Origin of the sequence: Salirhabdus salicampi (assembly GCF_024259515.1) — a bacterium.
GTDB classification, from domain to species: Bacteria; Bacillota; Bacilli; order Bacillales; family Alkalibacillaceae; genus Salirhabdus_A; species Salirhabdus_A salicampi.
Genome location: NZ_JANBWE010000003.1, coordinates 230,687 through 288,357, shown reverse-complemented (window position 1 = coordinate 288,357; position 57,671 = coordinate 230,687). Strand labels below are relative to the sequence as shown.

Sequence of the window (57,671 nt, the reverse complement as noted above, 5' to 3'; positions counted from 1 at the left end):
CTGCTAATGCAAATAAAAGATATAACAAAAGGCGGAACATAGACGTTCCGCCTTTATATATAAAAACTCCCTGAGGAGTTTTTCACAAGATATCAACAGGACTTATCCACAGTTGTTGATAACTCTAATTTTAACGTCCACCATTTTTTCTGTTGATCCTGTGGATTTGCTTGTTTTTCAAAACCCCACGTTTTAAACAATGTCTCCCGATTTTGATCTTTGCTTTCTACCCACAGTCTTGAATATCCGTTCTTTTGGGCGTCTTCTTTAATCCAATCAATCATAACCATAATGAGACCAGGATTAAACGCTTCTGTTAAGTATAATGTACGTAATTGTCCTTCCTTTTCACCGAACGGTACGAGTGCAAAAAATCCACAACTTGTTCCCTTTACTTTAATGTAACGTCCATATTGATATAATTCGTCTTTCCGATCTTGCTTTTGCCAATGTTGGCCGAAAAACGATTCTAACTTCGCTAAACGATCATGTTTTGCCGGGACAATTTCTACCATATCACCACTCCTCCATCAAATATCTATCACTACTCTATGAACAGAGAAATGGCATTATGCAAAGAAATCTATTTTTTTCTCTATGAGAACAGCGTAAGTAGTTTTTCGATCCACTCAATCACAAAGAACTTTACTTCTACCTTTTGCTTATCACTAACTTCGACATCTTCTTCTCCCTCTACTGTTGTAGCAACAGTCGTACCATCAGAAAAGTCTAAAAAGCATAATGGAGGGAATAAAACACACCACCAATTGTCACCTTTTCCATCTCCAAGTGTAACGAGGATTGCCTCATATTCTCCCGCTGGATAAACAAAATCGCCGTACAATTTTGTAGGGAAGGATACATTTCCATATTCAACGTCATAAGACTGTTCGATATTATGTTCTTTTAATACTTCACCTACAATTACATCAATACGATCTAAACGTTGCTGAATTAATGCTCGAGCATCATCAATAGATACTAACTCCTCTACCCAATTTGTAATTTCTTTATTAATCTCGTCTCGAATTAACCGTTTAACCTGTTGATCAACATCCGCATTGGAGTTTGCTAAAATACGTAAACGAATTGACTCTTCGGGTATTTTTCCATAATCTGCACCTTCATTACTATTGCCATATCCTTTTGAAGGATTGATAAACAAGATAAAGATAACTAAAAATAAAAACAAAGCCTGTCTCATTTTATTCCTGCCCCTTTCAAACGTCCTTTTACTCACAGTATGGGCAAGGATACGAGATTTAAACATAAAACTTGCAATTTTTATAGATTGATAGAAAAACCGTTCCGATTACTGTATCCAACAGTAAACGAAACGGTCTTTGCCGTTAATATCTTGTACGATTTTCGGTTTAGCATCCTTATATTGTGCTTGAATGATTTGGCATACATCTTGTCCTTGGTTATAGCCAATTTCAAAAGCAATAAGTCCATTTTGGCGTAACACCGAATGAGACTGCATTACGATTGTACGGTAACTGTTCAAGCCATCCTCACCACCAAATAGAGCTAGGTGGGGGTCATAATCTTTTACGGTATCCACCAATGTTCGTTCATCCTCGTTTGGAATGTAAGGGGGATTGGAAACGATAACGTCTACTTCTTCCTGTTCATCAATGAGTGGTTGCAGGTAACTACCTTCGTAAAATGCGATGTCCACTTCGTGGTTCTTTGCATTCCCTTTCGCTACGGATAAGGCATCAGCCGAGATATCAATCGCTGCTACTTCTAACGATGGTTGTTCCTTTTTCAGTGTTACGGCTATTACACCGCTCCCTGTTCCAATATCCACACATTTGACAACACGATTTGTTGCGTAACGCCTTTCCACCTCTTGTAACACTAATTGCACTAATTCCTCTGTTTCAGGACGAGGGATTAACACATGCCTATTTACGGAAAACTTGCGCCCGTAAAAGTATTCATAACCGATTAAATGTTGAACCGGAACCCCTTTGAGTCCATATTCAGTAATCTGGTGGATGAATATGTCTCTCTTTTCTTCCGGGAATTCCTCCTGCAAGACACTTAATAACTGTGCTTTTGAAAGTTGTAAATGATGCATCAACAAGATATCCACAACATTCGCTTCCCGACTATGCTCTTTTAAAAAAAGAGAAGCCCATCTTCGGGCTTCCCATATTTTTTGAAAATCCGCCATGTTACCCACCAATTTCCTCCAGCTTTTTCGTTTGCTCTTCGATAATTAACGCTTCAGTAATTTCATCCAATTTACCTTCTAAAATTTGGTCTAATTTTTGAATCGTCAATCCAATACGGTGATCTGTTACACGGTTTTGTGGATAGTTATACGTACGAATACGCTCGGAACGGTCACCAGAGCCTACCGCAGACTTGCGTGTTTCATCATATTCTGCTTGGGCTTCTTGTTGAAATTTCTCGTAAATACGCGCTCGCAGTACTTTCATCGCTTTCTCTTTGTTTTTAATTTGTGACTTTTCATCTTGGATGGAAACAACAATTCCTGTAGGCATATGGGTTAAACGTACAGCAGACATCGTTGTATTAACACTCTGTCCTCCAGGTCCACTAGAAGCGAATGTATCCACACGAATATCCTTTTCGTGGATATCTACTTCTACATCTTCTGCTTCAGGAAGGGCGGCAACTGTAGCCGTTGATGTATGAATACGTCCACCTGATTCTGTTTCGGGTACACGTTGTACACGGTGTGCTCCATTTTCATACTTCAGTTTGGAGAAGGCACCTTGCCCATTAATCATGAAAATAATTTCTTTATATCCACCCATATCTGATTCATGATATTCAAGAATTTCCGTTTTCCAACCTTGTGCCTCGGCATAACGGGAGTACATGCGGTATAAGCTTCCGGCAAACAACGCTGCTTCCTCCCCACCGGCAGCTCCACGAATTTCCATAATAACGTTTTTATCATCATTAGGGTCCTTCGGAATTAACAAGATTTTCAAGCGCTCTTCCAACTCTTCCTTCTCAGTTGAAAGTTCACTAATTTCATCTTTTACCATATCGCGCATATCATCATCTAGTTGATCTTCTAACATCGCTTTTGCGTCGTCTAATTGTGTTGTTACATCTTTATATTGGCGGTAGGCGTCAACAACCTCTTGCAGGTCAGCCTGTTCCTTCGAATATTCTCTTAACTTTTTCGTATCGTTAATGACTTCGGGGTCACTCAACAATTCATTTAACTTTTCATAACGATCTTCTAAAGCATGTAATTTATCTAACAATGAAATACACCTCATTTTCTGTTGAACATTATCATTATATTATAGGGAAAAGGAACCGTCAAAACACGCGAAAAAAAGGCTGCCGGATAAAATCCAGCAACCTTTTTTATTTTCCCGTCACTTGTTGCAAAGGTGTGCTAATCATAGGCTTATTAGGTACTTCATGGTGATGACGACATCTCGGTTCATATGACTCTGATGCTCCGACTAAAATGACAGGATCATCATAGGATGCTGGTTTACCATCGATTAGTCTTTGAGTACGGCTCGCTGGCGAACCACAGATAGGACATATTGCATTTAATTTTGTGACTGATTCGCTTAACGACATGAGCCTCGGAACAGGACCAAAGGGCTCACCACGAAAATCGGAATCAAGACCAGCAACAATGACGCGGTATCCTCTATCTGCTAAATCTTGTGTCACCTCAACGATACGCTCGTCAAAAAATTGGACTTCATCTATGCCAATTACATCAACGTTTTCGTCTATGTAATCGTATATATCAATAGAACGTTCAATCGGTTTTGCAACAACTGAAGCTCCGTCATGGGATACGACCGCTTCCTCTGCGTAGCGATTATCAATCACCGGCTTAAAAACTTTTACTGCTAATTTGGCGTATGTTGCTCTACGCACTCTCCGTATTAACTCTTCAGACTTACCTGAGAACATACTTCCACAAATCGTTTCAAGCCATCCGTTTTGGTTCATTTCATACACCGGTAGGCCTCCCCTTTCCAAAGCTCACATGTATAGTATTTCTAGTATTGATCACGTTTATCCGAATAAAAAAACAGGCAAATAAAGCAAATTTGCCTGTTTCTAAATATTGAATGTTTAAAGATTAATTCATGTTGTATTTCTTCTTGAAACGATCTACACGTCCGCCAACTTTATCAGCTTTTTGCTTACCAGTGTAGAATGGATGAGAAGCAGAACTAATTTCTACGCGAATTAATGGATATGTGTTTCCATCTTCCCACTCAATTGTTTCTTCAGAAGTTTGTGTTGATCCGCTCAAAAATTTGAAATCTGAGCTAGTATCAAGAAAAACAACTTTTCTGTATTCTGGATGAATTCCTTGTTTCATGTTCTTCCACTCCTTTTCGCCCTGAATCCTTCGGAAACAGAGTTATTGTCGAAACCGCAGTGCGGTTATGTTGAAGTTTGTTATCGAAACTCACATAGAGTGATTATAACAGGCACATATTTTTTTTGCAAGGTCCATTTAACCCGTTACGACCTCCGTGTAGACGCGTTCCCTTTCATGTCTTCCTCTAATTTCTGGAAGAATTCTTCGTTATTTTTTGTCGTTCTCATTCTACGGAGGAAACGTTCTACAAAGTCATGGGAGTTGCCCATCATTTTACGGATTGCCCACATCTTCTCTAAGTTCGCCTTCGGCAATAATAGTTCTTCTTTTCTCGTTCCAGAACGAGGGATATCCAACGCAGGGAAAATTCTTCTTTCTGCAAGACTACGATCTAAGTGAAGTTCCATATTACCTGTACCTTTAAATTCCTCATAAATAACATCATCCATACGTGAACCAGTATCAACAAGGGCAGTTGCTAAGATCGTCATACTTCCGCCCTCTTCTATGTTTCTAGCAGCACCAAAGAAACGCTTTGGACGATGGAATGCTGCTGGGTCAATACCACCTGACAGTGTACGTCCACTCGGTGGAATAACGAGGTTATAAGCTCTAGCAAGTCTTGTTATACTGTCCATTAAAATAATGACATCACGTTTATGTTCAACGAGTCGCATCGCTCTTTCTAACACAAGTTCAGAAACTTTAATGTGGTTTTCTGGCACTTCATCAAATGTGGAACTTACAACATCTACATCCTCATGAACAGAACGCTCAATGTCTGTAACTTCCTCTGGGCGTTCATCCACTAATAAAATAATTAGTTTCGCCTCAGGATGGTTAGTGGAAATACTATTGGCAATTTCCTTTAATAACATCGTTTTCCCTGCCTTAGGGGGAGCAACAATGAGACCACGTTGACCAAACCCGACCGGAGACATTAAATCCATAATTCGAGTTGAAAGCTTTTTACTTTCCGTTTCCAATTGCATTAAACGATCTGGATATAATGGCGTTAACGCTGGAAAGTGAACTCGTTCCTTCGCCGTTTCCGGATCCTCCCCATTCACCGCACCAACGTGCAAAAGTCCGTAATAACGTTCGTTATCCTTCGGAGGTCTGACTTTACCTGATACTTTGTCACCATTGCGTAAATCAAATCGACGGATTTGAGATGCAGATATGTAAATATCTTCTGCACTTGGAGAGTAATTTATTGGACGTAAAAAGCCAAAGCCTTCTGAAGGAATAATTTCTAAAATTCCATCCATAAATAAGTAGCCATCTTTTTCAGCTTGTGCTTTCAAAATAGCAAAAATTAATTCTTTCTTTGTTAATTTTCCATAATAGGAAATTTTGTAATCACGGGCTTGAGCATATAACTCTTTCAACGTTAACGTCTCAAGTTCCCGTATTGTCATTTCCGACACACTATCACCACTCTTATTTTTTTCAATTGTAAAATATAAAATTATGAATCAATCATTACGAGACTAAAAAGTCGGGAGATGTTCATGAAGTGAGAGTAGAAGTCCATAAAGGATGGGGTAATGTTTTTCCTCTCATACAAACATTATAATTTTAACCATAAAAGACATCTTTATTCAATAGAATTTTAGTGAAATTCCAAATTTATAAGATTGGAAAAGAATAACCAGTGCTAAGACCGGTTATTCTTTTATGACTAAATTCGGTTTCTTTTTCAAGCTATGGTTCCCATCAATAAAGCGTACTGTTCCGGATTTTGCCCGCATAACGACGGTTTCAGTTGTCGCTTTTGTCCCCTTATATTGGACACCTTTTAGCAATTCACCATCTGTCACACCTGTAGCTGTGAAAATGGCATCATCGCCGCCACACAAATCTTCCATCGTTAATACTTTATTTACATCATCAATTCCCATTTCTAAGCAACGACGTCTTTCTTCGTCATTTTGTGGTACTAGCTGCCCCTGCAACTCTCCACCGAGGCATTTCAACCCAACGGCTGCCAGGACTCCTTCAGGTGCACCACCTATACCGAACAAAATATCAACACCAGTATGGTCAAAGGCTGTATTAATCGCTGCTGCAACATCTCCATCTGGGATGAGTTTAATACGGGCACCAGCTTCACGAATTTCATGAATAATCTTTTCATGTCGTTTACGATTTAAAACAGTCGCAACAATATCCTCTACATCTTTTCCTTTTGCTCTCGCAACTGCTTGTAAATTATCTGTTACAGAAGCATTTATATTTACCTTCCCAACTGCCTCAGGGCCGACAGCGATTTTATTCATATACATATCAGGAGCATGTAACATTTTGCCGTGGTCTGTTACCGCCAAAACGGCCAGCGCATTCCACGTTCCTTGGGCAACGATATTCGTTCCTTCCAGCGGATCAACTGCAACGTCTACACGTGGTCCGTATCCGTTTCCAAGGCGTTCTCCGATATATAACATCGGCGCTTCATCCATTTCCCCTTCACCGATTACGACAGTACCTTTCATCGGAATCGTATCAAAAACACTACGCATTGCGGATGTTGCAGCGTCGTCAGCCTCATCCTTTTTTCCACGCCCCATCCATCGAGCAGAGGCTAATGCAGCCGCTTCTGTAACTCGCACTAATTCCATCGTTAAACTTCTTTCCATTTTCTTCGTTCTCCTCCCCCTACTTAAAGCCTGTTCCCCCTTGATGTAATGTTTTTATGAGTTTTGAAATTGTTCTATTTCTTCTTCTGTCATTGTTTCCCGCCAAATTTTTGCGCCAATTGACTCAAGCTTGGCGGTTAAATCTTCATAGCCACGATCGATATGATCAACACCAATGATTTCGGTAACACCATCAGCAATTAATCCTGCCGCAACAAGAGCAGCACCTGCACGCAAATCACTTGCTTTTACTTTTGCTCCTTCAAGTGTAACCGGGCCTGAAATGACAGCTGAACTTCCCTCTACTTTAATTTCAGCGTTCATTCTCCGTAATTCGTCGATATGTTTAAATCGAGCCTGATAAATTGTATCTGTAATAATGCCAGTACCTTCTGCTTTTGTTAACAAAGTCGTAAACGGTTGTTGTAAATCGGTTGGAAAACCTGGATATACTAGTGTTTTTATATCAACACTTTTCATCTTACAGTTACCTTTGACGAGCATTTGGTCATCCTTCGTTTCGATAATGACACCCATTTCCCGCAATTTTGCAATAAGGGACTCTAAATGGGTCGGGATAACATTATCGATTAAAACTTCTTCACCTTTCGCTGCAGCGATTATCGTATAAGTGCCAGCCTCAATTCGGTCTGGTATGATTGTATGTTGGCAGCCGTTTAACGTATCAACACCTTCAATCCGGATCACATCTGTACCAGCACCTTTAATTTTCGCCCCCATACTCGTTAGTAATGTGGCTACATCGATGATCTCAGGCTCTTTAGCAGCATTTTCAATAATTGTTTTTCCTTTAGCACGAACAGCAGCTAACATAATGTTAATCGTCGCACCGACACTTACGACATCCAGGTAGATACGTGCTCCAACTAATTCATCTGCCCGTAAATACACAGCTCCCTGCTCATTCGTTACCTTAGCTCCTAACGCTTCAAAGCCTTTAATATGTTGGTCAATCGGTCTTGGCCCAAGGTTACAGCCGCCCGGTAAACCGATGACCGCTTTTTTAAAACGCCCTAACATCGCCCCCATAAAGTAGTAAGATGCGCGAAGCTTTTTTACCTTTCCATTTGGTAATGGCATGGAGACCATTGTTGAAGGATCGATGGTTACATCTTGTCCAGTTTGAGATGTTTTCCCGCCAATTTCTTCTAGTAGGTCTTTCAAAATTTGAATATCTGATATGTTTGGCAATCCCTCAATGGTAACAGGGCCATTCGCTAAAATAGTTGCCGGAAGCAGAGCAACTGCGCTATTTTTTGCGCCACTAACACGAACTTGCCCTCTTAAAGTATTGCCACCTTCAATAAGCAATTTCTCCATTAAAAACGCTCCTCTTTTCTGTCAGTTAAATCCTCTTAATGTTAGGATGTACAGTTGTTACAGTTTTCATGCCTTTTTTTGGTTGTTCCAATCGGTTAGAAACTTCTCTATACCCTGGTCTGTGAGTGGATGCTTCACGAGCTGTTTTAGTACTTTTAGTGGAACTGTTGCAATATGTGCTCCGTGTAATGCGGATTCAGTTACGTGCATTGGATGGCGTATAGAAGCAGCAATGATTTCTGTTTCAATATTATGGCGGGTAAAGATCTCTGAAATTTGAGCAATTAAGGACATACCATCATGACCGATGTCATCAAGTCTACCTAAAAATGGAGAGACGTATGTAGCACCTGCTCTTGCAGCAAGTAATGCTTGATTTGCGGAGAAGATTAACGTTACGTTTGTTTTAATGTTCTTTTCACTTAACACTTTCACCGTTTTTAACCCTTCGAGAGTCATCGGCACTTTAATTGTAATGTTTGGTGCAATTGCCGCTAATGTTTCAGCTTCTTCTAACATACCCTTACTGTCTTCAGAAATAACTTCTGCACTAACAGAACCGTCAACTTCCTTTGTAATTTCCCGTAACCGGTCATGGAATGAGATATTCTCTTTTGCCACAAGACTTGGATTGGTTGTTACTCCTGCAAGAACTCCTAAATCAATCGCTTCACGAATCTCTTCAATGTTAGCTGTATCAACAAAAAATTTCATTTTCCCCTGCACCCCTTTAATGACATTTATATAAAAACACGAAAAGGAAACCGCTCCTTGCGGTTTTCCTTTTCGTTTCATACATTATGCTTTATTTGAGGAACCGAATTCGCGCATTTTACCAATAACAGTTTCTTTAATAGCGTCACGTCCAGGTCCTAAATATTTACGTGGATCATATAGGTCCGGCTTTTCCGCTAATACTTGGCGAACGGCTTTCCCTTGAGAAATTTGGTTCTCAGTATTTACGTTAATTTTCGCTGTACCAAGTGAAATGGCTTTTTGAATATCCTTTGTTGGAATTCCAGTTCCACCGTGTAGTACCAAAGGTACACCTGTTAACTTTTGAACTTCTTCCATACGGTCGAAACCGAGGTTTGGTTCCCCTTTATATGGACCGTGGACAGAGCCTAATGCTGGTGCAAAACAATCGACATTTGTTTCTGCCACTAATTTTTCACACTCAGATGGAATAGCATATGCAGCTTCAGCGTCATCAACTACAAGATCATCTTCCTGTCCGCCGATACGGCCAAGCTCAGCTTCTACAGATACACCGTGAATGTGAGCTAGTTCAACCACTTTTTGTGTAAGAGCAATGTTTTCTTCTAATGGATAGTGAGAACCGTCAATCATTACGGAAGTGAAACCAGCGTGAATTGCTTCTGCACATTTTTCAAAGCTGGATCCGTGGTCAAGATGAATAGCTACAGGCACTGTCGTACCATATGCATCCATTAATGAATCAACCATAGCTACAACAACGTTGAATCCACCCATATAACGAGCTGCACCTTCTGAAACACCTAAAATTACTGGAGATTTTTCCTCTTCTGCAGCCTGAAGAATTGCCTGTGCATACTCTAAATTATTTAAATTAAACTGGCCTACCGCGTAGCCATTTTCTTTCCCTTTTTCTAACATTTCTTTCATGGAAACTAACGGCATATATGTTCCTCCTTTGTTGTAAAATGCCTACCCCGATGTAGTTCGGAGGAGACATGATTAATTTATGTAAATTACTTTACTTTTATAGAATACCAAGTCCAATATGTATGTGCAACAAAACAAGTTATTTTCTGAAGCTGTTTATTGTGATAAATGAAGTTGCAGGATACGTTTTACCTCTTCAATATTAAAGGGTTTGAGTAAAACGTGTTTTATATTCGTAAATTTTGATTTTCCTTCAATATCTTGCTCCGATAGCCCACTCATCATTACTATTGGTGCGGAAATCCCTTTCAACGTCATTTTTTCTACTAACTCGATTCCGTTCATCAATGGCAAGCGATAATCAATAAATAAAAGATCAGGTTGCTGGCTTTCCATTTGCTGAAGTGCGTCTCCGCCCGTTTCAAAATCATACACTTCATGGCCTTCCATTTCGATGATTTCCTTTAGCAATAAACGAATACCAAATTGATCATCGACCACGTATATTTTCCGTTTCTCCATATACATCACCTTCTCCGATTCCTTTATCTTTAATAGTTTCTATAAAACTAGAAAAATCCCTTCAATGGATTGCATAGACTTTATGTTCATCTTTCCAACACGAAAAGGACTTGAATCGATGATTCAAGTCCTTTTCATGTTATTTATGATCCATTGATGCTTTTACAAAATCACGGAAAAGAGGATGCGGTTTTGTTGGTCTGGACTTAAATTCCGGATGGAACTGGGATGCTACAAACCATGGGTGATCTTTAAGTTCAATAATTTCAACTAAACGACCATCAGGGCTCGTCCCAGAGAAAATAAATCCATGTTGTTCCATTTGCTGGCGGTATTCATTATTAAATTCATAACGGTGACGATGACGTTCGTACACAATTTCATCCTCGTATGCCGCATATGTTTTTGTACCTTCTTGTAATTTACAAGGATATACACCTAAGCGTAATGTTCCACCTAAATCCTCGACGTCCTTTTGTTCCGGTAGTAAGTCAATGACCGGATGTGGTGTATCTTCTTTAATTTCAGCTGAATGGGCACCATTTAAATTGGCTACGTTACGCGCAAACTCCACTGATGCTAATTGCATACCTAAACAAATACCTAGGAATGGTATGCTGTTCGTACGAGCAAATTTCGTAGCTGCGATTTTCCCTTCTACACCACGGTCTCCAAAACCACCCGGGACTAATATTCCGTCCACATTTTGTAATTTTTCTGTTACATTTTCTTCATTCACATGCTCTGCATTGACCCACGTAATATCGACGTCTGCATCAAAACGATATCCAGCATGCTTTAATGATTCAACAACAGATATGTAAGCATCTTGCAGCTCAACATATTTTCCGACTAACGCAATGTTTACTTTGCCTTTTAAATGTTGCACTTTGTTGACGAGTTGTTTCCACTCAGCCATATCTGCTTCCGGACATGTTAATCCAAAATGTTCACACGTTAGTTGGTCAAGTCCCTGTGCTTGTAAGTCTAGTGGTACTTGATATAACGTATCAGAATCGCGTGCTTCAATTACAGCTTTCGCATTAATGTCACCGAACAGTGCAATCTTTTCTTTTAATTCGGTACTAATTGCATGTTCTGTTCTAAGTACAATTACATCTGGTTGAATACCGAGAGAACGTAACTCTTTTACTGAGTGTTGTGTCGGTTTTGTTTTCATTTCTCCAGCAGCGTTTAAGTATGGGACAAGGGTACAATGAATGTACATTACATTTTCTTTACCGATATCACTTTTCATTTGGCGAATCGCTTCTAAAAACGGAAGGGATTCTATATCCCCTACTGTTCCGCCGATTTCTGTAATGACAACATCAGCGCCGGTTTCTTTTCCGGAACGGAAAATACGCTCCTTAATTTCGTTCGTTATGTGCGGAATAACCTGGACAGTACCACCTAAGTATTCACCACGACGTTCTTTTCGAATGACCGCAGAATAAATTTTCCCTGTAGTTACATTGCTATATTTATTTAAATTAATATCAATAAAACGCTCATAGTGACCTAAGTCTAAATCTGTTTCAGCACCGTCTTCCGTAACAAATACTTCACCATGCTGATATGGACTCATTGTCCCTGGATCCACATTGATATACGGATCAAACTTTTGAATGGTCACTTCTAATCCGCGATTTTTTAACAGTCTGCCTAATGAAGCTGCAGTTATTCCTTTTCCTAATGAAGATACTACTCCACCGGTTACAAATATATATTTTGTCATCGTTCAACCCCTCTTCTCTTTTTTTATCGTTAGGAGGGCGTTTAACAAATATGTATGGTAAAAATAAGAAAAGCGCCCCGAATAATATTCGGGAGCGCCGTTTACACATTTTTAATAGAGCCCAAATAAAATATTATCTGTTCCCTGTTTGAAAGTCAAGAACTTATAAACTTTCGTCTTCTTTCTCGCCATCGACAATGTCGTCTTCACTTTCATCTTCACCAAAGTCTTCATCATCTAAACCGAAATCTTCATCTTCTGCTTCATCAAAGATGTCTTCATCTAGATCTGTTTCGAACTCTTCTTCTTCTTCAATAACTTCTTCTACTTCTTTTTTCTTCTTCGTTTTCTTCGTCTTCTTTTTCTTACGTACAGTTGTCGTAAGTTCTTCTTCAATTTGCTCTACAGGGTACCATCTTTTCAACCCCCATAGATTTGAGCCGACTGTCATGAACCTGCCGTCAATGTTTAAGTCGGTGTAAAATTGTGCGATGAATTCTTCTTTTTGTACTTGGGTAAAACCTTTCGCTTCAGCTATGGTGTTAAATAATTCATTAAAGTCCATAGCCTTTTTTTCCTCTGATAGAAGTTCAATGGCGATATTTACCATGGACAATTCGGCAAGATCTTCCTGGGTGTATTTTTCCAAGCTCACGAACAGCACTCCCTTTTTCTTTCATTATCATTTTCATTATCATAATCATATATTTTAAACATTGCTCTCATGTTGTCGTAGTTCAACCATACCATACATTATATACAAAATAATAGCAATTATGCCAGTAATAATCATAAAAAAGAGGAGGAAATCAACGAAAATAGACCCTCCTCATAATAGGTTTACATATTTCGGCGATATTGGCCGCCAACTTCATATAGTGCATTTGTAATTTGGCCGAGACTTGCTACTTTCACCGTTTCCATCAGTTCAGCAAAAATATTCCCACCAGACGATGCCACATGCTTCAGCCTCTCTAAGGCTACTTTTCCTTCTTGTTCGTGACGCTTTTGAAACTCACGTAGATTACGAATCTGTTCTTCTTTCTCTTCTTTCGATGCTCGAGCAAGCTCCATAGAGTTAATTTCTTCTTCTGTTGGGGGATTAGGATTTAAGTACGTATTCACACCTACAATTGGGAGTTCCCCGGAATGTTTTTTCCCTTCATAGTATAATGATTCGTCTTGTATTTTCCCACGTTGATATTGACGTTCCATCGCCCCTAGTACGCCGCCACGTTCATTAATCCTCTCAAACTCTTGCAGGACTGCTTCCTCTACTAAATCTGTCAACTTTTCAATGATAAACGAACCTTGCAATGAATTTTCGTTTTTAGTTAAACCGAACTCTTTATTAATGATCATTTGGATGGCCATCGCCCGCCGTACGGATTCTTCGGTTGGCGTAGTAATTGCTTCATCATAAGCGTTCGTATGAAGGGAGTTGCAGTTATCTTGGATTGCGATTAAAGCTTGTAATGTTGTACGAATGTCATTAAAGTCAATTTCTTGTGCATGGAGAGAACGTCCTGATGTTTGAATGTGATACTTTAACTTTTGACTTCGTTCATTTGCTCCATACTTATCCCGCATCACGATTGACCAAATTCTTCTTGCAACCCGGCCAATTACTGTATACTCCGGATCTAAGCCATTCGAGAAAAAGAATGATAAATTTGGTGCAAACTTATTTATATCCATTCCGCGACTTAAATAGTATTCTACATACGTAAACCCATTTGCCAATGTAAAGGCTAACTGTGTAATAGGATTTGCTCCTGCTTCTGCAATATGATAGCCAGAAATAGAGACAGAGTAGTAATTTCGTACATTGTGTTCAATAAAATAGTCTTGAATGTCACCCATCATTCTTAACGCAAATTCCGTTGAAAAAATACACGTATTTTGACCTTGATCTTCCTTCAGTATATCGGCTTGCACTGTTCCCCGAACAACAGTTAATGTTTCTGCTTTAATTTGTTCATATTCTTCATGGTTTGGCTTTCGATTGTGCTTCTGTTCAAACTTTTCCACTTGCTGTTCTATGGCGGTATTGAAGAACATCGCCAATATAATAGGAGCAGGTCCATTAATGGTCATCGATACAGATGTGAGTGGATCACATAAATCAAACCCACTGTATAATTTTTTCATGTCTTCCAAGGTACATATACTAACGCCGCTTTCTCCTACTTTGCCATAAATATCTGGTCGTTCATCTGGATCATGACCGTACAAAGTTACAGAATCGAATGCCGTACTAAGCCGCTTCGCATCATCATCCTTTGATAAATAATGAAAGCGACGATTCGTTCGTACTGGAGTTCCTTCTCCAGCAAACTGTCGTTTCGGATCTTCCCCTTTTCGTTTAAACGGAAATACACCGGCTGTAAAAGGAAATGCTCCTGGTACATTTTCTTTTAACAACCAAACGAGGCGATCGCCCCAATCGTGGTAGTTTGGTAATACTACTTTCGGTATTTTCAGCCCTGCCAGGCTTTCCGTCGTCAAATCTATCGTAATTTCTTTATTTCGCACCTTATAGGTCATTTGCTCTTGCTCGTAACGGGACTTTACTTTATCCCATTTTTCCAATGCTTTTAAATTGGCAGAATCCAGCTTACCTTCATACTTTTGTACAAGTTCTGTAATCTGCTCGCTACCCTCTTGTGGTAACTGTTCCGCCGTCCCCTTTAATTGGTATAACTTGCGGGCAAACTCACCTTGTTTTTCTGCATTCTCGTGGTAACGTCTTACTGTTTGCACAATGTCTCGCAAGTATTGCTTCCGTTCATTCGGTATAATCAAGTTTTTCTTTTCTACTAACCCATCCCTTTCAAAGGATGTTGTTTCATTCCACCCATATTTATCGTTGACCTTTTCGATAATGGCTGCAAATAACGTATTCGTTCCCGGGTCATTAAATTGACTTGCTATCGTCCCGTATATTGGTAAGGATTCCGGATCATCATGGAATAACATGTGGCTCCTTTGGTATTGTTTTCGAACTTGTCGTAGAGCATCGTCAGAACCTTTCTGTTCAAATTTATTAATGACGATAAAATCGGCAAAATCAATCATATCAATTTTCTCTAGTTGGGATGGTGCGCCATACTCACTTGTCATTACGTACATCGATAAATCGGTAATTTCGGTGATTTCGGCATCCCCCTGACCGATTCCACTTGTTTCAACAACAATTAAATCAAAGCCCGCTGTCTTTAATACACGAATGGCATCTTGGACAGCTTTTGACAACTCCGTTTTAGAATCCCTCGTTGCTAATGACCGCATGAACACTCTTTCATGAAAGATTGCGTTCATCCGGATACGGTCACCAAGCAAAGCACCACCTGTTTTTCTTTTTGTCGGGTCAATCGAAAGAATTGCAATTCTTCTTTCGGGTACTTCTTGAATAAACCGACGTATTAATTCATCTGTTAATGAACTTTTTCCCGCTCCCCCGGTCCCAGTAATACCGAGTACGGGAATCGTGTCATTTTCCATTTGAAATACCTTCTCTGTCGTAGCTGCGGTATCATTACCTACATGTTGTTCGTTTTCTACATACGTAATAAATCGGGCGACTGCTTGGGCATCTCCTTTTTCTAATCGTTGTAAATCACTTTCCAGATCCATGGGTGGGGTAAAATCACACTCTTTTATCATCATGTTAATCATGCCTTGCAGGCCATGTTCCCTGCCGTCCTCAGGTGAAAAGATACGCGCTACCCCATATTCGTGTAACTCATTAATCTCACGAGGAATAATAACCCCGCCTCCACCACCATAAACGCGAATATGTCCTGCTCCCTTTTCTCTTAACAAGTCGACCATATATTTAAAATACTCTACGTGCCCTCCTTGATAAGAAGAAATCGCAATTCCTTGCACATCCTCTTGAATCGCAGCGTTCACAACTTCTTCTACTGAACGATTATGACCTAAATGAATCACTTCAGCCCCACTAGACTGCAAGATTCGTCTCATAATATTGATAGAAGCGTCGTGACCATCAAATAAGCTTGATGCTGTTACAAAACGAACCGAATGTTTCGGTTTATACACATAAGGTTTCTCCATACTTTCTCCTCCCACATTTGGCTCTCTATTTGGCCATATCTTGTTCTAACCGTAACGATTGGAACAAAAACGAAAGTTGTGTCTCGCTATATTCCTCTATCGAAAAGTCACGTTGTAACATCCACCTACGAAACCCCCACATTTGACCTTGAACAAATATATTGTTCGCAACTAACTTAACTTCCTTTTCATTCATTTCATAAGGAATCACCGATTCAATTAGTCTTTCGAGCATATTTACCATATCCCGCTCCTTACAAAGGACATAGTCTTGCGCCTCTTTCGAAAGCGATTTCAATTCCTGGTACATGACAATGACTTCATCTTGCATATCATCCATTAATTGAAAGTAGGATTTCACTGCATGTGTTAAGCTTTGTTCGCCTTTCAACTTTGTATTAATCACTTGTTCAAGCTTATCTTTTACTTGTTCATAAATAGCATCACAAACTAAAAATAAGATGTCTTCTTTCGTGCGAATATATTCATAAAGGGTGCCAATGCTAAACCCTGATGCTTTCGCAATCTCCCGAGTTGTTGTTCGATGAAAACCTTTTTCTTTAAATAAAGTGACCGCTCCCTTAATCATTTGGTTCCGCCTCTTCTCAATTAAAACTTCATCCTTGATAGAGGAATGCACTTTTTTCACCATGAACTTAACCCCTCTCCCTTTTCCAATCCCGAAGCCATTCTTTCGCGATTGTATATGGATTCTTGCCTGCCTTGAGAGTGTTTTGCTTTTCATCATCTGCTTCGATAAATTTCTTCACATCAAGCCAAATTTGTTCACGGATAATATCATAAATTTCGAACGTCAGTTGACGTGTTTGTTTATTTCGCCCTGCCTCTGTTTGTTGTAGAAAACGGTGATGCTGTTCCACTTTGTGCAGCAGCTCATCGATTCCCTTATTTTCCGTTGAAATCGTTTCAAGAATAGGAGGAACCCAATGTTCATGATGAACGATATGCATAAATTCAGACAGTTGTGTTTTTAGTTTTTGTACCCCTGGCAAGTCCGCTTTATTAATGACGAATAAATCGGCAATTTCCATAATACCCGCCTTAAAAATTTGCAATACATCACCACTATTTGGTGTTAACACGACAGCCGTTGTATCAGCCACTTTCATAATGTCCAATTCTGACTGGCCAACACCAACAGTTTCAACTAAAACATAATCAAATCCATACGCATTACAAACACGAACAGCATCCTTCGTTGAACGGGCTAACCCACCTAAACTCCCCCTTGTTGCCATACTACGAATAAACACATCGGGATCAGAAAAATGCTTATGCATCCTGAAGCGGTCTCCTAACAATGCACCTCCGCTAAAAGGGCTTGTTGGATCGACTGCAATGACAGCAATGGTTTTCCCTGCTTGACGAACTGCTGTAATGATGCGGTCCACGAGTGAACTTTTTCCTGCTCCCGGTGAACCTGTAATCCCAATATAATGTGCTCTGTGACCCGTTTTGGCAAAGTCACTCAGCATGCTCAATTTATCTGGATGATCATTTTCAACAAAGGAAATGGCACGCGCTAACGCTCTTTGATCTTGACTTCGCACCCGTTCAACTAATGCCTTCATACAATCGCCCTTCCTATTCTTTCGTTAACATTCGTCCAATAACGAGACGTTGAATTTCGTTCGTACCTTCATAAATTTGGGTAATTTTTGCATCACGCATATAACGTTCAACTGGATAATCTTTCGTATAACCGTAACCACCATAAACTTGTACTGCTTCTGTAGTCACACGCATCGCTGTATCACCAGCAAACAACTTTGCCATAGCTGATGCTTTCGCATATGGTAATCCTTTTGATTCAAGGTAAGCTGCTTGATATGTTAATAAACGGGAAGCTTCCACTTCTGTCGCCATGTCTGCGAGCTTGAACGAAATCCCTTGATTATGCGCGATCGGCTTTCCAAACTGCTCCCGTTCTTTCGCATATTCTACAGCCGCGGTTAACGCACCGTCCGCAATCCCTACTGCTTGGGCGGCAATCCCGTTACGTCCTCCATCCAATGTCATCATGGCAATTTTGAAACCTTCGCCTTCTTCACCAAGGCGATGTTCCTTCGGTATTTTACAATTTTCAAAGATTAGTTCTGTTGTTGGTGAAGAACGGATTCCAAGCTTTTTTTCCTTTTTCCCAAAGGAAAACCCTTTTGTCCCTTTTTCTACAATAAACGCAGTGATCCCATTATGACGGGCATCATAATCCGTCTTGGCAAATACGATATAGATTTCTGCTTCCCCACCATTTGTGATCCAAACTTTACTCCCATTTAAAATGTAGTATTCACCGTCTTCCTTAGCTGTCGTACGCATGGATGCGACGTCAGAACCTGATCCTGGTTCAGATAAGGCGTATGCTCCTAATTTTTCTCCTGTAGCAAGTTGTGTTAAAAACGTCTTTTTTTGTTCTTCCGTTCCAAATTTATATATCGGCCAACTCGCTAATGAAATGTGTGCTGACAATGTTACTCCTGTTGAGGCACAAACACGGGATAACTCTTCAACAGCAATAACGTAACTAACGAAGTCAGACGCTATGCCTCCATATTCCTCAGGCCACGGTATACCCGTTAACCCAAGATTGGCCATCTTGTCGAAAATTTCACGGTCAAAACGCTCTTCTTCATCTCGTTCAGCTGCAGTAGGCTCTACTTCATTTTTGGCGAAGTCACGGACCATCTTTTTTAACATTTGTTGTTCTTCTGTTAGTTCAAAATTCATATTGATTCATCCTCCCCTTATAACTCCAATAGCTCTTTACTAATGACCACATGTTGAATTTCGTTCGTACCTTCATAAATTTGTGTTACTTTCGCATCACGGAAGAATCGTTCTACCGGGTAATCTTCCGTATACCCAAAGCCTCCATACGTTTGTACTGCTTCAATGGCAGCTCGCATCGCTGTATTTGATGAAAACATTTTCACCATGGAGGCTTCCTTCCCACAAGGCTTGCCGTTACTATGCAAGTAAGCCGCCTGATAGGTTAATAGTTTGGCTGCCTCGACTTCCGTAGCCATGTCTGCTAATTTAAAGGATATACCTTGTTGGTTCGCAATCGGCTTTCCAAACTGCTCTCGTTCCTTCGCATATTGCGTTGCATGTTCTAAAGACGCTTCCGCAATTCCAAGTGCTTGTGCGGCAATCCCAATCCTTCCTGCATTTAAATTAGCCAAGGCAATTTTAAAGCCTTCCCCTTCTTCCCCTAACCTTTGTGATTCATGAACTTCACACTGATCAAAGGACAATTGAACGGTGTTGGAACCGTGCAAGCCCATCTTACGTTCCTGCTTTCCAATTTCTAACCCTTTCGTCCCTTTTTCTACAATAAAAGCTGTAATTCCGTTCTCTGCTCTAGCAAACACGATGTACGTATCAGCCTCTCCGCCATTCGTAATAAATAGCTTCGTACCGTTCAGCACGTAATAATCGTTGCGCTTCGTCACTTTCATCTTTAAGCCGGCCGCATCAGATCCGGCTGCTGGTTCTGTTAACGCAAATGCACCTAAATACTCACCTGTGGCAAGCTTTTGTACATACTTTTTCTTTTGCGTTTCGGTTCCGAAATACAAAATCGGGTTTGTTCCGACTGATGTATGAACCGACAAAATGACGCCAATAGTGGCACTTATTTTCGACAATTCATGGATGGCGATTATATATGAAGTAAAGTCCATGCCTGCTCCGCCATACTTTTCGGGAATGGGGATGCCCATTAAGCCTAGTTCTCCCATTTTGCGAACAATTTCACGGGGAAATCGGTTTTCTTTTTCCATCTGATCCACCGTCGGGGCTACTTCTTGCCTCGCAAAATTACGAACCATTCTCCGCATCATTTCTTGCTCTTCGGTAAAAGACATATTCATATTCAGTTGACCCCCATTAGTTGTGATAGACGTAAAATCCCCTACCCGTTTTCCTACCAAGCCACCCAGCCTTCACATATTTGCGAAGAAGAGGACAAGGTCTGTATTTGCTATCACCAAACCCTTCATGTAATACTTCCATAATATAAAGGCATGTATCTAAACCGATAAAATCAGCTAACGTTAACGGACCCATCGGATGGTTCATTCCCAATTTCATCACTTCATCTACCGATTCGGGTGTTGCCACTCCTTCATAGACTGTGTATATAGCCTCATTAATCATAGGCATTAGTACGCGATTGGATACGAAGCCAGGAAAATCATTTACTTCTACTGGTGTTTTGTTTAACGTTTTCGTAATTGCCTCAATGGTGTTGTAGGTTTCATCTGTTGTTGCCAGCCCGCGAATAATTTCAACGAGCTTCATAACCGGGACTGGATTCATAAAGTGCATACCGATGACTTGTTCAGGACGATTTGTAACAGCTGCAATTTCGGTTATTGGTAGAGAAGATGTGTTCGAGGCTAAAATCGTATGTTGAGGTGTATATTGATCTAATTGTTCAAATACTCTTCTTTTGATACCCATGTCTTCTACGACTGCTTCAACGACTAGGTCACAATCTTTAGCATCTTGTAACGAAGTCGTTGTTGATAGATTGGCTAGTGTATGTTCTTTTTGTTGTACGTCTATTTTTCCTTTTTCAACCCCGCGGTTAAGTTGTTTTGTAATAGAATGGATTCCTTTTGTTAATGCTTCCTCGTTAATATCATGTAACAAAACACGGAAGCGGGACTGGGCAAACACTTGTGCAATGCCTGCCCCCATTTGCCCAGCACCGATCACCATTACCTTATTTACGTTCATCATTTTCCCCCCCATTTATCGTTTTGGTACCTCAATTAAAACTGCATCTCCTTGGCCTCCGCCAGAGCAAATAGCGGCAATCCCTAATCCACCACCGCGACGTGTTAGTTCATAAACGAGAGTTAATAATATACGGGCTCCACTAGCACCAATTGGATGACCCAATGCTACTGCACCACCGTTTACGTTGACTTTCTCCATATTTAAATTTGCAATTTTTCCACTCGCTAAAGCTACAGCAGCGAATGCTTCATTTACTTCAAATAAATCTATATCATCCAATGTTTTCCCTGTCTTTTCTAGTAGTGATTGAATGACAAGTCCTGGTGTCTTCGGAAAGTCTTCAGCTTCTACAGCTACTTCATCACGAGCTAATATTGTAGCCATCGGTTCAACACCATCCCGATTAGCACGATCTTCCGACATTAACAACATGGCACATGCACCATCATTAACACCAGGAGCATTTCCAGCTGTAATTGTGCCATCCCGGCCAAATACTGGACGTAGTTTTGCCAGTTGTTCTAACGAGGTATCTTTTCTCGGTGCTTCATCTTGTTTCACAACGATTGGATCACCTTTTCGTCGTGGTACATGTACTGGTACAATTTCGTCGGCTAATGTTCCATTTTCTATTGCCGTTACCGCCCTTTGATGGCTCCGATATGCCCATTCATCTTGAGCTTCACGGGTAATGTTTAAGTCAGATGCTGTCTTATTTCCGTAAGTTCCCATATGAACACCATCAAAGGCGCACGTTAAACCATCATGTATCATTAAATCTACTATACTCTGGTCCCCCATTCTCATACCCCAACGGGCTTTTGGTAATATATAAGGTGCGCTACTCATACTCTCCATGCCACCTGCCACAATGACCTCCTCATCGCCTGCCCGAATAATTTGGTCAGCTAATGTGACGCTTCGTAACCCCGACGCACAGACTTTATTGATGGTTTCTGTTTTCACATTCCACGGTAACCCGGCATGAATGGCCGCTTGTCGTGAAGGAATTTGTCCTTGGCCTCCTTGTAAAACAGATCCCATAATCACTTCGTTAACGTCTTCTTCTTTCACACTTCCCCTCTGTAACGCTGCCTTAATCGTTTCTCCACCTAGTTCAGCTGCAGACAACGAACTTAAAGATCCCCCAAACTTTCCAAATGGTGTTCTGGCACCAGACACAATAACTGTCTTCGTCATATTCATTCCTCCCCTTAATTGTCAACGCTTACATATTGATTGAACGCTCGCTCGATATTGGTTCAAAAGGAAAGTGCGCACAAAGTTGCACACACCTCTTTCGTCAATTATGCGAGGTTTTCCTCTTTCTCTTCACCAAAAATAGATTTCGCTAGTATTTCTGCTACATCCATAGTTCCTATAGCCTCATCTACCTCTTTCGCTTTCGTACCGTCACTTAACATTGTCAAGCAGAACGGACAACCGCTAGAAATCATTGTTGGTGAAACGCGAAGCGCTTGTTCCGTTCGGGCCACATTAATACGGTTTCCTGTCTTTTCTTCAGCCCACATTAATCCACCACCAGCACCGCAACACATGCCACGTTCCCGGTTCCGGTCCATCTCTACAACATTTACTCCAGGAATGGCCTTCAAAATCTCCCTTGGTGGTTCATACACTTCGTTATATCGTCCTAAATAACAAGAATCGTGGTAAGTAATCTTCTCTTCCAGTTCATGTTTTGGTGTTAAACGCCCTTCCGCCACTAGTTGGGCTAATAACTCTGTATGGTGATACACTTCAGCCTCAAAACCGAAATCTGGGTATTCGTTTTTAAATATGTTGTATGCGTGAGGATCAATGGTCACAATCTTTTTCACATTATGTTTTTCAAATTCCTTAATATTCTTCTCCGCTAACTCTTGGAAAAGAAACTCATTTCCAAGACGACGGGCAGTATCCCCTGAATTACGTTCTTTATTCCCAAGTATAGCAAATGAAACACCAGCTTCATTTAAAAGTCGAACAAAGGATAGGGCTATCTTTTGACTGCGGTTATCGTAGGAACCCATCGAACTAACCCAAAATAAGTATTCAAACTCTTCACCTTCTTTTTTCATGTCTTTAACTGTTGGAATTCGTAACGATTCATTTTCCTTTCTCCAGTTCTCCCGTTCTTTTTTCGATAGACCCCATGGATTTCCTTGGCGTTCAATGTTCATCATCGCCCGTTGGGCTTCAGGATCCATTTTCCCTTCGGTAAGAACGAGATAACGACGTAAATCAATGATTTTATCAACATGCTCATTCATTACCGGGCATTCATCTTCACAATTTCGACACGTTGTACATGCCCAAATTTCTTCCTCGGTAATGACATCACCTATTAAACTAGTAGATTGGAAATTTTCTAAACCTGCCGCCACTTCATCTTGACCCTTTTCTTTTGCTTGGGCCATTTGGGCTAATTGATTTCCTTCTGTATTTGCAAAGGCATATGTCGGCACCCAGGGAGTTTTTCCGGTAATGGCCGCCCCTTTCTCAGTAAGGTGGTCCCGCAGTTTCACAATTAAATCCATTGGGGACAACATTTTTCCGGTCCCTGTTGCAGGACAAACATTCGTGCAACGACCACACTCCACACAAGCGTAGAAGTCGATCATTTGTAATTGGGTGAAATCATCTATTTTGCCAACACCGAAGGAGACATCTTCAGCATCTTCATCAATATCAAAATCAATTTTTGTGAGTTTTCCAGGTGAGGTATTACGACTTAAAAAGACGTTTGCAGGTGCTGCAATTAAGTGGGCGTGTTTTGATTGAGGTACGTATACTAAAAAGGATAAAAGTACTAATAAATGAATCCACCAGGCAACAAAGAATAAAACAGTGGCTGCGGTTGGGCTAAGCCAGCTAAATAAAAAAGCGATACTAGATGCTACAGGTTCAGTCCATGTTAAAGGTTCACCATGCCATAATATGGCCATTCCATTACTAAACAAAACGGATAGCATTAAAGTCGCAATAAAGAGTAAAACAAGCCCAGCTTTAAATCCCCTCTTTAACCGGACGATTTTCTCAATATAGCGTCGATGAAAGGCCCAAACGACTGCTACGAGTATCATAAACGTAACAAGCTCCTGGAAAAATGTAAAACCAGGATATAAAAAGCCAAACGGTAAATGCGAACCTGGTACTAACCCTTTCCATATTAAATCAATGGCCCCAAATTGAACGAGAATAAATCCGTAAAACATCATAACGTGAATAATGCCAGACTTTTTATCTTTCAACAATTTTTTTTGGCCAAACACATTCACCCAAACCTTTTTGAGCCGTTCTTGTAACTGCCGATCAAACTCTACTTTTCTACCGAGTTTAATATAAGCAACCCGTGTACGAACAACCTTTACAAAAAGCCCCAATGCGTAAGCGGTTACAGAAATGAACAACAACCAATTTAAAATTAGTAAAGGTTCCATATTTCTCTCCTCCTTTGTTCGTTTACTTGTATGTATGCTAAAGTTAATTCATGCTACAAAAAATGTATTTTCACTGTTTTATAGTTTTACTTTATATTATGAATGAGCATTCAGTCAATATTCTAATGGAAAATAATATGGGTTAGGACATTCCATGTTGGATATTATAGTAATGGAAAGGAGAATGACTGTTGAACGTACTGTTCCTGTCGATAGTAATACTCATTGTACTAATTATACTTATATACTTAGATTTTTATTTTGGTAAGAAACAACATATGAAACGATCCAGATTTCTGCCATTCTCGGAAACGAGCGCTGACTATGAGCTGTTCAATAATGGGGATGCACTATATCGAACTCTCATGCAAGATATTAAAGATGCCAAGCATGAAGTGAACATCCAATTTTTTATCATCCGGACGGATATGTTTAGTAAGCCTTTTTTACAGCTGCTAAAGGATAAAGCCAACGAAGGAGTAAAAGTACGATTGCTTGCGGACCGAATCGGGAGTATAAATATAACGAAAAAAATAAGAGCTGACTTGGAACAAGCTAATATTCACTTTGCGTTTAGCGAAACACCATCTTTCCCGTATCTTCTTTATAAGCTGAATCGCCGTAATCATCGCAAAATAGCAGTCATTGATGGCAAAATTGCTTATGCTGGTGGTTATAATCTCGGAAAAGAATATGTTGGAAAAAATCCAAAATATAACGATTGGCACGATTATCATTTGCGACTAACCGGAGAAATTGTTCAAGATTTCATAACAGTATTTCAAGACGATTGGCAACTTGCAGGTGAAAAAGGGACGTTTTATAAAGTGCCTCTACCGAAGAAAACGAAACGTGCTAAGATTGTCGCTACAGATGGAACTAAGCTGGAAGAGATTATCATTTCGTTTTTAAATGAGGCAAAGGAAACAATATATATAGGATCCCCTTATTTCGTACCAAGCAAAAATGTGTACAAAGCATTAATTTCCGCAATCATGCGGGGGGTAACGATCAAAATACTTATTCCGATGAAACGGGATCATCCTCTTGTGAAGGAAGCTGCGATTCCATATATCATGGAATTGAGAAAACTTGGAGCGGACATCCGATTATTCGATCAAGGATTTTACCATGCAAAGGTCTTAATCATTGATGATAACCTTTGTGATATCGGAACAGCGAATTTTGATATGCGCAGCTTCTTTTTAAACAAAGAAGTGAACACATTGTTATACGATAAGTCATTCATTGAAAAAGTTAAAGAACTGTATTTGAAAGATTTCGACGAAAGTATAGAACTTACCGATGATTGGTATGAACGCATAAGTGTGTTAACAAAGGTGAAAATGATAATTGCAAAGATTTTTAAACCAATCCTGTAAAAAAAGAGAACTGATTCCGTCAGTTCTCCTTTTTTTGGCCTACATACGCTCCGGTGCTTGAACACCGATTAGTTGTAAACTATTTGCAATTGTAATACGGACAGCTTCAATTAGTGCCAGTCTCGCTTTTGTGCGTTCTGCGTGCTCAATGTCGACAACCTTCTCCGCGTTATAAAAACTATGAAAATCAGCAGCTAAGTCAAACACGTATTGTGTAATGCGGTGGGGAGCACGCTTTTCAGCGGCATCACCAACTACTTGCGGGAATTCCCCTATTCGTTTCAGTACATCCACTTCTTTTTCAGAAGATAGTAATGTTTTATCAAAGTTTTGCTCTACTTTGAATCCTTTCTCTTCTGCCTGACGAAGTACACTACAAATTCGCGCATGGGCATACTGTACGTAGTAGACTGGATTCTCATTTGATTGGGACGTTGCTAAATCCATATCAAAGTCTAGATGGGAATCATTTGAACGCATAACGAAGAAATAGCGAACCGCGTCCAACCCTACTTCTTCTATGAGTTCCAACATCGTTACTGCCTTTCCAGTACGCTTACTCATCTTTACGATTTCACCGTCCTGGATTAAGTTTACCATTTGGATAATAGGTACTTCTAAATCTTCCGGATTATAGCCTAAGGCAGTAATCGCTGCCTTCATTCGTGGAATATATCCGTGGTGATCTGCCCCCCAAACGTTTATTAACGTTTTAAATCCACGACGGAATTTATCATTATGATAAGATATGTCCGGTGTTAAATATGTGTAAGATCCATCTTTCTTTACAAGAACGCGGTCTTTGTCATCACCAAAATCTGTAGAGCGGAACCATAGGGCGCCTTCCGCTTCGTATAAGTAGCCTTTTTCTTGTAGCATATTTAACGATTCTTCTACTTTTCCATCCTCATATAAAGACGTTTCGGAGAACCAATTATCAAATGTAACTCGGTAACTCTCCAAATCTTCTTTAATACGGTTTAATAGGAAGGACAGGCCATACTGTTTACAATAAGCAAGACGTTCCTCTTCTGTTGTGTCGACCCATTTCTCTCCTTCTTCTTCCGCCAGCTTTTTGCCGAGCTGGACAATATCTTGACCGAAATAGCCATCCTCCGGCATATCCCAATCTTTTTCGAGAGCTTGCATATATCTTGCTTCTACTGATTTGGCTAAGTTGTTCATTTGATTTCCAGCGTCATTAATGTAATATTCACGTTCAACATGATAACCTGCTGTATCCATGATATTCGCTAACGCATCACCAAACGCGGCGCCTCGTGCGTGACCTAAATGAAGAGTGCCTGTCGGATTCGCAGAAACGAACTCAATTTGCACTTTTTCGCCGTTCCCAACATTCGTTTTTCCGTAATTGTCCCCTTGGTCTAATACTGTGGTTACTAAATCCGTCAAAAAGGAATTATCTAAATGGAAATTAATGAAACCGGGACCTGCTATGTCGATACTTTCAATGGAAGCTTTCGTTTGATCAAAATGCTTTACGATCTCTTCTGCAATTTGACGAGGTGCTTTTCTAGCTACACGTGCCAACTGCATCGCCATATTTGTCGCGTAATCACCGTGAGCTTTTTCCTTCGGTGTTTCTAATATAACGGTTGGAATCTGTTCTTCCGTTGCTAATTGTGCCTTAATGACGGATTGAACGATTTCTTCTTTCAACTTTTGTTCAACTTGTTCTACGATATTCATCGTTAAACCTCCTCATATGTAATTGTTAACCGGTGTTGACGGACAGGTTGTTCACTTAAACTAAGTTCGTAATCAATTTGCAATTGGCCTTTTGTCTGATCCTCAGATGTATCGAATTGTAATTGCTTCGTTTTCGTTTTCATGAGCATCGTTCCGTATGGGTGCTGATAAGGATTTTCTGTCGTTTGACCTAAGCGAAACATTTGATTCATCCTCATCTGTCCACTCCTTTTGAGAACGACCTTCTCTTCATTAATTGTAAAAAAGTTATGAGTGACATTATCCTCGTCATCTTTTTCATCAAAAATTAAAATATGAGTATCACCTTTCTGGTAATATCGGCCCTGTTCCTCAACTTCGATCGTCTCTTTATGTCCAGACTCGGAAATCATCGACGTCACTTTTACATTTACTTGCTTTTGTTCAGCCACAATACTTCTCTCCTATTTCATTCCCAGCATCTACTTTAGTCTGTTAATTATAAAGAATGAGCGAAAATTTCTCAACCTAGACAATCCATTTCCAATAAAAAAGACCGTGCCATCACGGTCTTTTTCGCTATTATTCCTTTACCCAACCTAGTAATATTTCACGTACAAATTTACTGGCAGCAATTGGCGTTTTTTCTGTCGGGTCATATACAGGGGCCACTTCTACTACATCGGCACCTATAACGTTTACATCGGCATCGGCTATCGCTTTAATGGCTTGCAGCAATTCCTTGGAAGAAATACCACCCGCCTCAGCCGTTCCTGTTCCTGGAGCATAAGCAGGGTCCAGTACATCTATATCAATCGTTACGTATACATTTCGACCTTGTAATGTTGGCAATATTTGTTTCAATGGCTCAATTACATCATATTTCGCCATATACATGCCGCTTTCCTTCGCATACTGAAATTCTTCCCTCATTCCTGAACGAATGCCAAATGAGTATACATTCTCTGGACCAATTAAATTACACGCCTTACGAATTGGGGTAGAATGGGACAGCACCTCACCTTCGTATTCTTCACGTAAATCAGCATGAGCATCGATATGAATAATCGCCATATCTGAATATTTTTCGTAGGCAGCCTGTAACACGGGCCACGTCACTAAATGTTCTCCTCCTAAGCCTAAGGGAAACTTACCTTGTTCAAATATCTTTTTCGTAAAGTCATATATCATACTTAAGCTTCGGCTTGGATTTCCAAAGGGAAGCGGAATATCTCCAGCATCGTAATAGTGTACTTCTTCTAAATGTCGGTCCATATATGGGGAGTATTCTTCTAAGCCGATAGAAGCCTCACGTATCCGGTTTGGCCCAAAGCGGGAGCCTGGTCGGAAGCTTACAGTCCAGTCCATTGGCATCCCGTAAATAATAGCTTCAGCTTTTTCATGTTCAGGACGGCTCATAATAAACACTTTTCCCGAATAGCCTTCATCAAATCTCATCATGTCACCTCTTATTTCGTTAAATCTTGAACAAATTTCGGTAATGCAAATGCTGCTTTATGCAATTCTTTCGTATAATACTTCGTTTCAATGTCGTGAAAACGACCCTCTTCCACCTTTAGTGGGTCATATATTTTACTACCGATGGTAAATGTCCAAAGTCCACTTGGATATGTTGGAATATTAGCAGTATATAATCGCGTAATCGGAAAAATCTCTTTTACATCGTGATACACTTGCTGAATTAAATCGTCTTTAAACCACGGATTATCCGTTTGGGCGACAAAGATGCCGTCAGGTTTTAACGCATTGGAAATCCCTGCGTAAAATCCTTTTGTGAATAAGTTCACTGCAGGACCTACTGGTTCTGTTGAATCAACCATAATGACGTCGTATGCTTGCTCGCTTTTCGCAATATGCATAAAGCCATCATCAACTTGGACGTCTACTCTTTCACTATCTAAGTCACCGGCAATGCTCGGTAAGTATTGCTTCGAATACTCAATCACTTTTCCGTCAATTTCAACCAGGGTTGCTTTCTCGACCGATGGATGCTTAAGTACTTCCCGAATAACACCGCCGTCACCACCACCAACAACTAGTACGTGCTTCGGATTTGGGTGGGTGAATAGGGGTACATGTGCCACCATTTCATGATAGACAAATTCATCCTTTTCCGTTGTCATCACCATATCATCAAGCACGAGCATATTGCCCCACTCTTCTGTTTCATACATATCCAGCTGTTGAAAATCAGTTTTTTCCGTATGTAATGTTCGTTTTATTTTAGCAGTAATCCCAAAATGATCTGTTTGTTTTTCAGTAAACCATAAACCCATTTATTTGATCTTCCTTTCCGTTAAGTGTCCCTATAGTTTTACCGCATATATCATATCACCAGTTCATAATAAATCACAATTTTTAACGAAAACTTTCTCCATGTCGAAAAAACGTTTAAATTATCGTTTCCCTTTCCATACTGTTAACATGTATCTCTGTGTTTTACTTCTTGAAAGGTGATGCAAACATGATGAGAGAAAAAAGATTCCGATTAACAGGGAAACACCTGAAATGGCTCTTTTTTGTTAGCTTTCTTTTCTTTAGTGGTGTTTTTATTATGGCTATCAGCATCTATTTTTATAGCTTTTTGCAAGGTCCTCCTAATTTGACGAACGATCAAAATACGGTTATTTATGATCATGACACGAAAGTGATTGGCGTGAAGCACGGAGAAGAAAATCGTTATTGGGTGCCTATCGAAGAAATATCTCCTTATGTAAAAGAGGCATTTTTAGCCACCGAAGATCGGAATTTCTATGATCATGTAGGATTTGATTTCAAACGGATTATAGGCGCTGCTGTCGAAAATGTGATCGCAATGAATAAAGTAGAAGGGGCAAGTACAATTACCCAGCAATATGCTCGAAACTTATATTTAAATCACGAAAAAACGTGGACAAGGAAATGGAAAGAAGCATTATATGCGATTCGCCTTGAAATGTTTTATGAAAAGGATGAAATATTTGAAGGTTACTTAAACACGATTTATTTTGGTCATGGAAACTATGGTATTGAAGCGGCAAGTCGTTTTTATTTCCAAAAAGAAGCGGAAAATTTAACGTTATCAGAAGCTGCACTACTAGCTTCCATTCCGAAAGGGCCAAGTTTATATTCACCCATCACGAATTTAGAACGAGCGATGAACCGTCAGCAAATGATTTTGACGATGTTAAAAAACATAGGAAAAATAAATCAGCAGCAATATGAACAAGCAAAACAGGCGGAAATCGTGATTGCACGTAACGATAATGATGAAGGCCGCCAAATAGCCCCTTATTTCCAAGATGTTGTCTTACATGAAGCCGAAAAATTATTGAATATATCCAAGAACAAAATAAGAACGAGTGGGTATAACATTTATACGACGCTAGATGTACGTAAACAAGAAGAATTGGAGCGTGTTGTGGAAGAAACGATTGACGAAGCATCTACCATTCAAGTTGGGGCAGTAAGTATGAACCCGGAAACAGGTAGTGTTGAAGCATTGATTGGCGGGAGGGATTATGAGAAAAGTCCGTACAATCGAGCTGTACAAGCGACCCGGATGGCAGGTTCAACGTTTAAACCGTTCCTCTATTACTCTGCACTGAAACACGGGTATACACCAGCTACCGCACTGGAAAGTAAACCTACACACTTTCAATTAGAGGATGGGTCTGTCTATCAACCTTCAAATTATAACGGCTATTATGCTTATTCACCTATCACATTAGCGCAAGCTTTAGCTCTTTCAGACAATATATATGCGGTTAAGACGAATTTATTTTTAAACCCGGAACGATTAGTAGAGACGGCGCATGAATTTGGAATAGAACGCCCTCTTCCTGCGGTGCCGTCATTAGCTTTAGGCACAGCCTCTGTAACCGTTATGGACATGGCATCAAGTTATAGCATGATGGCAAACTACGGGAAGAAAGTGACTCCACATACCATTACAAAAATCACCGATGCTTCAGGGACGGTCTTATACGAACGAAAGATTGAGACAAAACAAGTATTAGATGAAAGATACACATTTGTCTTAAGCCATTTAATGACGGGTATTTTCGATGAGGCCCTAAATGGTTATAGCCGGGTAACAGGAGCAGCCATTAACGACCAATTAACGAGGGAATATGCCGGCAAATCAGGTACTACAAATACCGATAGCTGGATGGTTGGATTTAGCCCCCAAATCGTTACAGCGGTTTGGACTGGTTACGATATGAATGAACCACTCAATCAAATTCGTGAGCAGGTGTATGCAAAGGAAATTTGGGCTCAATATATGGAACGTGCTCATAAACCGTTACCGAAAAAGTCATTTATCCCCCCTGATGGTGTCACACCCGTATATATGGATCCACAAACAGGAAAGCTCGCAACGAATGCCTGTCCTACAAAGCGTCTCACCTATTTCATTGAGGGGACGGAACCGAGAATTTTATGTGAGGAGCATAATCATAAAGGAATTGAAGAAAAAATCGAGGACCAACATCAGGTCGACAATGAAACGAAGCAAAACAAAGAGAAAGGATGGAGGTCTTGGTTTGATTGGTTATTTTAAGGCCCCATAAGAAAAGGGTCGGTTCTGGAACCGACCCTTTTCTTTGTCCTAGTAAACACATAAACCCGTGTGTATTTTATTTTATTCATTTCCAACATAAACCTCAAGGTGTTCACAAAACGTTCACAATTCGTTCATATTTCCGGATATTAGGCTAATGCTTTTTTTAATTCTTCGGAAGAATTGTTCCAATACTCTTCATTAAAGGTTTGTAAATACTCTTTTAAAATTTTCTTGGAGGTTGCATCCATATGTTCTACGATAAATCGACCTTTTAATGATTTGTCCAAGTGATTTACATGTTCAGGGAGCAACTTGTAGCCTCTGCGAATTTCTTTATCTACCAGCATTTCACTTGCGGTTACGCCGTAATAGTGGGCACCATTCTCACTCCGTTCAACCGTTACCCACGCAATCCAGTATAACTTTCCATTAGGAACTTCACTTTTGTCTGTTAAAAATTTAATCCGTTTCTCCACTGCACTCCGCGCATGCATTGCACCCATATCAACATAAGCCTCATGTTCATTTGGATCCACAATAACCGGGGAAACATTTTCAAGGCTGACAGATCCTACCCCATAACCTCCATGTCCATCCGTAGAGTCATCTTTCATAATGGTAAATTGTTTTGATTTTTTTTCGTTGTTGTTATCACTATTAAAAAAGGAATTCAACGAAATAACCTCCTTCATAACGTAGCAAAAGTTTGATTATTATTTTATCATAGATATATTAGGAAAAGCATCCTAGCTACATACAGTATGACGAAAACTAGTTGCAAAGGAGGATCTATATGCCATACGTAACCGTAAAAATGTTACCAGGACGTACCGATGACCAAAAGAGAGCGCTAACAGAAAAAGTTACAGACGCTGTTGTTGAAACAACTGGTGCCTCTAAGGAAAAGGTTGTTGTTTTCATTGAAGAAATGGAAAAGAACCACTATGCTGTTGGTGGTAAGCGATTAAGCGACCAATAAGAATAAGCCCTCCATTACCCCAAAAGTTAGAGTGAAAATCTAACTTTTGGGGTGTTTTTGTATGGCAAGATATCATGTTAGTTTTTTTAACGAAGGGATAGAAGGCTCAAAGCGAAACCAAAAGGACGGCCTCCTATGTCTGGAAAAGGAAAATCAAAACCATCAAAACAAAAAAAGCACTGTCTCGCGAAGAACAACTAGAGCGTGAAAATGAACTTCTTCGACTAGAAAATGCCTATTTAAATAAGCTAAAAGCACTTCAGGAGAACCCGAATGCCTAGCTAGAAAAGCACAAGCAGCGTTTGCGTTCGAGCTCAAACAAGAAGGATTCAAATTAAAAGATGTGTTACGTATCGTCAATATGCCAGAAACCACCTATCATTATCACATTCAGCAAACTCTAACTTATTCGGGTCGCCACCTTAGGAGTTTTTTTCTTATTTAACGTTTTGTTTCGTAAATTGAAACTGATTCTCCTCAACATTAGCATTAGGGTAAGATTTTGCGTCATTTTCCTCTTCTGTTTTCTTTGTCTTATTGAATTTATATAAGACACCTACTTTCACTTGTTGTACTTCTTTAACCCCTTGAACAATTAATTGCATTGCAAAAATGACTAACATGAATGCAATTAGAACCGGTAACACTAAATGAGGCCAAACCCGAAAATCAGTGCCAGCATTACCAATTAATCCCGACCATTCATTTGTATATGATTGGGGTGGATCTGCCAATAAACCAAAAGACATGACGGTTCCTCCAAAGTATAGTTGAAAAAAACCGAGGTGAATGAGCAACAATAACACTTGAATAAACTGCTGTCCAAATAAAATCGTCATTCTAGGACCAATGTGTGGCAAGATATGTTTCGTTAACATGTGCCTTGGTCCTCCACCTAATACTATTGCACTTAAAATAAACTCGTTCTTCATCACTGTACCAATTTCATTTCCGGTTAGCGCCATCATGACCGGGATAACGAGAATAGTCAATATGATGATTTCTAAGACTACCCTCTCAAAAAACGATGTTTCCCAACCATCTCTCGGTTGTATTAAGATTGGGTGTAAAATCGCATATGCAATAATACTTAACGGAAGAAAGTGTGAAGATTCTGCAATTTTATCGATCACCTTTCGTCCCGAAGAACTTAACTTAAATGTATAAAACGTACCTAAGAGAAATCCGATGATTATTCGCAATACAGCAACAATAAATGCAAATAATATTGTATATTTCGCACCAACAACGATTTGATCCCAAATGCTGTACCCAAGTCGATCTGAACCGAGGAAAAACGGGTCTGTTGGTTCATGTGGGGTGTTCCCAAGTAACTTTCCGCTTGGATTATAATACAATCGCACTTGATCTATTACCGGGGAGGCTAACTTCGTATGTAAGTAGCTATATACTAGTATTCCTATTAAGAAGAGAAAGCCGATAGCAAACTTTACATTCTTCATATGGACCAAAATGACCTTCAATACATACATTGCTGGTGGCCAAATAATGTTAGTGATAAAGTTCCGGGTATATAATATACCCCTCTTAATAATAGGGATATCGTCTCCTTTTTTCACAGGAACCCCTGCACGGATATCTGCTTCTGCCCATATGTTTAATAAATTATATAAAACGAAGAACGGCGTAAATAACATTATTAGTATAAAGGCTACTACCATCGGCTTGTTGAAATTGTTCAATAAGATGTCTGAAACTCCTCGTACGTTAAACACTCGTTCAACGATAAAAAGGCTGGATAACGAACCCCAAATAATCACCTTGGAATGATGAATTGTACTAGGAAATATGTTCTTTATAACATGGGCCACAATAATACTAAACTTTTTTATCCCTTTACTCTTTGCAAATTCAACATAACTTTTAATAAACTCTTCTTCAATCATGAGGAGGAAAATTTTAAACAGCGACACTAATGGTAGGATTGCTAATGTTAGAATCGGTCCTGCATAAGCTTTCTGGTCTCCTCCTAATGAGGCTATTCTAAATAACGAAATACCCGTCCTATGCATGACTTCAATAACTATCCATTGAAGAAGTACCGCGATGAGTAAATCAGGAATAGCTTCCAAAAAATTAAGGAGCCGTTTTACAAAAGATGAAATTGGTTTGGGGAGGAAGTTTAGTGTGATGGCTAAAATAAGAGCTACAACAAAACCTCCAAGTATCGCACCTAGTAAAATTTGCATTGAATAAATATAGGGTTCCCATAAATATTCCCAAATTGGATTTGGTTGCCCCCGATAAACAAACACCCAATTGTCAACGTCAAGGAATTCCTTAATAAATGAAAAGAGTTCTGATAGATAGTTTGCTGAATTCGTCAGCTGTTTATTTTCCAACGCTTTCGGTGCCACACTGATACATATAATGCCAAAAATCCCTAATAAAAAATAATTAATTGTCTGTATAAGTCGCATTTATATCTACCCCTCACCAATTTGAGTCAATAAATACATTATATCACTATAGTTTTAGATGATTATCCACTATGAGTATTTCAGTATTACAAAAAAAGGATAGGGTTTGGAAAACCCTATCCTTAACACGATATTTAATTCGTTAATTCATGAATAAACTTCCATGCTTCATCAAACTCTTCCCTCGTATACTTTTGTTTGCTTTTTACCGTAAGCACTTTATCTTCTACTTCTTCTTTACTTAAGTTTTCGAAGTAAAGCATGGTAGATACTAATTCAAGAAAACGGGAACTTTTTTCGTTTAATAATTGAATATATGATTCCATATGAGGCAAGTCAATATTGTAATGACTTAAAAATTGTTCTCCATCTTCCGTTACGATATATCTATATTGGTAATAATTGCTCTTTTTTTCCTTTTCTTCTGCTAAAAAGCCTAAATTACACAGTTCTTCAATTCGAAGGGTTAGCTCTTCTGAATATGGTCCATAAATATGGAAACCGTAACGCTCTGAAAAAGGAAAATCACATTTTTTTAATATATATATCATTTTTTGCAACTTTTTCCGCCCAATGACCTCTTTGCTTTTTGCAAAAAACGTCATTAGCTTTGCGTGTTCAGCTAGCAATTTTCTTCCTCTCCTATCCGTTCAAAATTTCTAAAATTCTTTGTTTTTTCGCATTATCATCAGATAAACCTTCTATAAAGTCCATCGGAAAGTACAGTTTATGATCGGTTCGTTTTTTTCCGGAGATCGCTTCGACAATCTCTGAATGACGAGATAATTCTCTTAAATCACCGTTTGGCATTTGTAAATGAATTGGCAAACGTTCTTCCTCTTCACCAGGACGGTAAAAATCATACGGAAGATCTGAAGAAGAATCTACTTCTAAGTAATAATCAGGGTCAATTCCTACCTTACGAAACAGATCGTTCAATTCCATATATTCGCTTATTTGTAAATTAGGATTAAACTCAATGTATTTAAATAAATGGCGATTCACAAACCGATTACATAAATCTCGTAAAATGTCATCTTGCTCATTACGCCATATTTGAAAGTAATACATGACAACAGATTCGTCCAGTTGTAAATAATCATTAAGAGTTGGGTTTTCCTCAAATAAGGAATAAAAGTGGATTGGTTTTAGTTGAAATTCGTAACCACTATTATATAAATCCCTCGCTCTGTGTAAGATTTTCGATAAAATCACCTCTGCACTTCTCGTCACAGGGTGAAAATACACTTGCCAATACATTTGATAACGGCTCATAATATAATCTTCTACAGCGTGCATACCACTTTCCTTAATTACTACTTGATCCCCCATCGGGCGCATAACACGTAAAATTCGCTCCATATCGAAATATCCATAACTTACTCCTGTGAAATAAGCATCCCGTTGTAAATAATCCATACGGTCAGCATCAATTTGGCTGGATATTAAGCTTACTACCAACTTGTTCGAATATGTTTTCCCAATTACATCAGCTACCTTTTGGGGAAAGTCTTCACCAACCCGTTGTAGTATACGATTCACATTTGTATCTCCGAGTATAATTTCTTGTGTAAAATCTTCGTGGTCTAAATGAAATACTTTTTCAAAAGAGTGGGAAAAGGGGCCATGACCTAAATCATGTAAAAGGCCAGCACATAAACAAAGCAGGCGTTCTTCCTCATTCCAATCAGGGTGGTCTTTAAAATTTTCCAAAATTCTTCGGACAATTTCATAGACTCCTAAAGAATGGTTGAACCGACTATGTTCAGCACCGTGAAAAGTTAAATATGTTGTTCCGAGTTGTCGGACTCTTCGTAGTCGTTGAAATTCCGGGGTTCCAATTAAGTCCCATATAACCCGATTACGGACATGTACGTACCGATGGACCGGATCTTTAAACACCTTTTCTTCACTTAACTGCTCATTAAAATATGGCATGTTTTCCGACCTTTCTACAACATTCATGTTCAATTTGTTTCTATTATATCTCTATTTGGTCCACAAAAAAACACCTTGATTTTTCTACAAGGTGCCCATCTCTATTATGAAGGTTGTCGTTGTTTCTTTAACCTTTTTTCAATTTTAGGAATTAATTCCTCTTCCGTATGAGCGGCACACGGACGGTTGTTAACAAAGGCAAATGTCTTCTTTAATCCAGGTCCACAATAAGATTGGCAACCGACTTTTATTTCAGCCTCGGGATCAATCTTTTTTAACAATTGGGTGAGTGTCTTTACATTCGGTGTACGACATTCATCACAAATCCGAAATTCATTCCCCATTTGCCTTCCCTCCTTTTATATAAAAAATGACTAACATATATAATATAATTTTTTTATAGACTAAATGGTATTTTAACGGGAAAAAGGAATTCTTGCAAGAAGGGTGTTCTGATATAATAAGACAGTAATCGGTATTAAAAGGAGAACATACGAGTATGACTACAAAAAATGATTTATTATCATTTGATTATATACGTTTCATTGATCATTCCACAATGACAAATTTTAACGGTGCGATGCATTCATTTGCCATTGACGATTCGTTAGCTATTTCTGTCGGTGATGGGGCATCACCACCTGTTACTAGGCTATGGGTTCACGATCGTACGATTGTGCTAGGGATTGCAGATGCTCGTCTTCCATATTTGAAGGACGGAGTCAATTTCTTAGAACAACAAGGATACCAAGTTCTTATCCGAAACTCTGGTGGTCTTGCTGTCGTTTTGGACCAAGGGGTTTTAAATGTTTCTCTCATATTTCCAAATGCGAAAAAACTTGATATTCATGATGCTTACGGTGCAATGGTTCAATTTATTCGACAACTATTTGCTTCTGAAGGAATGCAAATAGATGCCTTTGAGGTAAAAGGTTCTTATTGTCCAGGTGATTTCGATTTAAGTATAGGCGGGAAGAAATTCGCTGGCATTTCTCAACGTAAAGTAAAGGACGGAACTGCTGTTCAAATTTATTTATGCGTGGAAGGAAGCGGCAGCGAACGTGCACAATTCATTAAGGAATTCTATAAGTTAGGAACAAAGGGAGAACAAACGAAATTCGCTTACCCTACTGTAAAACCGGAAACGATGTCGTCATTATCTGAACTATACAATAAAACAATGACAGTAGAAGACGTTCGGAACCGTATTTTATTTGAACTACAAGCGTTATCAAATAAAATTGTAACAGATCCGCTTTCTTCTTCAGAATGGGCGTCATTTGAGAAACGATTAGAATATATGGAATTACGAAATGAAAAAGCACTAGGTTCATTATAACAACCTAGTGCCTTCTTTATGTTTACTCAGATACAGACTGCGCAGCTGTAATTAACGCTAATTTATATACATCATCTACGTTACAACCTCTAGACAAATCATTGACCGGTTGATTTAATCCTTGCAATATCGGTCCAACTGCATCAAAGTTTCCTAGTCGTTGTGCAATTTTGTACCCGATGTTACCCGCTTCTAAGCTAGGGAAAATAAAAACGTTCGCATCACCTTTTAACACTGAGTCTGGTGCCTTTTTCTCTGCTACCGAAGGAACAAATGCAGCATCAAATTGAAATTCACCATCAATAACAAGGTTAGGGTTTGCTTCTTTTGCCATTTCTAACGCTTTCACTACCTTTTCTGTTTCAGGTGACTTTGCTGAACCTTTCGTTGAGAAGCTTAACATCGCTACACGAGGATCAATCCCAAACAACTTTGCTGTTTTAGCACTTTCGCTAGCAATTTCTGCTAACCCTTCCTCATCAGGAGTAATATTAATCGCACAGTCTGCGAAAACATATTTCTCTTCACCACGAACCATAATGAATACACCAGAAGTACGCTTTACACCTGGTTTTGTTTTAATAATTTGTAAAGCTGGTCGAACTGTATCTGCCGTTGAATGAACAGCACCACTTACTAACCCTGCTGCTTCGTTCATATATACGAGCATCGTACCGAAATAGTTGTTTTCTTTTTTCAACAGTTCTTTTGCATCTTCCTCGGATACTTTCCCTTTTCTTCTTTCTACAAACGCAGCTACCATTTCATCGAACTTGTCATATTGATTTGGGTCAACAATTTTACTTTTTGAAACGTCAATATCCAGTGCCTTCGCTTTCTTCGCAATTTCTTCTTCGTCACCTATTAATACAGGTGTAACATAACCATCTTCAGCCAAGCGGCTTGCCGCTGCTAAAATTCGCTCATCTAATGACTCAGGAAATACAACTTCCTTATGATTATTCTTCAAATTTTCTTTCAACGTAGCAAACAAATCACTCATGTTACTTCCTCCTAAAAAACAATTCACTCTAAGGTGTTTATGTAATTATAATTATGCCTAATTGCTAGTGTAACGTTTTTAACTACCGAAACGCTACCGAGATGCACATTTGAATCCTAACTATACGTTTCCTCTTTCACGAAAAATTATGTTATAGTAAAACCGATAACAATAAGAATGATTTTACATATAAAGGAGCGGTTTAAAATGAGTGAAGCAGTGGAAACACTTGATGGCTGGTATTGTCTCCATGACTTTCGCAAAATTGACTGGGCAGCTTGGAAAAAGGCTACTGAAGAAGAAAAAAGCGCTGCACTACATGAGCTGAATAGCCTTCTAAATAAGTGGAATGAAGCAGAACAAGAGAAAGAAGGAAGCTTTGGCGTATACTCTATCGTTGGACAAAAAGCAGATCTGCTGTTCATGAACCTTCGTCCAACAATGGACGAGCTATTACAACTAGAGACAGCCTTTAACAAAACGAAACTCGCTGAGTATACTATTCCGGTTTATTCTTATGTATCTGTTGTAGAACTTTCGAATTATATGGCACAAGGGAAAGACCCGAATACAGATCCAGAAATTCAAGCTCGCTTGAAGCCAATATTACCGAAATGGGATTACATTTGTTTCTACCCAATGGATAAGCGCCGTCAAGGTAATGATAACTGGTACAGCTTATCTATGGAAGAACGGGGTAAGCTCATGTACGCTCATGGAAAAACGGGTCGGAAATACGCTGGAAAAGTACGTCAAATTATTACCGGTTCTGTAGGTTTTGATGATTGGGAATGGGGCGTAACCCTATACGCACATGACGTATTACAGTTCAAAAAATTAGTGTATGAAATGCGTTTTGATGAAGTAAGTGCTCGTTTTGCTGAATTCGGAACATTCTTTGTCGGTAACCGGCTAGAGACGAAAGAGATTGAGCAATATTTAAAAGTATAAATGAATATAATGAATGAACAAAGCCTATGATCATGCGATCATAGGCTTTTCATATGACTCTTTTACCAATTCATCTCATATCGAATTATGTAGTGCATATATATGGAATAGAAAGAGGAAAACACTGTGTACTCACTTTGGGTACGAATAGTGATTCTTTCATTTAGGTAAAGCGAGGTGAATTGTTTGGCAGTAATTGCAACTAACGCGGCGTCAGAAAAGTTACTCGCAAGGCTCTTAAGGGCGGAAGCCGAGGGAGATGGTAACTTAGGGATGCTAATGGTCGGAAACGTTGGCGTAAACCGTGTTCGAGCTGATTGTCTTGATTTTAAGGACATCCGAACAATCGAAAACATGGTTTACCAGTCTCCAGGTGGCTTCGAAGCGACACAAAAAAGCTACTTTTATCAACGCGCCCGTGAACATGACATAAACTTAGCTCGACGCACGATTAAAGGAGAACGATTTCATCCAGCCAGCAATGCCCTTTGGTTTTTCATGCCTGGAGGAAGCTGTCCTTCACAATGGTATGGTCAGTGGAATACAGGCAGATATAAATCACACTGTTTCTTTACACCGTCACAATCTGAGTGTCCAAGTGTATTTTAGAAAGGAGAGGTTCATTACATGACGTATCCGCAAAATTTTGGAGGTCCTTCTTTCGGTTCAGGTCAAGGCCAAGGAGGAATGCCTCAACAAGGGCAACAACAAGAAGGTGGTCAACAAATGTTCCAAGGTGGCTTCCAACAACCTTCTGGCATGCCTGGTCAGCAACAAGGAGGAATGCAAGGCTTCCCACCTGGATTTTTTGGTGGTCAACAAGGTTTTCAAGGAATGCCTGGACAACAGCCAATGGTTCCTGGAGTATCTGGTGGACCATTCCCGGGTCAACAGCTTCCACAAGTTGAAGAATCTTATATTGAAAACATCCTGCGATTAAACAAAGGCAAAACGGCCACGGTTTATATGACGTTTGAGCAAAACAAAGAATGGAATGCAAAAGTATTTAAAGGGATTGTAGAAGCTGCAGGTCGTGACCACATAATTTTAAGTGATCCACAAACAGGCCGAAGATACCTGCTTCTTATGATTTACTTAGATTACATTACGTTTGATGAAGAATTAAATTACGAGTATCCATTTGAGTAAATAGAGAAAAAGGAGTATCCCTTCAAATCTTGGATACTCCTTTTTTCTATCAAATGAAAGGAAGATATGAGTGCGACACACATCTGAACGCTTCTTTCAATTCCAACATATTGCGTTAGGAGTTTGTCTTGTTTGCAGTTTAATCGGACTCTTCTCAAAATACTCCGCTTTTTACTTACTAGCCCTTTATGCTTTAGCCATTAGTTTTGCTTTTGAAGGATTAGGACATTATTTACGATTTCATCAACCCTATTTCATTCTTCAAATCATACGGGCTATTATCATTCTTGTCATTTCTACAATTATCTTTTTTTCATAATTAAAGGGATTTTAAAATCGCAACAAACAACATAACCCAACCAATAAGGAAAGCTACCCCACCAATTGGTGTAATCATAGCCAACACTTTTACATTCGTTACTGTATAGATATATAAACTACCAGAGAATAAAACAATTCCGACTAAGAAGAACCAGCCAGCACCACTGATTGTAGTACTTGAAAACCTGTCTACAAGGAAGGCTACAATAAATAATCCAATTGTATGGAACATTTGATATTGCACTGCCTTTTCCCATATGTTCAGCATTTTCTCTGAAACTTTCCCTTCTAATCCATGGGCACCGAATGCTCCGAGTGCAACGGTTAAAAAGCCATTAATAGCACCTAATAATAAAAACAATTTCATTTCATTAGTCCCCTTTCCCTACCTTAAAAGTCAAAAATCGAATCTCCATTTGCCTCATCATGATCAATTGGTTTCGTCTCTCGTCTTGGTTGCTGAACTTTTGTAGTAGAAGTAGTTTCATTATGTTGCTGCTTCATTTTCTCCATGACTACCGCCTCATCTGTACTCATATCTTCATCTAAAAACAAATCGGTTAATAACCGAATCGTTTGAATGTGTTGTTTTAATTTAGCCGGGTTTTCCTTATCCAACATAGCCTTGTTTACTTCGTTACTAATCTTTTCTAACACTTTCTGTTCAGGAATAGGCACCTCTACTTCTCCTTTCATCATTAATCCGTACCCAGTATACCATGAAACGATGATACAATATAAATCTCCAACCGCTCATTCCGTTCCATTGGACAAACTTTTTTCTATATGAATAATAGATAAAAGAGATATATGATGTGGAGGGGATTACTATCGTAACGAATCTATTACATCCTTTATTTGAAGATCAATTGTTGACGGATGAAAACAAACATATATGGAATATGATTCTCCCGAAACGGCTACGGAAAATGTATGATATTTTACAAGAGAGAACACGTTATATAACCCTTTTAACTGAGGCCGTAGATGATGGACATAATCAAGCAGCATTATTAAGAAGTGCAGAATCATTTGGTGTTCAAGATGTACACGTCGTAACTGGAAAGGCACCATTTCTTCCAGCTAAATCCATTTCTAAACAAGCAGAGGAGTGGATTAATGTAATGAAACACCCTTCTATCAGGGATGCCATTGGTCAGCTAAAAGCAAACGGTTACCATATTGCTGCAAGTCATTTAAGCAATACATCTGTACCTTTAGAAAATCTCTCTTTTCATAAACCTACCGTTTTACTATTTGGAAATGAACATGAAGGGGTTTCCGAGGAAGCATTACAGTATGCTGATGAACAATTTATCGTCCCAATGAACGGATTTATGCAAAGCTTAAACATTTCCGTTGCTGCTGCTATTAGCCTTTATGAAGCTACGCAAAAAGCACGAATAATAGCCAGCGAAAAGTACTACCTTACAAAAGAAGAGCAGAAACATATTTATGAACAATGGATGATGAAAACTTTAAATCCAAAAGTAAGAGAACTAGTAAAAGCAGGTGTCATCACACAATGACCCTGCCTCTTCCTTTGTCATACATACTTTTTTAATATTCGATCGATGCCATGACCATACGTTTTCCCAAATATATTTAAGTGAACGAGTAAATAAAACAATTGGTAAATAGGTTTTATATCGTCGTAATAATTAGGTATTGGGTAGGCTTCATGATAGGCTTCATAAAATTCACCGGAATATCCACCAAACAATTCAGTGAAAGCTAATTCAAATAATCGATCACCATAAACGACTGATGGATCAATAAGATAAGGTTCACCATTTCGTCCTACAATCCAATTCCCACCCCAAAGGTCACCGTGTAATAAAGAAGGTGCCGTTTGGGATGGAATGTAACGTTCAAGTTGATCGAGCAACTTATTTAGTTTGTCCCTTCTATTTAATGGCATTCGATTCAGTTGTTCTGCTAGTTCCATTTGTGGAATGATTCTATGGTTGCGATAATACTCGATCCAATTATCGTATAGTTCATTCGGTTGTGTTAAGTTACCTATAAACGTATCTTCATAAAACCCATGCTTTTTTTGATGTTGTTTGTGCATGTTTGCAAGCTGTCTCCCCAACGTCGATTCGGTATGTTTCTTCTTATCTCCTTCAACCCATTCCAATATAAGAACACCATGTTCATCATCTTTTGGCTCGTTATAAAAATAAACGTTAGGAACGTTTATTGCGTTTGTATTCCTAATTAAGGCTAAACCCTCCGCTTCTTGGCGAAAAAAAGAGTGTGGAACATTACTGTTTGTTTTAACGAAAAAAGGTTGTTCATCAGTTTCAACGTAATATGCATCATTAATCATTCCACCGGATACTTTTTGAATACGGCTATGGGGAGAAATGTGTTGTTGCAAAATATTATGTAACTCTTCTTTCATCTAATCCCTCCACTTATATTGTAACAAGTATTACATAAAGAAATAAATCTTCACTTCCTTCGTTAATCTCTAATTGCATTACAACATTTTTCTTAATCGTACAATTTTTGTAAAAATTATTACAAAATTGCGAAAAGGATGTATAATAATAGTTGGGATGTTTTGTAAGGGGGAAGATTATGAGTACCTTATTTAGCTTCGAAACGCTTGTGAAAGAGTTCGAACAGAAATTGAACCGGAAGCTAGATGGACAGGAAGAAGAATTTATTTCATGGCTTCATGAACAACTGTCAAAAGAACTTCAACGAAAACAGACACTGAGGGAAACGATATAAGAGATATCTTTAAGAGGGGCGCCTTGTCATAATGACAAGGTGTTTTTTCTTTTTGCATAGTTCACCCTATTTTTCACAACATAACAACAGAACGAAAAGAAAGGGTAATGCGCATATGGAATGGCTGGCATTAGTACCATTTATCGTCGTTATTATAATGGCTATTTTTTCGAAACAAGTAATTCCAAGCTTATTCTTAGGTGTATTGTCAGCCGGTTATTTGGCTGAACTACATTGGTTAGATGGATTAACGGCTACATTACGTTTTGTTGTCGAAAGTTTATCTGATCCAAATAACTTAAAAATTATTATCTTTCTTTATATGTTTTCCGCTTTAGTTACTTTAATGAAAATTTCCGGTGGCATAAAAGGGTTTGTTAAGACGGCCTCGACAAGAGTGACAAGTAAAAAGAGTGCCTTCGCATTAACATGGCTATCCGCCTTAGGGACATTCAGTGCACCCAGCTTTCGGATTGTTACGATTGCTCCTGTTATGAGAGCAATGCGTAAAAAAGTTAACATGAGTAAACAAGAATTAGGATTTCTAATTGAAACAACTGCCTCACCGTTAATTGTACTTATTCCTGTTGCAACTGCATTTGTCGGATATATGACCTCAGTCATTGAACTGTCCATACACCAAGCCGGTGTATCTGGAGATGCGTACCGGTTATTTTTACAAAGTATACCGTATAACTTCTTTGCTTTTTCAATGGTTGCAATCGGTATTTATCTCGGTCTTTTTCATCGAGCGAAAAAGCTTCCAAATGTTGGTGAGGAAGATGATAATAGCTCAGAAGATGATTGGGTAGACTGTCATCCAGCAGTGGGAAAGGATTTACCTGAGAGACCGATATACTTAATCGTTCCGCTATTTAGCATCATTTTCTTTACGTTCTTCTTTATGTATGTACTAGGTCTTGGAAGCGGTACTTCGGGATTAGAAGTATTCTTGGAAGCAAACGTACTTGATGCTATGGTACTTGGCTTATTAATAACCGCTATCGGTTTAATGTTATTTATGTTAAAACACTTAAAATTAGGTGTTATGCTAAAAGCCTTTGTAGAGGGTGGTAACGAAATGATGGAAGTTATCGTCCTTCTCACACTCGTATGGGCTTTAAGTGTTGGTTCCGAAGCATTACAATTTGCGGAAGTCATATCTTCTGGACTAGCCTGGATACCTCCGTCCTTTGTAGCTTCATTGCTATTCATTGTCGGTTGTGGTTTATCATACTTTATCGGATCTTCGTGGGGAACATGGGGAATCTTAATGCCTGTTGGCGTATCTCTCGCTCAAGTGTCAGGAATGGATTTAGCATTTGTTATCGGTGCCGTTTTTGCTAGTGGTACGTTTGGAGCCTTCGCTTCACCATTAAGTGATGATACGAATACGACTGCAGGAATATTGGATTTAAACCCTATCCAATACTCAAAGTTTAAATTGAAGCCTGCATTACTCGCTGCAGGAGTTGCCGCTGTCTTATTTTTCGTAGCACCATTCATTTTTTCGATTTAATCAAGCACATGGGCTTCATTGAAGTCCATGTGCTTTTTATCAAAAAAAAAGGAGCTTGAATATCAAGCCCCTACTCAACTGAACTGAAGTCCAAAGCCCAATTTCCGTTTCGGAAAATCGGTTCGATATTGCCTTCTTTTGTTACAGCATCAATATCGAGTTCCGCAGAACCAATCATAAAATCTTCGTGGGTAATACTAACATTTGCCCCTCGTTCTTTTAATTCATCCTCCGTTAATGACGAACCATCCTTCATATTAATGGGATATGCAGCTCCTAACGCTAAGTGAGAAGATGCATTTTCATCATACAACGTATTGTAAAAGATGAGATTTGACTGCGAAATTGGTGATGAATGAGGTACTAGCGCCAGTTCTCCTAACTGATTAGAGCTTTCATCCGCTTCTAATAAGTACTTTAAAGTTTCATAACCAGTTTCTGCCTCAAAGTCGACAACCTTTCCATCTTTAAACGTCAATGTAAAGTTATCGATAAGATTTCCGTTAAAATTCAAAGGTTTCGTACTTTTAACCGTCCCGTTTACTCCGTCTTTATGTGGCATTGTAAATACTTCTTCTGTCGGTAAATTCGGGTTAAAGGTTGCACCATTTTTTGCTACGGTCGATCCACCTGCCCAACGGTGATTCTCGGGTAATTCAACCGTTAAATCTGTTCCAGGTGCTTTATAAATTAATTTAGCATATTGTTTTTCATTTAAGTATTCTCTAGCTTGACGTAATGTATCATTATGTTGCAACCAAGCTTGAATAGGATCTTCTTGATCTACCCTCGTAATATGAAAAATCTGCTCCCACATTTGTTGCTTCGCTTCTTCTACATCTACATTTGGATACACTTTCTTCGCCCAGTTTGTTGTTGGAATGCCAATGATGGACCATTGAACCGTATCAGTCATCATTGCGTTACGGTAATCTTTCAGTGCTTCTCCAGAAGCTTTATTTGCAGCAGAAAATTTAGCCGGATCAACACCTTGTAATAATTCAGGGTTTGGACTATAAATAGTTATCACTGCCCCACCCTTGTTTACGTGTTCTGTTAATCTCTGTACTTTCCACTCCGGAAATGATTCAAGGACATGTAAAGGTTCCTTCATGAATTTCATTCTCGTAAGTACTTCGTCATTCCACTCTACTTGGACATTTTCCGCTCCAGCGTTATAAGCCTCTTCTACTACATAATGTACAAATTCTGCTCCTTCAATTGGAGCATTAATCAATAAAGGTTGTCCCTTTTGTATATTAACTCCAATACGGATTGCGAGACTGGCATATTTTTTTAATTGTTCTTGTGATGGACTCACCATAATTTACCTCCTCCTTATAACTAGTTCTATTATTCCATAGTATCCTTATAATCCCAACCATTTTCATCAAAGAACGAAAAAACCGGCTATCATTATGATAGCCAGTTTTCCGTTATGATTTACGTCATAGATGCAGAGACATCTTGTTCAATTGCTTCTTTATCGTTATAACGTTTCGTGTCTAAATTCCCTAAAACTCTTGATGTAATCGTACCAGATGTCATCGCACCATTTACATTTAATGCTGTACGTCCCATGTCGATGAGTGGCTCTATCGTTATGAGTAAACCAGCTAAATAGACAGGTAGGTTCATTGCTGACAAGACAATTAACGCAGCAAATGTTGCACCTCCACCAACGCCAGCTACCCCAAACGAGCTTATTGCCACAATTAACACTAAGGAAACAATGAACCCTGGATCTAATGGGTTAATTCCTACAGTTGGTGCGATCATTACAGCAAGCATTGCTGGATAAATACCTGCACAACCGTTTTGCCCGATTGTAGCACCGAAGGAAGCAGACATGTTCGCAATACCTTCATTTACTCCTAAATTATTTTTTTGTGCTTGCACGTTTAATGGAATTGTTCCTGCACTAGACCTTGACGTGAAAGCAAATCCTAGAACGGGCAACACTTTTTTCACGTACGTGAAAGGGTTTAACCCTGTGAAACTAATGAGCAATAAGTGAATGAGGAACATTACGAACAATGCTACATAAGAAGCTACAACGAACTTTGATAGTGCTATGATACCTGCTATATCTGTTTTAGCAACCGTATTGGCCATCAATCCTAAAATTCCAAAAGGAGTTAATCGTAATACGAGTGTAACGATACGCATGACAACAGCATGGACAGCGTTTACCATCTTCGTAAACATTTCGGCTTGCTCAGGCATTCTTCGCCGCAATCCTAATAAAGCAACACCTATAAAGGCGGAGAAAATTACAACCGCAATCGTCGATGTAGAACGATCACCGGTCATATCTAAAAAGGGGTTTGTCGGAATAAACTGCAATATTTTAGCAGGAGTCGATAACCCTTCTACGTCTCCTAGACGCTCCTCCAAATAAGCGCCACGGTCTTGTTCCGCTTGGGTTGCTTCAATATCGTTTGCATTTAAATCAAATGCTATTGAGCTGCCAACCCCTATTACTGCTGCAATCATAGAAGTTCCCACTAAAATTCCAATTATCCATAGAGACATCTTTCCCAGTTCTGATGATTTTTGTAAATTGGTAATGGCTTGGATAATAGAAACCATAATCAGTGGAATAACAATCATCATGAGTAGACGGATATAACCACGACCGACTAAGTTATACCACTCTGCCGTATCGGCCACAACCTGAGAACCAGATCCATATGCAAATTGCAAATACGTTCCTAACAAGACACCAAGTCCTAGCCCTGTAAAAACTCTTTTACTAAATGATACATGCTTTTTATGCATGTAAATTAATATGGCAATCATACCAACCATTAACGCTAAATTAATAATAACGAGAATTGACATAACTGTTTCTCCTCCCTTTTTTGTATGATAAGAGCCTAATGCTTGTATGCTTTATCCTTTGTAACAACATCATATTCAAGCTCTTACCAAATGCACCACTTTTTTATAATATTATTCCTATTTGTTTACTATGCTTTAGCTTATCGATTGAAAGGAATATTTCCATTCTTATGTATACAAAAAAGGTATTTGGTTTATTAAAAATCGTTCAGTCAATATCTAAAAGAGGATGAAAGAGCAGACCATGTTGTTGATGGAACTAAATAAAGCCTCTTCAGCTAACGGATATAAAGTAGGGCAAAGAGTATAAGTAACATTAATAAGAATTTATGAAGAAGACAGTGGATTTAAATAGGTTAAGATTTAAACTTTAAGTCATCAACTAAAGAGAACATTATTGAAACAAGAGTGTTCACTTATGATGCTTTAGTTGAAGAAAGTTTGAAGGTTATATCAGCATGGGCAAACTCGGTTCTTTTTTCTCAAACAAAAAGCGCAGCAAAATGCGGCGCTTTTCATATTAAATAAAGCTTTGCGATAAATCAACCCGTTATTCTTTAATGTGGCTTTTATCCTTAATTTGAACAGTTGGGATGAGTTCCATTTCCACATTTCCTTTAACCGCTTTTGAGATCATGCAAGTTTTATCCGCCTTTACAACTAGTCGTTGTAATAATGATAACTGCTGGTTCGAAGCGTTTTCGTTTAATAAAACATATGGCTTATGAATAATTTTCTTATATGTGAATACCCCATTTGTTACATCAACGATTCCTTCTGACTGTAAGCTCATTGCCTGCAACGGAAGGTTCGACCTCTCTATCATGGCACCTAGTGTAATAATGTAGCAAGTTGCTGCGGCACCAAGTAACATCTCATCAGGATTCGTCCCAATTCCTGGACCATCCATCTCTGGCGGGATGGAAATATCCGTTTTTAAATTCCCTGATTCAATCTTTCCAACGGAATTTCGTCCTCCCGGCCAGTCGGCCTTTAAGTGAAATATATGTTCAGCCATTATAACCTCCTATTGTTCCTTTTTTAACTCCCATAACTCCCGAAGTACTGGCATATCGTCCATTTCTTCCTTCGTCACTATGTCCCAGTTAATACCAGACGGTTTCGGATATTGCTTCTTAATATGCTGCACACCTGCTTCTGTGACGATATAGTCTACAATTAAATCATAAGGTTCAAACAGAAAGTGCTCGTCCGTTATTTGTACACTATGTACAGTTGTAATGACTGGAATCTCCGGATTACCTAACTCCCGTAAAATAGCGTATTCCCGGTCAGCATATCCTTCTCCTTTTCCAATTCTGCGGCCATCCGTTTGGACAGCTACTGAACCTACCACAAACAAATCAATCATCGGTATGTCAGTTAGAGGAATTTCGCTACCATAGGATTTCATGTGGGATAGGCTTGCTGCTCTTCTTTCTTCTCCATCCGGTACATTATGAGGTTCAATTTTAATAAAGCCAGCCTTTAACCGAGGGGTTGGAATAAGTAGCGTTTTTCCTTGCTTTAATACTTGCTCCCGCAATGGGAGTTGAGGGGCATCTGGATTAATTTTGATCACTTGCGCCTGTTTAAACGGCATTAGGCCGATAACATATTTGGCAGCAGCTTCCGCACCTTTAAAGTTCGGTATTCTTCCTCGAATTGGGAATGGAAACCTCCCTAACTTTTTCTCTTCTAATACGGTCCATTTTTCGTCGCGAAGCTCATGTTTCCCTTTCATCATGCCCCTCCAAGTTATTCACTTTATTTCTTTGCTATACTTTCAATTTCCTTTTCAATCTCGGCTTGCTTTTGTTCTACGATGGAAAAATCCATTGCTCTTATATAGATGGATTCTAATTGCTTTCTTAGCACTAAACTATCTTTTAAATGTTTTGTTGCATGTTCCATAACACTTTTATACTTGGTTGAGACCTCTTCAAGTTCATTTGCATATCTCTCATCAGTTCCATCCTCAATAACCTCTTCGTACATGTCAATAATTTCATCACCTTTTCGTGACGGGAAATGCTCATGTGGACTCGTGCTATCAAAAATGGAAATATTTAGTTCACGTATAATCACCATATCTAAGCTATTGGCATCAAAGCCACAATGATATACTTCAACATCAAAGCCTCGCTCTTCTCCTGCCGCGACAATCTTTTTTAACATTGTCGATTTTCCTGAACCAGGGCGCCCCTTAATAAAATAACGATACGTTAACCCTTCAGTTAAGTTCTGGATAAAATCAATTGGTCCTTCAGGTGTTGCAGCTCCGAGAAAACGATGAACAACCTTCCCGGTTTTATTTAATTGGTACGTTTGAAAAAAGTCTTGAATAAGCTGGTTGGTTAGTTCATTAGCCTTAGATCGATCCAAATGGTCGATATAAAACTTTTCCCAATCATCATGAATGTGTAACGCATCATGAAACAGTCCATATGCCTTATCATAACATGTTTTAATCTCTTCATTCAGTTGGAACACTTCGTCTTTATGCTCCTGCAACACTTTAGAATCCCATGCCTCACCTAAGTTCACATATTCTTCAATAACCCCTGGATATTTAGGCTCTAATACGTGAGGAGCGGTACCATCTACAACCGCAACACCTAACTCACGGAAAATGACACCATCAATTGATCCCCAGTCGGCTGAACAGTGGATATATTCTACATCATATCGATCATTCCACTTTTCACCAATCTTTTTCATTAAAGTTGATTTTCCTGTTCCAGGTCCACCTTTTAATATAAAAATTCGAGTAAGTCCCTCTAAATTAGATTGAAATAAGTCAACAAATCCATTTGCTGTGTTACCTCCAGCATAATAATTTAAAGTTTTTCCAGCCATTCGGACACCTCTTTACCCTAAAAGATTTTCTACACCTCACTATATGCAAAAGATCCATTTAGGTGAATGCCCATATAAAAAGCACCGGATGATATCCGGTGCCCATTTTATTCTGCCGTTTCCTCTTTTTGCTCTTTACTTGGCATAAACCAACCAGCAACGAGGATAGCCACTAATACTAAGTAAAATGTAATTTTCCATCCTTTCGATTCAGGAAAGTGCTCAGAGATAATGTGTAATGATGGGTGCGCTAGCGTAATCACAATGAGTTTAACCCCAACCCATCCGACGACAAGAAAGGCAGCGGTTTCTAACGCTGGCTTCTTCTTTAATAAGTTTACAAAGAAAGATGCTGCAAATCGCATTATAATGACACCGATCAACCCACCGGCTAACACGACTAGAAATTGTCCTCCATCCATCCCTCCGACTCTCGGTAAGTCGGTTTCAGGCAAGGATACGGCTAGTGCAACGGCTGCTAAAATGGAATCGACAGCAAAAGCAACATCTGCCAACTCAACTTTTAACACCGTCATCCAAAACCCTGCTCCTTCTTTCACCTCAACGTCCTTCCCATGTTCGGCCCGATGTAATACAAATTTCCTAAACAGATAATTCAAGGAAATAAACAATAAGTAAGCGGCACCTAGCGCCTGAACTTGCCATACATTGACGAGGAAGGATATTATGAATAATGACCCGATACGGAGTATAAATGCACCTAAAAGTCCATAGAAAAGTGCTTTTTTCCGCTCCTCTTCCGGTAAATGCTTTACCATGATAGCTAAAGCTAAGGCATTATCTGCTGCTAATATCCCTTCAAGTGCAATAAGGACTAAAAGTACCCAGCCATATTCCATTAATAGACTTACATCCATATAACCCGCTCCTTTTTCATCATTCCTAAGTATTCATTAACACGTTGCAGATATACAAAAAATTAAAAAAACCTTTACCGCCATTGGTAAAGGTCCACAAAAAAGACCTTTACGTTAGTATCCCACGTAAAGGTCTCGCTACAACATGTTTTTTGTTGCCAATAAAGCCGGAGTTTACACTCGTCATGACGACTTTATTGTTAGGCTACTCCCCTTTTCGCATTTGAAAAGGTAATATATGATTGTAATTTTATATTATACAGAACACATTACTTTGTCAATTACATATTCACTACATAACGTATATATATTATTACTACAATTTGTTTATGTTCAAATATAAGAAAAAGACACCAATCACAAAGGATTGGTGTCTTAAGGTATTATTATTCGCCTGTGACAGCTTTAATTTCTTCTTGAAGTTTTTCAAGAATAGCACCGTCTACAGTAGAAACTTCCTCTTTATAGAAATCACGTACTGGAAGTGCTAATTCTCTAAATGCTTCACGCTGCTCCTCAGTTAGTTCTACAATCTCGGTTGGGTTATCCGTATCATTTTTCATCTGTTCAAGGAATTCAGCGTTTTGTCTTTCTTGTTCATCATAAATCCAGTCTCTCATTTCTTCAACTGTTTCATCAACCATTTCTTTAATGTCGTCTGGTAAACCGTTATACCATTCACTATTCACCGTTGTCATTGCAACGTAGTTATTATGTTTAGATAACGTCATATAATCTTGAACTTCATGGAAAGACGCATCATAGATGAAGAAGATTGGGTTTTCTTGACCTTCTACTGTTTCACGCTCTAGAGCTGTATAAAGTTCGCCCCAACTCATCGCCTGTGGATCTGCACCATATGCTTCATATGACTTAAACATAAGTGGAGATTCTTGAACCCTCATTTGGAAATTTTCAAAATCAGACGGTTCACTAATTGGTTCATTACTCGTCCATTGCATGAACCCTTCAGTCCAGAATGCTAATGGCGTAATATCATGTTCTTCATATTTCTGACGTAAATCAACGTTAATCGCTTCACTTGTATTTAAAATTTCTTGTGTTTGTTTCGTGCTATCTGGGAATAAGAAGTGTAATGCGAAAATTTGCCCCTCTTTAACCATGTTTCCAGTGAATCCTGGTGACATAATTGCTAGTTGTACTACTCCCTTTTGCAGTTGGTCTACTTGGTCCACTTCAGAACCTAATCCACCGAATTCGTAAACTTCAATGTTTACTTGACCGTCAGACTTATCCTTCATTCGCTTAGCGAATTCCTCCGCATATTCATATTGTACTTGACCATCAACTTCTTCTGTGATGAACTTCCATTCATAAGTTTCATCACCGTTTCCTCCACATGCTGCAAGTACTAAACTTAGTGTTAACATCATTACTAGTCCAAGAAAAGATTTCTTGTTAAAAATAGTAAATACCCCCTAGAAAAATTTTTTATATTTTAAGGAAATTCACGATGTAATTGTATATGTCATCGAAATATAAGTACGCTAGTGAAATTTCCTCAAAAGCAATTAATAGTATTGATATTGCAAATAACATAATAATAAATGGCGGTGTTCCTCTAATAACATCTAAATAGGATTTGTTAAAGACTGCACTCGCCGTAAAGATATCTACTCCAAATGGTGGAGTTGCAGAACCTAATGCTGCTTGGAATGTCACAATAATACCTAAATGAATTGGATCGATTCCTGCATCCATAGCTGCTGGATAAAAAATAGGTGTTAATATTAAGATAACAACAATTGGATCTACAAACATACAACCAACAAAGAAGAATAGAGATACGATAATTAATACATATATAGCACTTGGATCTGTCCCTAACACACTTTCCGTTAACATTTGTGGTACTCGTGCGAATGAAATTACCCAAGTAAATAACTGACCACCTGCAACTAAAACAAAGACAGCAGATGTTACTAAGCCAGTTGACATTGATATTTTCGGAAGTTCCTTAATATGAACGGAACGGAAAATCAGTACTTCCAATATAAGTGCATATAACACCGATACACCGGCAGCTTCAGTTGGAGTAAAGTAACCTGTATATATACCACCGACAATAATAACTGGAAAACCTAAAGGTAATAACGCTTTCCATGTAAATTTCAAGCGGTTTTTCCAACTTGCTCGATCAGCAAGCGGGATGTTTTTAATTTTTGCATAAAAGAAACTATAAGTGGCAAAACATAAAAATACGAGTACCCCCGGAATAATACCAGCTAGGAACAGTTCACCTACTGACGTACCAGGTGCAACTAAAGCATAAATAATCATTCCAATACTTGGTGGTACGAGAAGCGCCACGTCACTTGAGTTAATAATTAATGCAATCGCACTTGGGTCTTTATAACCAACTTTTAATAGCCTTTCACGCATCGGTTTACCGATAGCTACAACAGTTGCCTGTGTAGAACCGGAGATAGCACCGAACAACGTACAAGCTGCGGCTGTCGTTACAGCATAACCGCCTCGAATATGTCCGACGAATGCACCAATAAAGTCTAGCAATCTATTGGCCGTTTTACCTGTTGTCATAATATCAGCTGCAAATATAAATAGTGGTACAGCTAACAACACTTCTGGCTCAATCCCAGTTTTTAGTTGTTGTATAACTAAATCTGGACTTATTGCCGGAAAGAAAAGAAGTAAGACGATAACAGGTGCCGCCATAAGCGGAATCATCATCGGAAAATTTAATAGTAGTAAAACTACCATTATACTTAATAACGTAGCTACCATAATGAGTTCCTTTCCATTTATGATTTATAAATTATACAAACGTTTCATTTTCCACTTTTTTCTTCGGTTCATCATTGTAATCCAACTGATCAACTCCTAAGTACACCTTATCGCGTACAACTATGTTAATCCACATGTTACGGATATACTGAATTGCACCTAATAAAAAACCTATCGGTATAAAGATAGACATTAAGTATGCAGGTACTTCCATCGAAGGAGTTACCTTCCCTGTTTCATATACTGAATGCACATACAATGTAGAGTAATAAGCGAGACCTAACAGTATAATTGCTGTTACTGCGGGGATGATGATGGATAACATTTTTCTAACTTTAAATGGAGCCATATCGTAGAATGCTGACATGCTAATATGTCGCCCTTTTCTTGCAGCATAACTAATGCCCATAAACGTAGCAATAATAACTGCAAACCGATTTACTTCATAAGCAAAAATAATACTTGGGCCAAACAATTCACGTGATAACACATTTCCAATAACCATTAAGAAAATAATAATTACTGACGCACTTAAAATGAATTCCTCTATTCTTAAAAGGAGTTTGTCGAAAAAACTTATTGTTCTTCCAAATGATTTAAATAAATCTTTTATCCTACTCAAGCCAGTTTTTCCTCCTCTGAGAAATCGAAAACAACGTAACGGATTTCGAATTTCTATCACACCTATTCATGATAAAGAATAAATGTAATTGTCTCAAACTTCCTCTAGTACTATTAATTCCAATTAAATGATATGTCGAATGTTTATGTTAGTATATTATCGCTTTTTTACATTTATTACGCCAAATACTGGCAAATGGTCAAAGATACTCGAGATTCCCCATTTGACATATATCATGAAAGCTTGTATGAAAATTAAAAATTCAAAACATTCTGTTAATAGATAAGAAAATTGTACCATATTTTATACAAATCTGTACATGCTTTACCGTACCAAAAGTTTCGACATAGAAAGACCCTTAGCTTTTACACTAAGGGCCTTTTGTAACTTATACACTTTTTCCATTTGCATAATGTTTTTCGTACTGCTCTCTTCGCTGCTTGGAAGCTTCACTAACCTGTTCGTCGGCGTGATAAGAAGAGCGCACTAATGGTCCTGCTTGGCAATGCTTAAAACCTTTTTGGAATGCAATTTTTCTTAATTGGTTAAATTCAGCAGGTGTATAATATTTCTCTACTTTTAGATGCTTTCTTGTTGGTTGAAGATACTGCCCAATTGTAATAATATCCACATCATGGGCAAGTAAATCATCCATTGTTTCAATAATTTCTTCTTTTGTTTCTCCTAACCCTACCATGATACTTGATTTTGTCGGGATGTCAGGTGCAATTTCTTTAACACGTTTTAAAAGTTGTAACGAACGATCATAGGTAGCTTTTGCACGAACTGTTGGAGTTAAGCGACGAACCGTCTCAACGTTATGGTTAAATATATCAGGCTTCGCATCCATTAGCATATGTAAACTTTCGTAATCACCTTTCATGTCAGAAGGTAATACTTCCACTGTACAACCAGGTACTTTACGACGAATGGCCTTAATCGTCTCAGCGAAAACTGCAGCCCCACCATCTTCCAAGTCATCTCTTGCTACTGCTGTTACGACTACGTGACGCAAATCCATAATTTCAACTGATTCAGCTACTCGTTCCGGTTCTTCCCAGTCTAATTCATTTGGAAGACCTGTATGTACAGCACAAAAGCGACATGCTCTCGTACACGTTCTACCTAAGATCATAAATGTCGCGGTTTTCCTT

Annotated in this window: 56 protein-coding genes (1 of these 56 cut by a window edge); 11 read left to right on the top strand and 45 right to left on the bottom strand. The window is 38.9% G+C overall.

The annotated features are described in order from the left end of the window. Positions 1 to 92: 92 nt before the first annotated feature. The 22 genes from NLW78_RS11320 to NLW78_RS11215 all read right to left on the bottom strand — a co-directional run bounded on the left by NLW78_RS11320 (position 93) and on the right by NLW78_RS11215 (position 24,528). Positions 93 to 515 (bottom strand): hypothetical protein, encoded by a 423-nt coding sequence (locus NLW78_RS11320; RefSeq protein WP_254497243.1) that lies wholly within the window; start codon positions 513 to 515, stop codon positions 93 to 95. Between the two features lie 80 nt (positions 516 to 595). Further along, complete coding sequence (gene spoIIR, locus NLW78_RS11315) at positions 596 to 1,204, bottom strand: stage II sporulation protein R (protein WP_254497242.1); 609 nt, start codon at positions 1,202 to 1,204, stop codon at positions 596 to 598. 108 nt (positions 1,205 to 1,312) lie between these two features. Next, the gene (gene prmC, locus NLW78_RS11310) at positions 1,313 to 2,182 is read right to left on the bottom strand and encodes a peptide chain release factor N(5)-glutamine methyltransferase (RefSeq protein WP_254497241.1); all 870 of its coding nucleotides are present in this window, start codon (positions 2,180 to 2,182) and stop codon (positions 1,313 to 1,315) included. 1 nt (position 2,183) lies between these two features. Then, positions 2,184 to 3,254, bottom strand: a complete 1,071-nt coding sequence (gene prfA, locus NLW78_RS11305) for a peptide chain release factor 1 (RefSeq protein WP_254497240.1) — start codon at positions 3,252 to 3,254, stop codon at positions 2,184 to 2,186. 106 nt (positions 3,255 to 3,360) lie between these two features. After that, positions 3,361 to 3,978, bottom strand: coding sequence for a thymidine kinase (locus NLW78_RS11300; protein ID WP_254497239.1), 618 nt, complete (start codon positions 3,976 to 3,978; stop codon positions 3,361 to 3,363). Positions 3,979 to 4,102: 124 nt separating this feature from the next. Then, positions 4,103 to 4,348, bottom strand: coding sequence for a type B 50S ribosomal protein L31 (locus NLW78_RS11295; protein WP_254497238.1), 246 nt, complete (start codon positions 4,346 to 4,348; stop codon positions 4,103 to 4,105). Between the two features lie 146 nt (positions 4,349 to 4,494). Next, complete coding sequence (gene rho, locus NLW78_RS11290; RefSeq protein ID WP_302328542.1) at positions 4,495 to 5,772, bottom strand: transcription termination factor Rho; 1,278 nt, start codon at positions 5,770 to 5,772, stop codon at positions 4,495 to 4,497. A 249-nt stretch (positions 5,773 to 6,021) separates the two neighbouring features. Next, positions 6,022 to 6,990: a class II fructose-bisphosphatase gene (gene glpX / locus NLW78_RS11285; RefSeq protein ID WP_254497236.1), complete on the bottom strand. Its 969-nt coding sequence runs from the start codon at positions 6,988 to 6,990 to the stop codon at positions 6,022 to 6,024. A 54-nt stretch (positions 6,991 to 7,044) separates the two neighbouring features. Further along, on the bottom strand, positions 7,045 to 8,331 hold the full coding sequence (murA, locus tag NLW78_RS11280; protein ID WP_254497235.1) for a UDP-N-acetylglucosamine 1-carboxyvinyltransferase: 1,287 nt from the start codon (positions 8,329 to 8,331) through the stop codon (positions 7,045 to 7,047). A 66-nt stretch (positions 8,332 to 8,397) separates the two neighbouring features. Continuing rightward, complete coding sequence (gene fsa / locus NLW78_RS11275) at positions 8,398 to 9,045, bottom strand: fructose-6-phosphate aldolase (RefSeq protein ID WP_254497234.1); 648 nt, start codon at positions 9,043 to 9,045, stop codon at positions 8,398 to 8,400. 84 nt (positions 9,046 to 9,129) lie between these two features. Then, positions 9,130 to 9,993 carry a class II fructose-1,6-bisphosphate aldolase gene (gene fba, locus NLW78_RS11270; RefSeq protein ID WP_254497233.1) on the bottom strand — a complete coding sequence of 288 codons (864 nt, stop codon included), beginning with the start codon at positions 9,991 to 9,993 and terminating at the stop codon, positions 9,130 to 9,132. Between the two features lie 141 nt (positions 9,994 to 10,134). Continuing rightward, on the bottom strand, positions 10,135 to 10,500 hold the full coding sequence (locus NLW78_RS11265) for a response regulator (protein ID WP_254497232.1): 366 nt from the start codon (positions 10,498 to 10,500) through the stop codon (positions 10,135 to 10,137). 139 nt (positions 10,501 to 10,639) lie between these two features. Beyond that, positions 10,640 to 12,238: a CTP synthase gene (gene pyrG / locus NLW78_RS11260; RefSeq protein WP_254497231.1), complete on the bottom strand. Its 1,599-nt coding sequence runs from the start codon at positions 12,236 to 12,238 to the stop codon at positions 10,640 to 10,642. Between the two features lie 163 nt (positions 12,239 to 12,401). Then, on the bottom strand, positions 12,402 to 12,893 hold the full coding sequence (gene rpoE / locus NLW78_RS11255) for a DNA-directed RNA polymerase subunit delta (RefSeq protein ID WP_254497230.1): 492 nt from the start codon (positions 12,891 to 12,893) through the stop codon (positions 12,402 to 12,404). Positions 12,894 to 13,078: 185 nt separating this feature from the next. After that, positions 13,079 to 16,318 carry a fused isobutyryl-CoA mutase/GTPase IcmF gene (gene icmF / locus NLW78_RS11250; protein WP_254497229.1) on the bottom strand — a complete coding sequence of 1,080 codons (3,240 nt, stop codon included), beginning with the start codon at positions 16,316 to 16,318 and terminating at the stop codon, positions 13,079 to 13,081. Between the two features lie 25 nt (positions 16,319 to 16,343). After that, complete coding sequence (locus NLW78_RS11245; RefSeq protein ID WP_254497228.1) at positions 16,344 to 16,970, bottom strand: TetR/AcrR family transcriptional regulator; 627 nt, start codon at positions 16,968 to 16,970, stop codon at positions 16,344 to 16,346. Positions 16,971 to 16,974: 4 nt separating this feature from the next. Then, positions 16,975 to 17,910 (bottom strand): methylmalonyl Co-A mutase-associated GTPase MeaB, encoded by a 936-nt coding sequence (gene meaB / locus NLW78_RS11240; RefSeq protein WP_254497227.1) that lies wholly within the window; start codon positions 17,908 to 17,910, stop codon positions 16,975 to 16,977. A 13-nt stretch (positions 17,911 to 17,923) separates the two neighbouring features. Beyond that, positions 17,924 to 19,066, bottom strand: coding sequence for an acyl-CoA dehydrogenase (locus NLW78_RS11235; RefSeq protein ID WP_254497226.1), 1,143 nt, complete (start codon positions 19,064 to 19,066; stop codon positions 17,924 to 17,926). A gap of 17 nt (positions 19,067 to 19,083) precedes the next feature. Next, positions 19,084 to 20,211, bottom strand: coding sequence for an acyl-CoA dehydrogenase (locus tag NLW78_RS11230; RefSeq protein ID WP_254497225.1), 1,128 nt, complete (start codon positions 20,209 to 20,211; stop codon positions 19,084 to 19,086). Positions 20,212 to 20,227: 16 nt separating this feature from the next. Next, positions 20,228 to 21,082, bottom strand: coding sequence for a 3-hydroxybutyryl-CoA dehydrogenase (locus NLW78_RS11225; RefSeq protein ID WP_254497224.1), 855 nt, complete (start codon positions 21,080 to 21,082; stop codon positions 20,228 to 20,230). 15 nt (positions 21,083 to 21,097) lie between these two features. After that, positions 21,098 to 22,285, bottom strand: a complete 1,188-nt coding sequence (locus tag NLW78_RS11220) for an acetyl-CoA C-acetyltransferase (protein ID WP_254497223.1) — start codon at positions 22,283 to 22,285, stop codon at positions 21,098 to 21,100. Between the two features lie 107 nt (positions 22,286 to 22,392). Then, on the bottom strand, positions 22,393 to 24,528 hold the full coding sequence (locus NLW78_RS11215) for a (Fe-S)-binding protein (protein ID WP_254497222.1): 2,136 nt from the start codon (positions 24,526 to 24,528) through the stop codon (positions 22,393 to 22,395). Between the two features lie 191 nt (positions 24,529 to 24,719). Here NLW78_RS11215 and cls point away from each other — a divergent pair, with 191 nt between their 5' ends. Then, positions 24,720 to 25,910: a cardiolipin synthase gene (cls, locus tag NLW78_RS11210; protein ID WP_254497221.1), complete on the top strand. Its 1,191-nt coding sequence runs from the start codon at positions 24,720 to 24,722 to the stop codon at positions 25,908 to 25,910. Positions 25,911 to 25,949: 39 nt separating this feature from the next. On the opposite strand, the gene argS is transcribed toward cls, so the two are convergent. The 4 genes from argS to speE form a co-directional block, all read right to left on the bottom strand. Continuing rightward, complete coding sequence (argS, locus tag NLW78_RS11205) at positions 25,950 to 27,620, bottom strand: arginine--tRNA ligase (protein WP_254497220.1); 1,671 nt, start codon at positions 27,618 to 27,620, stop codon at positions 25,950 to 25,952. 2 nt (positions 27,621 to 27,622) lie between these two features. Then, on the bottom strand, positions 27,623 to 28,051 hold the full coding sequence (locus NLW78_RS11200) for a YwiB family protein (protein WP_254497219.1): 429 nt from the start codon (positions 28,049 to 28,051) through the stop codon (positions 27,623 to 27,625). A 130-nt stretch (positions 28,052 to 28,181) separates the two neighbouring features. Then, on the bottom strand, positions 28,182 to 29,057 hold the full coding sequence (gene speB, locus NLW78_RS11195; RefSeq protein ID WP_254497218.1) for an agmatinase: 876 nt from the start codon (positions 29,055 to 29,057) through the stop codon (positions 28,182 to 28,184). Between the two features lie 11 nt (positions 29,058 to 29,068). Next, on the bottom strand, positions 29,069 to 29,896 hold the full coding sequence (speE, locus tag NLW78_RS11190; RefSeq protein WP_254497217.1) for a spermidine synthase: 828 nt from the start codon (positions 29,894 to 29,896) through the stop codon (positions 29,069 to 29,071). Between the two features lie 188 nt (positions 29,897 to 30,084). Between speE and NLW78_RS11185 the strand changes: the two genes are divergently transcribed. Then, positions 30,085 to 32,163: a transglycosylase domain-containing protein gene (locus NLW78_RS11185; protein ID WP_437181967.1), complete on the top strand. Its 2,079-nt coding sequence runs from the start codon at positions 30,085 to 30,087 to the stop codon at positions 32,161 to 32,163. Positions 32,164 to 32,312: 149 nt separating this feature from the next. Here NLW78_RS11185 and NLW78_RS11180 read toward each other — a convergent pair whose 3' ends face one another. Further along, a complete protein-coding gene (locus tag NLW78_RS11180; protein ID WP_254497215.1) occupies positions 32,313 to 32,858 on the bottom strand; it encodes a YwhD family protein in 546 nt (181 codons plus the stop codon). A 101-nt stretch (positions 32,859 to 32,959) separates the two neighbouring features. Between NLW78_RS11180 and thmT the strand changes: the two genes are divergently transcribed. Continuing rightward, a complete protein-coding gene (gene thmT, locus NLW78_RS11175) occupies positions 32,960 to 33,145 on the top strand; it encodes a 2-hydroxymuconate tautomerase (RefSeq protein WP_254497214.1) in 186 nt (61 codons plus the stop codon). A 437-nt stretch (positions 33,146 to 33,582) separates the two neighbouring features. Here the strand turns inward: thmT and NLW78_RS11170 are convergent, their stop codons facing one another. The 4 genes from NLW78_RS11170 to NLW78_RS11155 form a co-directional block, all read right to left on the bottom strand. After that, the gene (locus NLW78_RS11170) at positions 33,583 to 35,586 is read right to left on the bottom strand and encodes an ABC transporter permease subunit (RefSeq protein WP_254497213.1); all 2,004 of its coding nucleotides are present in this window, start codon (positions 35,584 to 35,586) and stop codon (positions 33,583 to 33,585) included. Positions 35,587 to 35,720: 134 nt separating this feature from the next. Then, complete coding sequence (locus NLW78_RS11165; RefSeq protein ID WP_254497212.1) at positions 35,721 to 36,215, bottom strand: YwgA family protein; 495 nt, start codon at positions 36,213 to 36,215, stop codon at positions 35,721 to 35,723. Positions 36,216 to 36,228: 13 nt separating this feature from the next. Further along, a complete protein-coding gene (locus NLW78_RS11160) occupies positions 36,229 to 37,524 on the bottom strand; it encodes an HD domain-containing protein (protein ID WP_254497211.1) in 1,296 nt (431 codons plus the stop codon). Between the two features lie 104 nt (positions 37,525 to 37,628). After that, positions 37,629 to 37,868 (bottom strand): YuzB family protein, encoded by a 240-nt coding sequence (locus tag NLW78_RS11155; RefSeq protein ID WP_254497210.1) that lies wholly within the window; start codon positions 37,866 to 37,868, stop codon positions 37,629 to 37,631. Between the two features lie 155 nt (positions 37,869 to 38,023). Here NLW78_RS11155 and NLW78_RS11150 point away from each other — a divergent pair, with 155 nt between their 5' ends. Continuing rightward, positions 38,024 to 38,863, top strand: coding sequence for a lipoate--protein ligase family protein (locus NLW78_RS11150; RefSeq protein WP_254497209.1), 840 nt, complete (start codon positions 38,024 to 38,026; stop codon positions 38,861 to 38,863). A gap of 22 nt (positions 38,864 to 38,885) precedes the next feature. On the opposite strand, the gene pta is transcribed toward NLW78_RS11150, so the two are convergent. Continuing rightward, positions 38,886 to 39,866 (bottom strand): phosphate acetyltransferase, encoded by a 981-nt coding sequence (gene pta / locus NLW78_RS11145; RefSeq protein ID WP_254497208.1) that lies wholly within the window; start codon positions 39,864 to 39,866, stop codon positions 38,886 to 38,888. Between the two features lie 207 nt (positions 39,867 to 40,073). Between pta and hemQ the strand changes: the two genes are divergently transcribed. From hemQ to NLW78_RS11125, 4 genes are all read left to right on the top strand, one after another. After that, complete coding sequence (gene hemQ / locus NLW78_RS11140) at positions 40,074 to 40,817, top strand: hydrogen peroxide-dependent heme synthase (protein ID WP_254497207.1); 744 nt, start codon at positions 40,074 to 40,076, stop codon at positions 40,815 to 40,817. Between the two features lie 186 nt (positions 40,818 to 41,003). Further along, positions 41,004 to 41,426, top strand: coding sequence for a cell wall hydrolase (locus NLW78_RS11135; RefSeq protein ID WP_254497206.1), 423 nt, complete (start codon positions 41,004 to 41,006; stop codon positions 41,424 to 41,426). An 18-nt stretch (positions 41,427 to 41,444) separates the two neighbouring features. Beyond that, a complete protein-coding gene (gene gerQ / locus NLW78_RS11130) occupies positions 41,445 to 41,966 on the top strand; it encodes a spore coat protein GerQ (protein ID WP_437181966.1) in 522 nt (173 codons plus the stop codon). 70 nt (positions 41,967 to 42,036) lie between these two features. Further along, on the top strand, positions 42,037 to 42,285 hold the full coding sequence (locus NLW78_RS11125; protein WP_254497205.1) for a hypothetical protein: 249 nt from the start codon (positions 42,037 to 42,039) through the stop codon (positions 42,283 to 42,285). Here the strand turns inward: NLW78_RS11125 and NLW78_RS11120 are convergent, their stop codons facing one another. Together NLW78_RS11120 and NLW78_RS11115 are read right to left on the bottom strand one after the other, a co-directional pair. Further along, positions 42,286 to 42,654, bottom strand: coding sequence for a DUF423 domain-containing protein (locus NLW78_RS11120; RefSeq protein WP_254497204.1), 369 nt, complete (start codon positions 42,652 to 42,654; stop codon positions 42,286 to 42,288). Between the two features lie 23 nt (positions 42,655 to 42,677). Continuing rightward, positions 42,678 to 42,965, bottom strand: a complete 288-nt coding sequence (locus tag NLW78_RS11115) for a YwdI family protein (protein ID WP_254497203.1) — start codon at positions 42,963 to 42,965, stop codon at positions 42,678 to 42,680. A 137-nt stretch (positions 42,966 to 43,102) separates the two neighbouring features. On the opposite strand from NLW78_RS11115, the gene NLW78_RS11110 reads away from it, so the two are divergent. Then, positions 43,103 to 43,816 carry a TrmH family RNA methyltransferase gene (locus tag NLW78_RS11110; protein WP_254497202.1) on the top strand — a complete coding sequence of 238 codons (714 nt, stop codon included), beginning with the start codon at positions 43,103 to 43,105 and terminating at the stop codon, positions 43,814 to 43,816. A gap of 17 nt (positions 43,817 to 43,833) precedes the next feature. Here the strand turns inward: NLW78_RS11110 and NLW78_RS11105 are convergent, their stop codons facing one another. Then, on the bottom strand, positions 43,834 to 44,694 hold the full coding sequence (locus NLW78_RS11105) for a fructosamine kinase family protein (RefSeq protein ID WP_254497201.1): 861 nt from the start codon (positions 44,692 to 44,694) through the stop codon (positions 43,834 to 43,836). Between the two features lie 179 nt (positions 44,695 to 44,873). Between NLW78_RS11105 and NLW78_RS11100 the strand changes: the two genes are divergently transcribed. Beyond that, on the top strand, positions 44,874 to 45,029 hold the full coding sequence (locus tag NLW78_RS11100) for a hypothetical protein (RefSeq protein WP_254497200.1): 156 nt from the start codon (positions 44,874 to 44,876) through the stop codon (positions 45,027 to 45,029). Between the two features lie 115 nt (positions 45,030 to 45,144). Next, complete coding sequence (locus NLW78_RS11095; RefSeq protein WP_254497199.1) at positions 45,145 to 46,548, top strand: Na+/H+ antiporter NhaC family protein; 1,404 nt, start codon at positions 45,145 to 45,147, stop codon at positions 46,546 to 46,548. 70 nt (positions 46,549 to 46,618) lie between these two features. On the opposite strand, the gene NLW78_RS11090 is transcribed toward NLW78_RS11095, so the two are convergent. The 10 genes from NLW78_RS11090 to lipA form a co-directional block, all read right to left on the bottom strand. Beyond that, entirely contained in the window at positions 46,619 to 47,872 is a 1,254-nt protein-coding gene (locus NLW78_RS11090; protein WP_302328527.1) for an aminopeptidase, read from the bottom strand. 119 nt (positions 47,873 to 47,991) lie between these two features. Continuing rightward, on the bottom strand, positions 47,992 to 49,392 hold the full coding sequence (locus tag NLW78_RS11085; RefSeq protein ID WP_254497198.1) for an L-cystine transporter: 1,401 nt from the start codon (positions 49,390 to 49,392) through the stop codon (positions 47,992 to 47,994). 550 nt (positions 49,393 to 49,942) lie between these two features. Continuing rightward, a complete protein-coding gene (locus NLW78_RS11080) occupies positions 49,943 to 50,410 on the bottom strand; it encodes an OsmC family protein (protein WP_254497197.1) in 468 nt (155 codons plus the stop codon). Positions 50,411 to 50,419: 9 nt separating this feature from the next. Then, the gene (locus tag NLW78_RS11075) at positions 50,420 to 51,136 is read right to left on the bottom strand and encodes a 5-formyltetrahydrofolate cyclo-ligase (protein ID WP_254497196.1); all 717 of its coding nucleotides are present in this window, start codon (positions 51,134 to 51,136) and stop codon (positions 50,420 to 50,422) included. Positions 51,137 to 51,159: 23 nt separating this feature from the next. Next, positions 51,160 to 52,251: a PRK06851 family protein gene (locus tag NLW78_RS11070; RefSeq protein ID WP_254497195.1), complete on the bottom strand. Its 1,092-nt coding sequence runs from the start codon at positions 52,249 to 52,251 to the stop codon at positions 51,160 to 51,162. A 107-nt stretch (positions 52,252 to 52,358) separates the two neighbouring features. Then, on the bottom strand, positions 52,359 to 53,129 hold the full coding sequence (locus NLW78_RS11065) for a TerC family protein (protein WP_254497194.1): 771 nt from the start codon (positions 53,127 to 53,129) through the stop codon (positions 52,359 to 52,361). A gap of 386 nt (positions 53,130 to 53,515) precedes the next feature. Further along, positions 53,516 to 54,523, bottom strand: coding sequence for a DctP family TRAP transporter solute-binding subunit (locus NLW78_RS11060; RefSeq protein WP_254497193.1), 1,008 nt, complete (start codon positions 54,521 to 54,523; stop codon positions 53,516 to 53,518). A 58-nt stretch (positions 54,524 to 54,581) separates the two neighbouring features. After that, entirely contained in the window at positions 54,582 to 55,895 is a 1,314-nt protein-coding gene (locus tag NLW78_RS11055; protein ID WP_254497192.1) for a TRAP transporter large permease, read from the bottom strand. A gap of 31 nt (positions 55,896 to 55,926) precedes the next feature. Further along, on the bottom strand, positions 55,927 to 56,517 hold the full coding sequence (locus tag NLW78_RS11050; protein WP_302328526.1) for a TRAP transporter small permease: 591 nt from the start codon (positions 56,515 to 56,517) through the stop codon (positions 55,927 to 55,929). Between the two features lie 388 nt (positions 56,518 to 56,905). Next, a protein-coding gene (lipA, locus tag NLW78_RS11045) for a lipoyl synthase (protein ID WP_254497191.1) crosses the window boundary here: on the bottom strand, positions 56,906 to 57,671 show its 3' portion. 164 nt of this gene lie beyond the right edge of the window; the window shows 766 of its 930 coding nt (coding positions 165–930); the start codon falls outside the window, past its right edge; it ends in the stop codon at positions 56,906 to 56,908.

Coding starts and splice junctions, on each gene's coding strand:
- NLW78_RS11220 (WP_254497223.1), bottom strand. CDS start 22,285: ATGACGAAGACAGTTATTGTGTCTGGTGCCAGAACACCATTTGGAAAG.
- NLW78_RS11265 (WP_254497232.1), bottom strand. CDS start 10,500: ATGGAGAAACGGAAAATATACGTGGTCGATGATCAATTTGGTATTCGT.
- NLW78_RS11180 (WP_254497215.1), bottom strand. CDS start 32,858: ATGAAGGAGGTTATTTCGTTGAATTCCTTTTTTAATAGTGATAACAAC.
- icmF (WP_254497229.1), bottom strand. CDS start 16,318: ATGGAGAAACCTTATGTGTATAAACCGAAACATTCGGTTCGTTTTGTA.
- NLW78_RS11085 (WP_254497198.1), bottom strand. CDS start 49,392: ATGTCAATTCTCGTTATTATTAATTTAGCGTTAATGGTTGGTATGATT.
- speE (WP_254497217.1), bottom strand. CDS start 29,896: ATGGGTTTATGGTTTACTGAAAAACAAACAGATCATTTTGGGATTACT.
- fsa (WP_254497234.1), bottom strand. CDS start 9,045: ATGAAATTTTTTGTTGATACAGCTAACATTGAAGAGATTCGTGAAGCG.
- NLW78_RS11295 (WP_254497238.1), bottom strand. CDS start 4,348: ATGAAACAAGGAATTCATCCAGAATACAGAAAAGTTGTTTTTCTTGAT.
- NLW78_RS11075 (WP_254497196.1), bottom strand. CDS start 51,136: ATGAAAGGGAAACATGAGCTTCGCGACGAAAAATGGACCGTATTAGAA.
- NLW78_RS11100 (WP_254497200.1), top strand. CDS start 44,874: ATGAGTACCTTATTTAGCTTCGAAACGCTTGTGAAAGAGTTCGAACAG.
- NLW78_RS11185 (WP_437181967.1), top strand. CDS start 30,085: ATGATGAGAGAAAAAAGATTCCGATTAACAGGGAAACACCTGAAATGG.
- gerQ (WP_437181966.1), top strand. CDS start 41,445: ATGACGTATCCGCAAAATTTTGGAGGTCCTTCTTTCGGTTCAGGTCAA.
- thmT (WP_254497214.1), top strand. CDS start 32,960: ATGCCATACGTAACCGTAAAAATGTTACCAGGACGTACCGATGACCAA.
- pyrG (WP_254497231.1), bottom strand. CDS start 12,238: ATGACAAAATATATATTTGTAACCGGTGGAGTAGTATCTTCATTAGGA.
- murA (WP_254497235.1), bottom strand. CDS start 8,331: ATGGAGAAATTGCTTATTGAAGGTGGCAATACTTTAAGAGGGCAAGTT.
- NLW78_RS11320 (WP_254497243.1), bottom strand. CDS start 515: ATGGTAGAAATTGTCCCGGCAAAACATGATCGTTTAGCGAAGTTAGAA.
- NLW78_RS11055 (WP_254497192.1), bottom strand. CDS start 55,895: ATGGTAGCTACGTTATTAAGTATAATGGTAGTTTTACTACTATTAAAT.
- NLW78_RS11215 (WP_254497222.1), bottom strand. CDS start 24,528: ATGGAACCTTTACTAATTTTAAATTGGTTGTTGTTCATTTCTGTAACC.
- NLW78_RS11070 (WP_254497195.1), bottom strand. CDS start 52,251: ATGGCTGGAAAAACTTTAAATTATTATGCTGGAGGTAACACAGCAAAT.
- NLW78_RS11080 (WP_254497197.1), bottom strand. CDS start 50,410: ATGGCTGAACATATATTTCACTTAAAGGCCGACTGGCCGGGAGGACGA.
- NLW78_RS11060 (WP_254497193.1), bottom strand. CDS start 54,523: ATGATGTTAACACTAAGTTTAGTACTTGCAGCATGTGGAGGAAACGGT.
- prmC (WP_254497241.1), bottom strand. CDS start 2,182: ATGGCGGATTTTCAAAAAATATGGGAAGCCCGAAGATGGGCTTCTCTT.
- pta (WP_254497208.1), bottom strand. CDS start 39,866: ATGAGTGATTTGTTTGCTACGTTGAAAGAAAATTTGAAGAATAATCAT.
- NLW78_RS11105 (WP_254497201.1), bottom strand. CDS start 44,694: ATGAAAGAAGAGTTACATAATATTTTGCAACAACACATTTCTCCCCAT.
- NLW78_RS11245 (WP_254497228.1), bottom strand. CDS start 16,970: ATGGTGAAAAAAGTGCATTCCTCTATCAAGGATGAAGTTTTAATTGAG.
- NLW78_RS11160 (WP_254497211.1), bottom strand. CDS start 37,524: ATGCCATATTTTAATGAGCAGTTAAGTGAAGAAAAGGTGTTTAAAGAT.
- NLW78_RS11090 (WP_302328527.1), bottom strand. CDS start 47,872: ATGGTGAGTCCATCACAAGAACAATTAAAAAAATATGCCAGTCTCGCA.
- NLW78_RS11230 (WP_254497225.1), bottom strand. CDS start 20,211: ATGAATATGTCTTTTACCGAAGAGCAAGAAATGATGCGGAGAATGGTT.
- NLW78_RS11065 (WP_254497194.1), bottom strand. CDS start 53,129: ATGGATGTAAGTCTATTAATGGAATATGGCTGGGTACTTTTAGTCCTT.
- speB (WP_254497218.1), bottom strand. CDS start 29,057: ATGAGATTTGATGAAGGCTATTCGGGAAAAGTGTTTATTATGAGCCGT.
- NLW78_RS11120 (WP_254497204.1), bottom strand. CDS start 42,654: ATGAAATTGTTTTTATTATTAGGTGCTATTAATGGCTTTTTAACCGTT.
- fba (WP_254497233.1), bottom strand. CDS start 9,993: ATGCCGTTAGTTTCCATGAAAGAAATGTTAGAAAAAGGGAAAGAAAAT.
- NLW78_RS11225 (WP_254497224.1), bottom strand. CDS start 21,082: ATGAACGTAAATAAGGTAATGGTGATCGGTGCTGGGCAAATGGGGGCA.
- rho (WP_302328542.1), bottom strand. CDS start 5,772: ATGACAATACGGGAACTTGAGACGTTAACGTTGAAAGAGTTATATGCT.
- NLW78_RS11155 (WP_254497210.1), bottom strand. CDS start 37,868: ATGGGGAATGAATTTCGGATTTGTGATGAATGTCGTACACCGAATGTA.
- argS (WP_254497220.1), bottom strand. CDS start 27,620: ATGAATATCGTAGAACAAGTTGAACAAAAGTTGAAAGAAGAAATCGTT.
- glpX (WP_254497236.1), bottom strand. CDS start 6,990: ATGGAAAGAAGTTTAACGATGGAATTAGTGCGAGTTACAGAAGCGGCT.
- NLW78_RS11150 (WP_254497209.1), top strand. CDS start 38,024: ATGACTACAAAAAATGATTTATTATCATTTGATTATATACGTTTCATT.
- meaB (WP_254497227.1), bottom strand. CDS start 17,910: ATGAAGGCATTAGTTGAACGGGTGCGAAGTCAAGATCAAAGAGCGTTA.
- hemQ (WP_254497207.1), top strand. CDS start 40,074: ATGAGTGAAGCAGTGGAAACACTTGATGGCTGGTATTGTCTCCATGAC.
- spoIIR (WP_254497242.1), bottom strand. CDS start 1,204: ATGAGACAGGCTTTGTTTTTATTTTTAGTTATCTTTATCTTGTTTATC.
- NLW78_RS11235 (WP_254497226.1), bottom strand. CDS start 19,066: ATGAATTTTGAACTAACAGAAGAACAACAAATGTTAAAAAAGATGGTC.
- NLW78_RS11095 (WP_254497199.1), top strand. CDS start 45,145: ATGGAATGGCTGGCATTAGTACCATTTATCGTCGTTATTATAATGGCT.
- NLW78_RS11170 (WP_254497213.1), bottom strand. CDS start 35,586: ATGCGACTTATACAGACAATTAATTATTTTTTATTAGGGATTTTTGGC.